The organism is Nostoc sp. DSM 114161 (assembly GCF_052692665.1).
The window spans coordinates 7,510,514-7,565,793 of record NZ_CP195141.1; the positions used below are offsets into that span (position 1 = coordinate 7,510,514).

At 43.6% G+C, this 55,280-nt stretch carries 65 protein-coding genes and 1 pseudogene (2 of these 66 running past the window's edge); 20 read left to right on the top strand and 46 right to left on the bottom strand.

Annotated features, from left to right (window positions below; all coding sequences use genetic code 11):
* The 3 genes from NSTC745_RS31260 to NSTC745_RS31270 form a co-directional block, all read right to left on the bottom strand.
* A protein-coding gene (locus NSTC745_RS31260) for a GNAT family N-acetyltransferase (protein WP_445634478.1) crosses the window boundary here: on the bottom strand, positions 1-595 show its 5' portion. The gene continues 269 nt to the left of window position 1, outside the view; 595 of the gene's 864 nt are visible here — the first part of the coding sequence; it begins with the start codon at positions 593-595; its stop codon lies off the left edge, out of view.
* 216 nt (positions 596-811) lie between these two features.
* The gene (fusA, locus tag NSTC745_RS31265; RefSeq protein ID WP_445634479.1) at positions 812-2,815 is read right to left on the bottom strand and encodes an elongation factor G; all 2,004 of its coding nucleotides are present in this window, start codon (positions 2,813-2,815) and stop codon (positions 812-814) included.
* A gap of 295 nt (positions 2,816-3,110) precedes the next feature.
* Positions 3,111-4,883, bottom strand: coding sequence for a diguanylate cyclase domain-containing protein (locus tag NSTC745_RS31270; RefSeq protein WP_445634480.1), 1,773 nt, complete (start codon positions 4,881-4,883; stop codon positions 3,111-3,113).
* Between the two features lie 384 nt (positions 4,884-5,267).
* Between NSTC745_RS31270 and NSTC745_RS31275 the strand changes: the two genes are divergently transcribed.
* Together NSTC745_RS31275 and NSTC745_RS31280 are read left to right on the top strand one after the other, a co-directional pair.
* A complete protein-coding gene (locus NSTC745_RS31275; protein ID WP_445634481.1) occupies positions 5,268-5,864 on the top strand; it encodes a macro domain-containing protein in 597 nt (198 codons plus the stop codon).
* 58 nt (positions 5,865-5,922) lie between these two features.
* Positions 5,923-6,708, top strand: a complete 786-nt coding sequence (locus NSTC745_RS31280; RefSeq protein WP_445638728.1) for a nucleoside phosphorylase — start codon at positions 5,923-5,925, stop codon at positions 6,706-6,708.
* Positions 6,709-7,146: 438 nt separating this feature from the next.
* Here the strand turns inward: NSTC745_RS31280 and NSTC745_RS31285 are convergent, their stop codons facing one another.
* Entirely contained in the window at positions 7,147-8,094 is a 948-nt protein-coding gene (locus tag NSTC745_RS31285; protein WP_445634482.1) for a glycosyltransferase family 2 protein, read from the bottom strand.
* Positions 8,095-8,340: 246 nt separating this feature from the next.
* Between NSTC745_RS31285 and miaB the strand changes: the two genes are divergently transcribed.
* On the top strand, positions 8,341-9,705 hold the full coding sequence (gene miaB / locus NSTC745_RS31290) for a tRNA (N6-isopentenyl adenosine(37)-C2)-methylthiotransferase MiaB (protein WP_445634483.1): 1,365 nt from the start codon (positions 8,341-8,343) through the stop codon (positions 9,703-9,705).
* 41 nt (positions 9,706-9,746) lie between these two features.
* Here the strand turns inward: miaB and NSTC745_RS31295 are convergent, their stop codons facing one another.
* The 4 genes from NSTC745_RS31295 to NSTC745_RS31310 form a co-directional block, all read right to left on the bottom strand.
* Positions 9,747-13,775, bottom strand: coding sequence for a TonB-dependent receptor (locus NSTC745_RS31295; RefSeq protein WP_445634484.1), 4,029 nt, complete (start codon positions 13,773-13,775; stop codon positions 9,747-9,749).
* Positions 13,772-15,313 (bottom strand): hypothetical protein, encoded by a 1,542-nt coding sequence (locus NSTC745_RS31300; RefSeq protein WP_445634485.1) that lies wholly within the window; start codon positions 15,311-15,313, stop codon positions 13,772-13,774. The genes NSTC745_RS31295 and NSTC745_RS31300 overlap by 4 nt, the downstream gene beginning before the upstream one ends.
* 249 nt (positions 15,314-15,562) lie before the next feature.
* On the bottom strand, positions 15,563-16,126 hold the full coding sequence (locus NSTC745_RS31305) for a hypothetical protein (RefSeq protein ID WP_445634486.1): 564 nt from the start codon (positions 16,124-16,126) through the stop codon (positions 15,563-15,565).
* A gap of 222 nt (positions 16,127-16,348) precedes the next feature.
* Entirely contained in the window at positions 16,349-18,892 is a 2,544-nt protein-coding gene (locus NSTC745_RS31310; RefSeq protein WP_445634487.1) for a beta strand repeat-containing protein, read from the bottom strand.
* A gap of 913 nt (positions 18,893-19,805) precedes the next feature.
* On the opposite strand from NSTC745_RS31310, the gene thrC reads away from it, so the two are divergent.
* Positions 19,806-21,113 carry a threonine synthase gene (thrC, locus tag NSTC745_RS31315; protein WP_445634488.1) on the top strand — a complete coding sequence of 436 codons (1,308 nt, stop codon included), beginning with the start codon at positions 19,806-19,808 and terminating at the stop codon, positions 21,111-21,113.
* Between the two features lie 105 nt (positions 21,114-21,218).
* Positions 21,219-21,494, top strand: coding sequence for a MoaD/ThiS family protein (locus NSTC745_RS31320; protein ID WP_190954505.1), 276 nt, complete (start codon positions 21,219-21,221; stop codon positions 21,492-21,494).
* 218 nt (positions 21,495-21,712) lie between these two features.
* Here NSTC745_RS31320 and NSTC745_RS31325 read toward each other — a convergent pair whose 3' ends face one another.
* From NSTC745_RS31325 to NSTC745_RS31385, 13 genes are all read right to left on the bottom strand, one after another.
* Positions 21,713-23,260 carry an AAA-like domain-containing protein gene (locus NSTC745_RS31325; protein ID WP_445634489.1) on the bottom strand — a complete coding sequence of 516 codons (1,548 nt, stop codon included), beginning with the start codon at positions 23,258-23,260 and terminating at the stop codon, positions 21,713-21,715.
* Between the two features lie 102 nt (positions 23,261-23,362).
* Positions 23,363-24,859: an AAA-like domain-containing protein gene (locus tag NSTC745_RS31330; RefSeq protein WP_445638729.1), complete on the bottom strand. Its 1,497-nt coding sequence runs from the start codon at positions 24,857-24,859 to the stop codon at positions 23,363-23,365.
* A 1,448-nt stretch (positions 24,860-26,307) separates the two neighbouring features.
* A complete protein-coding gene (locus NSTC745_RS31335) occupies positions 26,308-26,628 on the bottom strand; it encodes a hypothetical protein (protein WP_445634490.1) in 321 nt (106 codons plus the stop codon).
* 11 nt (positions 26,629-26,639) lie between these two features.
* On the bottom strand, positions 26,640-26,987 hold the full coding sequence (locus NSTC745_RS31340) for a hypothetical protein (RefSeq protein WP_445634491.1): 348 nt from the start codon (positions 26,985-26,987) through the stop codon (positions 26,640-26,642).
* The gene (locus NSTC745_RS31345) at positions 26,984-28,486 is read right to left on the bottom strand and encodes a hypothetical protein (protein ID WP_445634492.1); all 1,503 of its coding nucleotides are present in this window, start codon (positions 28,484-28,486) and stop codon (positions 26,984-26,986) included. The genes NSTC745_RS31340 and NSTC745_RS31345 overlap by 4 nt, the downstream gene beginning before the upstream one ends.
* Before the next feature lie 20 nt (positions 28,487-28,506).
* Complete coding sequence (locus NSTC745_RS31350) at positions 28,507-28,905, bottom strand: GIY-YIG nuclease family protein (protein WP_445634493.1); 399 nt, start codon at positions 28,903-28,905, stop codon at positions 28,507-28,509.
* A 3-nt stretch (positions 28,906-28,908) separates the two neighbouring features.
* Positions 28,909-29,082 (bottom strand): hypothetical protein, encoded by a 174-nt coding sequence (locus NSTC745_RS31355; protein ID WP_445634494.1) that lies wholly within the window; start codon positions 29,080-29,082, stop codon positions 28,909-28,911.
* Between the two features lie 5 nt (positions 29,083-29,087).
* Positions 29,088-29,759, bottom strand: coding sequence for a hypothetical protein (locus tag NSTC745_RS31360; protein WP_445634495.1), 672 nt, complete (start codon positions 29,757-29,759; stop codon positions 29,088-29,090).
* A complete protein-coding gene (locus tag NSTC745_RS31365; protein ID WP_445634496.1) occupies positions 29,743-29,970 on the bottom strand; it encodes a hypothetical protein in 228 nt (75 codons plus the stop codon). The genes NSTC745_RS31360 and NSTC745_RS31365 overlap by 17 nt, the downstream gene beginning before the upstream one ends.
* A 20-nt stretch (positions 29,971-29,990) precedes the next feature.
* Entirely contained in the window at positions 29,991-30,455 is a 465-nt protein-coding gene (locus NSTC745_RS31370; protein WP_445634497.1) for a hypothetical protein, read from the bottom strand.
* A gap of 23 nt (positions 30,456-30,478) precedes the next feature.
* A complete protein-coding gene (locus NSTC745_RS31375) occupies positions 30,479-31,153 on the bottom strand; it encodes a hypothetical protein (RefSeq protein ID WP_445634498.1) in 675 nt (224 codons plus the stop codon).
* Positions 31,140-31,523, bottom strand: coding sequence for a hypothetical protein (locus NSTC745_RS31380; RefSeq protein WP_445634499.1), 384 nt, complete (start codon positions 31,521-31,523; stop codon positions 31,140-31,142). The genes NSTC745_RS31375 and NSTC745_RS31380 overlap by 14 nt, the downstream gene beginning before the upstream one ends.
* Complete coding sequence (locus tag NSTC745_RS31385) at positions 31,495-31,677, bottom strand: hypothetical protein (protein WP_445634500.1); 183 nt, start codon at positions 31,675-31,677, stop codon at positions 31,495-31,497. The genes NSTC745_RS31380 and NSTC745_RS31385 overlap by 29 nt, the downstream gene beginning before the upstream one ends.
* Before the next feature lie 648 nt (positions 31,678-32,325).
* On the opposite strand from NSTC745_RS31385, the gene NSTC745_RS31390 reads away from it, so the two are divergent.
* From NSTC745_RS31390 to NSTC745_RS31400, 3 genes are all read left to right on the top strand, one after another.
* Complete coding sequence (locus NSTC745_RS31390) at positions 32,326-32,598, top strand: hypothetical protein (RefSeq protein WP_445634501.1); 273 nt, start codon at positions 32,326-32,328, stop codon at positions 32,596-32,598.
* A 77-nt stretch (positions 32,599-32,675) separates the two neighbouring features.
* The gene (locus NSTC745_RS31395) at positions 32,676-33,164 is read left to right on the top strand and encodes a hypothetical protein (RefSeq protein WP_445634502.1); all 489 of its coding nucleotides are present in this window, start codon (positions 32,676-32,678) and stop codon (positions 33,162-33,164) included.
* Positions 33,165-33,318: 154 nt separating this feature from the next.
* Positions 33,319-33,603 (top strand): hypothetical protein, encoded by a 285-nt coding sequence (locus tag NSTC745_RS31400; protein WP_445634503.1) that lies wholly within the window; start codon positions 33,319-33,321, stop codon positions 33,601-33,603.
* A 140-nt stretch (positions 33,604-33,743) separates the two neighbouring features.
* Here the strand turns inward: NSTC745_RS31400 and NSTC745_RS31405 are convergent, their stop codons facing one another.
* The 3 genes from NSTC745_RS31405 to NSTC745_RS31415 all read right to left on the bottom strand — a co-directional run bounded on the left by NSTC745_RS31405 (position 33,744) and on the right by NSTC745_RS31415 (position 34,910).
* Positions 33,744-33,941, bottom strand: coding sequence for a hypothetical protein (locus NSTC745_RS31405; RefSeq protein ID WP_445634504.1), 198 nt, complete (start codon positions 33,939-33,941; stop codon positions 33,744-33,746).
* A 390-nt stretch (positions 33,942-34,331) separates the two neighbouring features.
* A complete protein-coding gene (locus tag NSTC745_RS31410; RefSeq protein ID WP_445634505.1) occupies positions 34,332-34,652 on the bottom strand; it encodes a hypothetical protein in 321 nt (106 codons plus the stop codon).
* Positions 34,653-34,718: 66 nt separating this feature from the next.
* Positions 34,719-34,910: a hypothetical protein gene (locus NSTC745_RS31415; RefSeq protein ID WP_445634506.1), complete on the bottom strand. Its 192-nt coding sequence runs from the start codon at positions 34,908-34,910 to the stop codon at positions 34,719-34,721.
* A 235-nt stretch (positions 34,911-35,145) separates the two neighbouring features.
* Here NSTC745_RS31415 and NSTC745_RS31420 point away from each other — a divergent pair, with 235 nt between their 5' ends.
* Positions 35,146-35,322, top strand: a complete 177-nt coding sequence (locus tag NSTC745_RS31420) for a hypothetical protein (protein WP_445634507.1) — start codon at positions 35,146-35,148, stop codon at positions 35,320-35,322.
* A 97-nt stretch (positions 35,323-35,419) separates the two neighbouring features.
* Here NSTC745_RS31420 and NSTC745_RS31425 read toward each other — a convergent pair whose 3' ends face one another.
* From NSTC745_RS31425 to NSTC745_RS31440, 4 genes are all read right to left on the bottom strand, one after another.
* Complete coding sequence (locus NSTC745_RS31425) at positions 35,420-36,022, bottom strand: hypothetical protein (protein WP_445634508.1); 603 nt, start codon at positions 36,020-36,022, stop codon at positions 35,420-35,422.
* A 1-nt stretch (position 36,023) separates the two neighbouring features.
* Positions 36,024-36,293 (bottom strand): hypothetical protein, encoded by a 270-nt coding sequence (locus tag NSTC745_RS31430; protein ID WP_445634509.1) that lies wholly within the window; start codon positions 36,291-36,293, stop codon positions 36,024-36,026.
* A 111-nt stretch (positions 36,294-36,404) separates the two neighbouring features.
* Positions 36,405-37,103, bottom strand: coding sequence for a hypothetical protein (locus tag NSTC745_RS31435; protein ID WP_445634510.1), 699 nt, complete (start codon positions 37,101-37,103; stop codon positions 36,405-36,407).
* 170 nt (positions 37,104-37,273) lie between these two features.
* Positions 37,274-37,699 (bottom strand): hypothetical protein, encoded by a 426-nt coding sequence (locus NSTC745_RS31440; protein ID WP_445634511.1) that lies wholly within the window; start codon positions 37,697-37,699, stop codon positions 37,274-37,276.
* A gap of 59 nt (positions 37,700-37,758) precedes the next feature.
* Here NSTC745_RS31440 and NSTC745_RS31445 point away from each other — a divergent pair, with 59 nt between their 5' ends.
* Together NSTC745_RS31445 and NSTC745_RS31450 are read left to right on the top strand one after the other, a co-directional pair.
* The gene (locus NSTC745_RS31445; protein ID WP_445634512.1) at positions 37,759-38,106 is read left to right on the top strand and encodes a hypothetical protein; all 348 of its coding nucleotides are present in this window, start codon (positions 37,759-37,761) and stop codon (positions 38,104-38,106) included.
* A gap of 83 nt (positions 38,107-38,189) precedes the next feature.
* On the top strand, positions 38,190-38,393 hold the full coding sequence (locus NSTC745_RS31450) for a hypothetical protein (protein ID WP_445634513.1): 204 nt from the start codon (positions 38,190-38,192) through the stop codon (positions 38,391-38,393).
* Positions 38,394-38,401: 8 nt separating this feature from the next.
* Here the strand turns inward: NSTC745_RS31450 and NSTC745_RS31455 are convergent, their stop codons facing one another.
* The 9 genes from NSTC745_RS31455 to NSTC745_RS31495 form a co-directional block, all read right to left on the bottom strand.
* A complete protein-coding gene (locus NSTC745_RS31455) occupies positions 38,402-38,803 on the bottom strand; it encodes a hypothetical protein (protein WP_445634514.1) in 402 nt (133 codons plus the stop codon).
* Positions 38,804-38,907: 104 nt separating this feature from the next.
* Complete coding sequence (locus tag NSTC745_RS31460) at positions 38,908-39,201, bottom strand: hypothetical protein (protein ID WP_445634515.1); 294 nt, start codon at positions 39,199-39,201, stop codon at positions 38,908-38,910.
* A 42-nt stretch (positions 39,202-39,243) separates the two neighbouring features.
* Positions 39,244-39,657, bottom strand: coding sequence for a hypothetical protein (locus tag NSTC745_RS31465; protein ID WP_445634516.1), 414 nt, complete (start codon positions 39,655-39,657; stop codon positions 39,244-39,246).
* Positions 39,654-39,923, bottom strand: a complete 270-nt coding sequence (locus NSTC745_RS31470) for a Gp49 family protein (RefSeq protein ID WP_445634517.1) — start codon at positions 39,921-39,923, stop codon at positions 39,654-39,656. The genes NSTC745_RS31465 and NSTC745_RS31470 overlap by 4 nt, the downstream gene beginning before the upstream one ends.
* Positions 39,924-39,942: 19 nt before the next feature.
* A complete protein-coding gene (locus NSTC745_RS31475; protein WP_445634518.1) occupies positions 39,943-40,248 on the bottom strand; it encodes a DUF6527 family protein in 306 nt (101 codons plus the stop codon).
* Positions 40,249-40,250: 2 nt separating this feature from the next.
* Positions 40,251-40,943 carry a hypothetical protein gene (locus NSTC745_RS31480; RefSeq protein WP_445634519.1) on the bottom strand — a complete coding sequence of 231 codons (693 nt, stop codon included), beginning with the start codon at positions 40,941-40,943 and terminating at the stop codon, positions 40,251-40,253.
* Positions 40,943-41,746: a phage tail fiber protein gene (locus NSTC745_RS31485; RefSeq protein WP_445634520.1), complete on the bottom strand. Its 804-nt coding sequence runs from the start codon at positions 41,744-41,746 to the stop codon at positions 40,943-40,945. Before NSTC745_RS31485 ends, NSTC745_RS31480 begins: the two co-directional genes overlap by 1 nt.
* A 109-nt stretch (positions 41,747-41,855) precedes the next feature.
* Positions 41,856-42,119, bottom strand: a complete 264-nt coding sequence (locus tag NSTC745_RS31490) for a hypothetical protein (protein ID WP_445634521.1) — start codon at positions 42,117-42,119, stop codon at positions 41,856-41,858.
* 6 nt (positions 42,120-42,125) lie between these two features.
* Positions 42,126-42,599 carry a hypothetical protein gene (locus tag NSTC745_RS31495; protein ID WP_445634522.1) on the bottom strand — a complete coding sequence of 158 codons (474 nt, stop codon included), beginning with the start codon at positions 42,597-42,599 and terminating at the stop codon, positions 42,126-42,128.
* Positions 42,600-42,601: 2 nt separating this feature from the next.
* On the opposite strand from NSTC745_RS31495, the gene NSTC745_RS31500 reads away from it, so the two are divergent.
* Complete coding sequence (locus tag NSTC745_RS31500) at positions 42,602-42,826, top strand: hypothetical protein (protein ID WP_445634523.1); 225 nt, start codon at positions 42,602-42,604, stop codon at positions 42,824-42,826.
* On the opposite strand, the gene NSTC745_RS31505 is transcribed toward NSTC745_RS31500, so the two are convergent.
* From NSTC745_RS31505 to NSTC745_RS31520, 4 genes are all read right to left on the bottom strand, one after another.
* Positions 42,821-43,423 (bottom strand): hypothetical protein, encoded by a 603-nt coding sequence (locus NSTC745_RS31505; protein ID WP_445634524.1) that lies wholly within the window; start codon positions 43,421-43,423, stop codon positions 42,821-42,823. The genes NSTC745_RS31500 and NSTC745_RS31505 overlap by 6 nt on opposite strands.
* Positions 43,398-43,550, bottom strand: coding sequence for a hypothetical protein (locus NSTC745_RS31510; protein WP_445634525.1), 153 nt, complete (start codon positions 43,548-43,550; stop codon positions 43,398-43,400). Before NSTC745_RS31510 ends, NSTC745_RS31505 begins: the two co-directional genes overlap by 26 nt.
* A complete protein-coding gene (locus tag NSTC745_RS31515; RefSeq protein WP_445634526.1) occupies positions 43,550-44,905 on the bottom strand; it encodes a DUF4055 domain-containing protein in 1,356 nt (451 codons plus the stop codon). The genes NSTC745_RS31510 and NSTC745_RS31515 overlap by 1 nt, the downstream gene beginning before the upstream one ends.
* 444 nt (positions 44,906-45,349) lie before the next feature.
* A complete protein-coding gene (locus NSTC745_RS31520; RefSeq protein WP_445634527.1) occupies positions 45,350-46,219 on the bottom strand; it encodes a hypothetical protein in 870 nt (289 codons plus the stop codon).
* 91 nt (positions 46,220-46,310) lie between these two features.
* On the opposite strand from NSTC745_RS31520, the gene NSTC745_RS31525 reads away from it, so the two are divergent.
* The 3 genes from NSTC745_RS31525 (at position 46,311) to NSTC745_RS31535 (ending at position 47,780) form a co-directional block, all read left to right on the top strand.
* Positions 46,311-46,610, top strand: coding sequence for an HU family DNA-binding protein (locus NSTC745_RS31525; protein ID WP_445634528.1), 300 nt, complete (start codon positions 46,311-46,313; stop codon positions 46,608-46,610).
* 73 nt (positions 46,611-46,683) lie between these two features.
* Positions 46,684-47,538 carry a tyrosine-type recombinase/integrase gene (locus NSTC745_RS31530; RefSeq protein ID WP_445634529.1) on the top strand — a complete coding sequence of 285 codons (855 nt, stop codon included), beginning with the start codon at positions 46,684-46,686 and terminating at the stop codon, positions 47,536-47,538.
* Positions 47,535-47,780 carry a hypothetical protein gene (locus NSTC745_RS31535; protein ID WP_445634530.1) on the top strand — a complete coding sequence of 82 codons (246 nt, stop codon included), beginning with the start codon at positions 47,535-47,537 and terminating at the stop codon, positions 47,778-47,780. The genes NSTC745_RS31530 and NSTC745_RS31535 overlap by 4 nt, the downstream gene beginning before the upstream one ends.
* Here the strand turns inward: NSTC745_RS31535 and NSTC745_RS31540 are convergent.
* The 4 genes and pseudogenes from NSTC745_RS31540 to NSTC745_RS31555 all read right to left on the bottom strand — a co-directional run bounded on the left by NSTC745_RS31540 (position 47,768) and on the right by NSTC745_RS31555 (position 50,362).
* The gene (locus tag NSTC745_RS31540) at positions 47,768-48,190 is read right to left on the bottom strand and encodes a hypothetical protein (RefSeq protein WP_445634531.1); all 423 of its coding nucleotides are present in this window, start codon (positions 48,188-48,190) and stop codon (positions 47,768-47,770) included. The two genes, NSTC745_RS31535 and NSTC745_RS31540, sit on opposite strands and share 13 nt — an antisense overlap.
* Positions 48,177-48,581 (bottom strand): DUF6464 family protein, encoded by a 405-nt coding sequence (locus tag NSTC745_RS31545; protein WP_445634532.1) that lies wholly within the window; start codon positions 48,579-48,581, stop codon positions 48,177-48,179. The genes NSTC745_RS31540 and NSTC745_RS31545 overlap by 14 nt, the downstream gene beginning before the upstream one ends.
* Positions 48,568-48,672 (bottom strand): annotated as a pseudogene (locus NSTC745_RS31550) (DUF6464 family protein); the annotation flags it as partial. The pseudogene NSTC745_RS31550 and the gene NSTC745_RS31545, both read right to left, overlap by 14 nt.
* 892 nt (positions 48,673-49,564) lie before the next feature.
* Positions 49,565-50,362 carry a hypothetical protein gene (locus NSTC745_RS31555; RefSeq protein WP_445634533.1) on the bottom strand — a complete coding sequence of 266 codons (798 nt, stop codon included), beginning with the start codon at positions 50,360-50,362 and terminating at the stop codon, positions 49,565-49,567.
* Positions 50,363-50,450: 88 nt separating this feature from the next.
* On the opposite strand from NSTC745_RS31555, the gene NSTC745_RS31560 reads away from it, so the two are divergent.
* The 4 genes from NSTC745_RS31560 to NSTC745_RS31575 all read left to right on the top strand — a co-directional run bounded on the left by NSTC745_RS31560 (position 50,451) and on the right by NSTC745_RS31575 (position 53,931).
* A complete protein-coding gene (locus NSTC745_RS31560) occupies positions 50,451-50,945 on the top strand; it encodes a hypothetical protein (protein WP_445634534.1) in 495 nt (164 codons plus the stop codon).
* The gene (locus NSTC745_RS31565; RefSeq protein ID WP_445634535.1) at positions 50,927-52,438 is read left to right on the top strand and encodes a terminase large subunit domain-containing protein; all 1,512 of its coding nucleotides are present in this window, start codon (positions 50,927-50,929) and stop codon (positions 52,436-52,438) included. Before NSTC745_RS31560 ends, NSTC745_RS31565 begins: the two co-directional genes overlap by 19 nt.
* A gap of 90 nt (positions 52,439-52,528) precedes the next feature.
* Entirely contained in the window at positions 52,529-53,191 is a 663-nt protein-coding gene (locus NSTC745_RS31570; protein WP_445634536.1) for a sigma-70 family RNA polymerase sigma factor, read from the top strand.
* Positions 53,188-53,931, top strand: a complete 744-nt coding sequence (locus tag NSTC745_RS31575) for a DUF3102 domain-containing protein (RefSeq protein WP_445634537.1) — start codon at positions 53,188-53,190, stop codon at positions 53,929-53,931. The genes NSTC745_RS31570 and NSTC745_RS31575 overlap by 4 nt, the downstream gene beginning before the upstream one ends.
* Here the strand turns inward: NSTC745_RS31575 and NSTC745_RS31580 are convergent.
* Positions 53,923-54,519 (bottom strand): hypothetical protein, encoded by a 597-nt coding sequence (locus NSTC745_RS31580; protein WP_445634538.1) that lies wholly within the window; start codon positions 54,517-54,519, stop codon positions 53,923-53,925. The two genes, NSTC745_RS31575 and NSTC745_RS31580, sit on opposite strands and share 9 nt — an antisense overlap.
* Before the next feature lie 194 nt (positions 54,520-54,713).
* Between NSTC745_RS31580 and NSTC745_RS31585 the strand changes: the two genes are divergently transcribed.
* On the top strand, positions 54,714-55,280 hold the 5' portion of the coding sequence (locus NSTC745_RS31585; protein WP_445634539.1) for a hypothetical protein. The gene runs 153 nt beyond the window's last position; only the first 567 of its 720 coding nucleotides appear in the window; its start codon is at positions 54,714-54,716; its stop codon lies off the right edge, out of view.

The window sequence follows — 55,280 nt, forward strand, 5'->3', positions numbered from 1 at the left end:
CTATCAGTACCCAATGCATAGACTTAGCTTGACGCGCTTCAATTATTTGACGGCAAGCTGGTATTAAATCGGGAGTTTCTTTTTGCCCTAAAGCTTCGATATTATAAGCAGCACACCATTGAGCCAGTAATTCCAGCTGCTCTGGATGTGGTAAACGACACTGCACTTCTTTTGCTGTTAAAGCTGGGGGTATTTGTAAGTCTGCCAGCGTCAGAGAAAATAATATCTCAGACTCATCAAGCTGAGTTGGTCGGTTGCTAAGTCTCAAAACGCTTTTTGTCGCTTCAACTTGTGCGGCTGGGCCGCTAATTCCAGCAATGGCTCGTCCAGATTGAGTTACTGCTGCTTGCACCACCTCTGCTAAATGTACAGGAGCTTGAACTACTACCATCCCATTCCAAAAATGAGCTGCAACCGCCACGATAGCTTCATTTATGTACGCAGCAACATAAGTTCCTTGAAATCTTGCACCCCGGTCGAGCAGTCCCGCAGCTCGCCAGTTAGAGCGCAAAAACATCGAAGTCTCGGCATGTTGGCAGAGGAATGCTTCGAGTAAAGGCTCATCTCCAGGTTGTAGGGTTTTCAAGTTAGGCACAAAAAACTCCTGGGTGTGCAAATTTAGTTTCCCGAATTCCTAGATCTTAGCGATCGAAGATTTGACATCAAAATTAAAGGATTTTATAGGTAAACCAGAAGAAATAGCAAGTCGAATCGAGATAACGATAATTCAAAACCTAGCAAAAATGAAAGGGACACAGTTATTCTGTGCCCCTAAATTAAATTACTTCAAGATGCTAATTGCGAATGTGGATTAGGACTGTTTATAGCAGGCAAATTCCATTGAAAAGGTAGCCATACCAGAAGTGAGCGATCGCAAGTCTGTAGAATAGCCAAACATTCGCGCTAGCGGTACTTCTGCCCGGATCGCTGAATATCCTTGCATTGTCTCGGAACCCAACAGCAAACCTCGACGGGAGGAAAGGTCACCCTGGACTCTTCCCATGAACTCGTTTGGTGTTTCCACTTCTACGAGCATAATTGGTTCTTTGGTGTAGGGTTTGGCTTTGGCGATCGCACCCTCAAGGGCTTGATGAGAAGCCGACCGGAATGCCAATTCTGAAGAGTCAATGGGGTGATATGAACCCCCCTCCAAAACGACTTTCACCCCGGTCACCGGATAGCCTGACAGCTTTCCTGATTCCATCGCCTCCCGGAAACCTTTTTCACACGCGGGGATGTACTCTTTGGGAATCGCACCCCCAACTACCCGATTCTCAAAAACAAATGGCTCATCTGTCGGTTCAATCCACCCAATAATATGGGCGTACATACCAGGGCCGCCTGATTGTTTTTTAAATCGATAGTCAAAAGTAGCTTTTTGTCCAATGGTTTCCCGGTACGCCACAGCGGGAGTACCGACATAAACTTCAGCATTGTATTCCCTTTGAATCCGTTCTAAGTAAATTTCCAGGTGGAGTTCGCCCATGCCAGAAATCAAAGTTGCTCCTGATTCCGGGTCGATGCTGAGCCTGAAGGTGGGATCTTCCCGTTGAAAGCGGTTGAGTGCTTTGGAAAGGCGATCGCTATCTTCTTGCTTTTTGGGTGTAATTGCCAGCGTAATCACTGGTTCCGGCACATACATCTTTTCCAGAGATACTAGTGTTTCCCCGGTACATAATGTATCGCCAGAGGCGCAATCTACACCCAACAGAGCAACAATATCCCCAGCCACTGCAACTTTCACCTCTTCGCGCTTGTTGGCGTGCATTCTCACCAAGCGACCGATTTGCACCCGTTGTTCTGTACGGGAGTTATAAACGGTATCACCAGGCTTTAATGTCCCAGAGTAAATACGAGTGTAGGTCAACTGTCCGAAGGACTCAACGGTGAGTTTGAACGCCAAAGCCACCAAGGAGGCATCCGGGTTAGGGTAGATACTGACTGATTCTGCGGTTTTGACTACTTCCCTATCCACTGGAGATGGTAGATAAAGAGCGATCGCATCCAACAGATTTTGCACTCCTTTGTTTTTGAATGCCGAACCCAGCAGTACTGGTGTGAGTTCCAGGCTCAAAGTTGCTTGGCGAATGGTTTGCCAAATCAGTTCTTGGGGAATCTCTTTACCTGACAACAACATCTCGGTCATCGGTTCGGAGAATAGCGACAAAGCATCTAGCAATTTCTCCCGCGCCTCTTGTGCTGCTTCCACAAGCATGTCGGGAATTCGCTGTTTCAGCCAATTTTCACCGTTTTCACCCTCAAAGTAGTGAGCGGTCATTTCCACTAGGTCAATTACACCTTGGAATTGGTCTTCGCTACCGATGGGATATTGGAGTAATACGGCGTTTAATTGCAGGCGATCGCGTATTGCCTGTACTACACGAAATGGATTTGCACCCATCCGATCCATCTTATTGATGAATGCCAAACGCGGCACGCGGTAGCGTTTCATCTGCCGATCCACTGTGATGGACTGGGACTGCACGCCCGCCACGGCACACAGCACCATTACTGCCCCATCAAGTACCCGCAGGGCACGCTCTACTTCAATAGTGAAATCAACATGTCCTGGTGTATCAATTAAATTGATTTGAGTATCGTGCCACTGACAGGTTGTTGCAGCGGAGGTGATGGTAATACCATGTAGCTTTTCCTCCGGCATAAAATCCATTGTTGCGCCCTTGCCGCCTCCCTTCACCTCCTCAATAGCATGGATTCTGCCTGTGTAGAAGAGAATTCGCTCTGCTAGCGTAGTTTTACCAGAGTCGATGTGGGCAGAAATACCAATATTGCGGACGCGTTCTCGCGGGATCATAAAATTTCCTTTTTGTTCAAGGGACAAATAGTCACCACTAAAATGGTGATATGTTTTGTATTATATATGTAGTATAGATAAAAGAAAAGGCTCTTAACAGAGGTTGCCTCCTTTTTTAAGCTACGGTGTATGCACGAGTCAAAAAAACCATTACCAGAAAAGATTTGAGTCCGGTAGGGTGCGTTAGGACTATCGTCCTAACGCACCGCAAATTTCTGGCGGTGCCGTACTCTCACCGAATACACACCATACACCCTTAGTTTTAGCCATCAGTCAACAGTTAACAAACAACCTCTCAGATTTTTCCAGCACAAACCCATCTATTGCGTCCTTGTTCTTTAGCTTTATACAAAGCTTTATCAGCTGCATCAACTAACTCTTGAGCGGAACTTTTAGCTGTTGGGATTTGAGTCGCCACACCTAAACTGACGGTGACAAAATATTGAGAGTTATTCTTTTTGGTATGAGAAATTTTTAATTTTTCAATAGATTGATGAATCAAGCTAGTTACTTTTATAGCACCTGATTCGTTTGTATTAGGCAAAAGGACAATAAATTCTTCACCACCATAACGAGCTAGTAGATCGGTAGGACGCTTTAATACAATTTGTGCGGCACGAGCAACTTGTATTAAGCATTCATCCCCTGCTATGTGTCCATAATAATCGTTATAATCTTTGAAATAGTCAATATCAAATAAAATTAAAGATAAATAATTTCCACTTCGTTTTAGTCGATTCCATTCCTTTTCTAAAAATTCATCAAAACAACGACGGTTAGCTATTTTAGTTAGACCATCTAACTTACTAAGTTTTTCTAACTTAGAATTTGCCAGTTCTAAAGCATGATTCGCTTGGGCCAGTTGATTAGCATGGAAGTGGGATTGCTCTAATAATTCTGAATGTTCTAAAGCTACATTAAACTGAGCTGCTAATTGCCTAATAAATTTAATTTCAAACATATTCCACTCGCGCGAACCAGTGCATTGATGAACGCATAATAATCCCCACAAAGTTTTTCCTTTCATGAGAGGTACAACAATTTGTGCCTTGATTTGAAATTGCTCTAAGAGTTGAAGATGACAATCTTGTAGCCCAGCTTGATAAATATTTGAGAATACCTGTATACGGCCTTGGTGATAAGGAACTGCATATTTTTCACTAAAACAATGATCCTTCACTTTGATGCCAATCACTGAATCGCAATCGGGCAATACATTCTCAGAGACAAATTCGCCAGAGATATAGTTTGATTTGGGATCGAATCGAAAGATGACGACCCGATCTGCACGAAGAGCTTTACGAACTTCTCGTACAGTTGTCTTAAACAAAGTGTCTAAATTCAGAGATTCACGAATTTCAGCAACTAAATTAAACAGAATCTCTTGCTGCTGGTTTGCTGTATGCAGTTCTGCTGCTTTTTGTTCTGCTTGAGCTAAGAATTCTGCCTGTTTAACTGCAAATCCTAACTGCGTTGCAATCTGAGACAAAAACTGTATTTCTAATTTTTTCCATTCATGTGGCTGTGAGTGCTGATAAGCAGCCAGTACTCCCCAAAGTTTTTTTCCTACAAAAATTGGTGCAGTTGCATAAGCTCGAATATGGAACTGTTCTAAAATTTCTAAATGGCATTGGGACAAGCCTATTGAGTAGACATCTGAAACTACTAAAGTTTCATTATTACGATAACGTCCACCTTGATGTTCTTGTAAATAAGAGTCATTCCAAAGTGTATTTTTTCCTAATGTCTCTACATCATCCCATCCAGGCTCTGCAAACTCAAAATCGTTGACAAATTCTCCACCCCAGTTATTATGGAAACGATAGACGGCAATTCGTTCAACGCGGAGTAACTTGCAAGTTTCCTTAGTGGCTGTACGAAAAATTGTTTCTAACTCTAGAGAAGCCCTGATTTTACTAATAACTCTATAAAGCGCCCTTTCTTGTTCTTCTAATTGCTGAATTTGAATGTTTTTTTCATGCAATTGAGCTATTAAATCGCTAACACTGGGTTGTCGTAAAAGTTTACACAATAAATCAGCAGATATTTTAGTGATGTTATGTAACATTTTGTTCCCTATAAAAAATGATAATTTAAATTGTTTTATTTATAAAAAATGAAAGTAAACACTATCTTCTGTAATTGTTTTATATTAACTTATACCAAACCTTTGTTTAAGTTTAACTCTGCTACAACTCATTCTATTAAAAGATTAAATTAAAATTCAAAGCATAATACTTGCTGTTTATTACTGTTAGTACCCCATTCCAAACAAGTTAAAAATAAGTAAATTTTGTTAATGAGATAATAGTTTTGTTGCAATTAGCACAAGTGTTACTTAAAGCGATACCACAAAGTAGATATGGAAGAAAATACTGATAATAGAGAAAAACTGTTGATGCTTGCCCCAGCTGACGTTTAAAATAGGTATTCAAGCGGAGGAAATAAAAGCTTGAAACTGATATTGGTAGCTCCCAACCCATTGTTGTGTGCAGCCTTTCAACAGAATTTTAATTACTTACCCAATGTAGAAATAGTGAATAACTATTTCGAGTGGTTGCCAGATTTTGATTGTCTGGTCAGTCCTGCGAACTCTTTCGGAATGATGGATGGTGGCATAGATGCTGCTATTATCCGTTTCTTTGGTCGTTCGCTGATGGCAAGAGTGCAGCAGCGTATTCTTGAGGATTATTTGGGCGAACAGCCTGTGGGAACATCTATGATTGTGGAAACAGGTCATCACAAGCATCATTTTTTGGCTCATACACCAACCATGCGAGTTCCCATGATTATTGCTGGGACAGATATTCCTTATATAGCAATGTGGGCGATGCTGCTAGCAATTCGGCGTCATAATCAACACGCTAAGCAAAAAATTAACACCATTGCCTGTCCTGGATTGGGTACTGGAATAGGAAGAGTCCCATATACTGAGGCTGCTAGACAGATGGCTTTAGCCTACGATCATTTTTTGTATCCACCCAAGCGTCTCAATTGTATAGTTGCAGCCGAAAGACAACTTCAGATATGGGAAGGAGATTCTAGGTAAAGTCTCAAAAAAGACCCTGGTGTGGTATCCTGCTGGGGCGATCGCTATTCTCAACGCTATGCCAAATAAACACTTCTATCACATTGGCTTCGGACAAGATGATTTAGGTTCATTGCTTCCCACCATAGCCCTATTATCTGGCGACCCAGAGCGATCGCGTCTCATTGCCCAAACTTATTTACAAGATGTACGTTTGTTGTCAGAAAATCGCGGACTCAATAGCTATCTGGGATTTTTACCTAATGGTCGCCCCATTTTATCTGCTACTAGTGGTATGGGTGCGCCTTCATTAAGTATTGTTGTGAATGAGTTGGTACAAGTAGGCATTCGGCAAATTATTCGCATTGGAACTTGTGGTTCCATTCAACCCCATATCGCTGTTGGTAGTGTTGTTATTAGCAATGCAGCATTGTGCCGCCAAGGTGCGGCAAATGATATTGCACCTGTGGAATATCCAGCCGCAGCCGACCCTTTTCTCACAGTTGCCTTAGTTAAAGCCGCGCAAGAATTAAAGGTTGACTATTATTTAGGAATTACGGCATCAGTTGATACTTTTTATGAAGGACAAGAACGCACTGATTCCGCAAATCCAAATTTAATGCGATCGCTGCATGGTATTACAGAAGAATATCGACGATTAAATATCTTGAATTATGAGATGGAATCCGGCACGTTATTTAAAATGGCTGGAGTGTATAATTTTGCTGCAGCAGCTATTTGTGGCGTACTTGCTGGTCGTACTGTCAGTGAAAATATTATTTTAGAACAGAGAGATAGTGCTGTGAAAAATGCGATCGCCACTGCTGTACGCGCAGCAACAACAATATTTGAGCCGGGTAATTAATATAGGACTCATATTTGATTTGGAGAAATACACGTAGTGGACTGACACGACTAAAATGATGCAATAGATTTTTGAGGTATTGAAAAAAACCAACGTTTTTGATTTTTGCTAATGCACCAAATTAGCTGTGTCAGTCCACTACACATACTTAAATTTTTTCAATAATAAAATTGGATTCCTATATTTGATCCTCGACGTAAGAAACCAAAGCAAGAGTTTGAAGATTATCGTGATGTAATAAAGTCTGTTAAAAACTTGGGCGATCAAACAATTTTGATTATTATTGATGAATGGTCAAGAAGTTATTAGAATCGTAGGTTGGGTTTCACTTCGTTCAACCCAACAAACTCCGAAAAAAGTTGGGTTTCGTTACTCAACCCAACCTACACAGGTTAAGCTTTTTGGTTCTAGCTGAACCGCATTGGAATATGCCAATGTCTAACCCCGCATCTGTCGCAATGCATCAAACGCCTTACCTCGTAGGGCAAATGGTAACAGCGATAACCCTAAGCCAGTCCAAGCCTTAGCAGTCGAATAAGATTTTCCTGCTAAAACTAGTTCTCTACCTTTTTGCATTTCTCCCTTTTCGATTAAACGCAAGCCTAATAATAACTGCGTTTCCATTAAACGATTTTGTCTAATTTTTTCTAGTTTTTCAGATTCAAAGTTATAACTTTCTAAATACTGAACTTTATCAAATAAATATGGAATAGCTCTATTGATACCTTGCTGTTCTGCGTGGCAACGATATTCCATCAGCAATTCTGGTAAATAATAACCTTTTTTTCCAGCTAAAGCCAGCCGCACAAATAAATCATTATCCTCGCAATTTTGCATATTGGGCAGCATAAATCCTAATTCTTGAAGTGTCTTACGCCGAAATAATGTTGCTCCAATTTGAAAGCTTTGATCGATAAATACAACTTCTAGAAGATTATCTACTACACCTGCTGGTAAATTCTTTCTCCCCCAGCGATGAGAATTTTCCTGAGTTTTTACCTCATCTCGGATGTTGTTAATATCAATTATCCAATGGTCTGTACCAACAAAATCAATACTAAAGTCTCGGTCAAGAATAGCTGTTGTATTTGCGAGAAAATCAGGTGTCAGTCGGTCGTCATCATCAAACTTCATAAAATATTCACCGCTGGCAGCATCAAAACCAGAGCGCATATTATTGCTTTTTCCAATATTTTGTGGATGACGAATATATTTAATCCGATGGTCTGCGTACTCAGACATTAACTCAGGTGTTCCATCGCTAGAACCGTCATCACAAACAATTAATTCAAAGTCTTGCTCTGACTGATTAAGTACGCTGGCGATCGCATAAGGCAGTAGAGAGATACGATTAAAAGTAGGAATACAAACAGTAATTTTAGGCATATTTAATAAATTGTTGATATTTACTCAGTAGTACAATAATTGCGATCGCTGCTTTATGAGCGATTATTCCCAAATCTAATGTTTAATTGTATACACATTTTTAGGAATTGAGTATTGGCTCCTCTAGCAACGTCAAGTACTGGCGTTGTCTAGGTTTTATGTAGCAGCATTACCTAACGTTGGTTAAGAGCGTTATAAAATAGAAATAAAGTTTATATACATTAGGCTAATTAAGCATAATTCCCCATGACCACTTCTAAACGCCACTATCACATCACTACTTTCGGTTGTCAGATGAATAAAGCTGACTCAGAGCGCATGGCTGGCGTAATGGAAGACATGGGCTTTGAATGGTCAGAAGATCCAAATAATGCAGATGTGATTCTCTACAATACCTGCACAATTCGAGATAATGCCGAGCAAAAGGTTTATTCCTACCTTGGCAGGCAAGCCAAGCGCAAGCACGAGCAGCCAGATTTAACCTTGATTGTTGCTGGTTGTGTTGCCCAACAAGAAGGCGAAGCGCTGTTGCGGCGCGTACCGGAATTAGACTTAGTAATGGGACCGCAACACGCCAACCGCCTCAAAGATTTGCTGGAATCAGTGTTTGAGGGTAACCAAGTTGTAGCAACCGAGCCGGTTCACATTATGGAGGATATCACCCAGCCACGACGAGATAGTAAAGTCACTGCTTGGGTGAATGTGATTTACGGTTGTAACGAACGCTGCACTTACTGTGTAGTTCCTAATGTGCGCGGTGTAGAACAATCTCGCACCCCAGAAGCTATTCGCAAAGAAATGGCAGAATTAGGACAACAAGGTTACAAGGAAGTTACTTTACTCGGTCAAAATATTGACGCTTACGGCAGAGATTTGCCAGGAGCTACACCAGAAGGACGGCATCTCCACAACTTTACAGATTTACTGTATTACGTCCACGATGTGCCAGGAATTGAAAGGATAAGATTTGCTACCAGCCATCCCCGTTATTTTACTGAAAGGCTAATTCGGGCTTGTGCTGAATTACCCAAAGTTTGCGAACACTTCCACATTCCCTTTCAATCTGGGGATAATGAAGTTTTAAAGGCGATGTCGCGGGGTTATACCCATGAAAAATACCGCCGAATTATTGATACAATTCGGCGATATATGCCAGATGCTTCAATTAGCGCCGATGCAATTGTGGGATTTCCTGGGGAGACAGAACAACAGTTTGAAAATACTCTGAAACTGGTGGAAGATATAGGCTTTGATATGTTGAATACAGCCGCATATTCGCCACGTCCAGGAACACCCGCTGCTTTGTGGGACAATCAACTGAGTGAAGAAGTAAAAAGCGATCGCCTACAAAGATTGAATCATTTAGTAAGTATCAAAGCAAGCGAGCGATCGCAACGTTACTTCGGACGCATTGAAGAAGTTCTAGTAGAAGACCAAAACCCCAAAGATAAAACTCAAGTCATGGGGCGCACAGGCGGTAATCGTTTAACCTTTTTCACTGGGGACATCAAACAATTGAAAGGCCAGTTGGTGAAGGTAAAAATTACTGAAGTTCGGGCTTTTAGTTTGACTGGTGAACCAGTTGAAACCAGACAAGCTTTGTCTGTCTAGGAAAATACGATATTTGCTCTGAAATTTGGGTTTGGTCATAATTACAATTCCATATTTGCTTCATCTAGAGACGCGCCTTGATGCGTCTCTGTTTTCATCTGTGCCTCTGTTGTATTCGGCTTTTGTTGCTGACGTGGCACTGGTTTTTGCTGTCCAAAACCATCAAACAAGTCATCAAGCTTGACAGTTAAACCCAAATATGGCCCACCAGCCGATCGCGTTCCAGAAAAATCCCTATCATCGACTTCACCAAAAACATATCCAGCAGAAAGGCGCAAATTAGGAGTCAGGTAGTAACCCGTTTCCAGAACAAAACCTGTCTCACTGTAATTAGATTGACCAATCCAGCGAGCCTCACCAACTAAATCCCAGCTATATCCCAAACGATAAGTAGCTCGTAATTGTGCCAGATTCACTGTACTAGTACCAACTAAATCGTTAGCCAAATAAGAAGTACTGTTACGCAGAGCATACTTACCGTAGAATTCCCATTGCCAGTTAGGGGCGTAGATAGCTTCTAAAGCAAAAGTATGGTCTTGGGAACCCGTACCACTACCTAAGAGAATCGTCTCAGGAATAATCGCTGGATTTTGGCGATATTCATAACGTAATAAAGCATTAAATTTATCACTGTGGGGGTCGCGATAAGCTAAACCCACCTTCAGATTAGCGGTATCTGCCAATCCTGAAAGTCTTTGATTGGCAGAATTTGCTTGTTGATAACGTACCAGAGCCGTCAAAGATGGAGAAATTTTACCTACTGCACCTGCGGTAATTACTGTATTACTGCCGCCAGAAGAAGAGCGATGCTCGTAGCGGGCACTTGCTTGAAACTGCGGATTATCGCTGTATTCCAAGCCAACGCTGTAACTATCGCCACCATCAAATCCAATGGCCGATGCAGCTTGACCATAGGCGTAGGGTTGGGGATATTGTTGACCGGCCGCAGTCCGGTTGAAGAAGTTACCAAATACGTGTTCGTAAGCTAAATTCAACCGCAATCCACGAGCAATAGTCCAACGGTTATTTAAACCGATCGCACCTTGGGTAGTCAGTTCATTGGCGCCACCCAAAATTGAGTAACGACCAGTTATGGTAGTATCTCTGCCAAGTTTGTGTTCGCCGTTGACATTCAAGCTGGTGATGGAGTTACCAGACAATTGACCGCTACTGTAAAACTGTTGAGCGAGACTGACATTCACACCAGGAATTACCGCCCAATTCAACCCGAAGATGGTACGGTCTGGATAAACACTATCTTTTTGTGAAGATAAGCTGAGTTCGTTTTGGGCTTGGAAAGTCAGGTTTTTAGCGATGGGAACTGTGAAACGCGATCGCAATTGATCGGAATTACCACTCAAAGCATCGGGTGAAATGCGGTCTTGGCGATCGCGATGAATCCAATCGAGATCGAAGATGGCGCTACCCAAGCGTTGTTGAATCCCAGCAGTAATTGTCGTCAGGGAATTATCAACTTTACTCCCTGGTATAGCGTCATTACGAGGTGCAAATAATTCTTCAAAAGTATCTAGCGGTTGGGGAGCAATGCCAAAATTATCTTCATGGTCGTATTGCACCCTGGCATTAGTACTTGGACTCAGTTTAGCTATAACCTGCGCTCCATAACGAGTTTGTCCCGGTACAAAGCTGATGGTGGCATTATTGGCAAAACCTGTATCGGCAAACCGATAATAGGCGCGTCCTTGAATCCCATTAGCAATTTGTCCTTCAGCTTCTAAACGATAGGCATCACCCCTAACCTTTCCCACAACATCAGAATCATTACTCGAATGGGCGTATTCTGCAATTAGTTTACCCTTGTCACCTAGAGCAATCAGCGCATCTGCGCCATACAGTTGAAAATCACGCACACCCTGATTTTCTTGGACGTAGGTTGCTCCAATCCAGCTTTCTCGGTTAAGTTCGCGGGAAAGATTATATTGCAAACGACCAGCAAAGATATTGCTATCAGAGTCTTCACTTTCATATTGATAGCTAACAACAATCCGACGTACCAAGACTTGTCCGGTTTCATCGATATCGGTGCGAAGAATAGGTTCGCGGAATAATAGGGTACCGCGATCGTAGTCGATTTCGTAGTCTGGGCCTCGATTTAGCTGTTTGCGTTCCAATACAGTTCCAGGACGATTTAGTTCCTCTAATTCAATAAAAACATTTTCGCTCCCTGGTTGTAGGAGTCTGCGAGAGAGGAAATAATAACCACTAGTACCATCGGGAGCAATGGTATCTCGTTGGAATCCTTCTAGGTTATTGCCATAAAAACCTGTAATTTGTAAATCGCCTAAATTGTAGTTAGCTTTAAAGCCGTGGAGTTGGCGAGTGATAGAAGTAAATTGCTGCGATCGCCGCGCAAATTCTTCTGTGTTATAGTCACCCCACATGGCAAAATCAGGGGAAGATCCAGCTATACCGGTGGAACGCTCAAAACGCAGAAACACGCTGTCAATGGAAGGAGCCACCACATCAACTTTTGAGCTATCGCCATAGACAGGATAGTTTTGCTCGCTAAACTGGTAAGTTCTAAACAAGCGATTATCGCAGTTACAATCTTCATTTAAGTTACGAGAACTGTTATATGCGCCTGTAAATAACCACTCCCCGATGGTACCCGTGGCAAATATCGCAGAATGGAAATCTAATTGCGTTCGATTGTCTTTGTCGGGAGGGATGAAATCACGTAAACTGCCATAATAATTTGTACCTCTAGCACCCAAACGTAAATCTATGACCCCAGTCAGCAAACTTGGACGCAGAGCCGTTTCAAATTGCAACTGGGTAAAGGCTTCTAAATTATTAACGATCGCTCTAATTGTGACAGTTTCCGCTTTGAGTTGCGATCGTAACGTTGCTGTAAATTGCCCCCCTTTGGCCTCTACTTGAAATCCAGGTTCATCGGGTTTAAAATCTTTCTCCACAAAGTCCCCGGCAGTAGGTATCAAAGTGACAACAGCATCATAATTAGAGCGATTGCCACTTGCATCGAGCAGTTGACCTCGGATTGTAGCCGTAGAACGTCCATCTGCTGGGATACGAGACTCAACAGTTTCTAAAGTTAATTGCTGTGGTGCTCCTCGGACTGCAACCTGAACCGTTGCAGGCGCTTCTGTTCCCCCAACTACCTGTGCAGATATAGTATTTTGACCTTCTTGTAACGAAACACCATACCATGTCTGCTTTACTAAGTTAGTACTCGCATCAGTTTCCGTCCGCCCCACCAAGGAAGGATCTACCAATACTCCATTTACCCGTAATTCCACTTGATTACCAGCAGGAAACTGCACAATTATCGTAGTAGCTTGTACATCTACAACACTGTCAGCCGTCGGAGTCAAGATTTTGATTCCTGTAGAAATCGGTGGAGGTGAAGACACAGGCATATTTTCATTCGCCCCTTGTCCCCTCGTCCCCGCGTCTCCCTGTCCCCCTAGCACATCCCCATTAGCAATTTTGCGTAACCCTTTAGGTAACTCTATAGAAGTTGCTGGTTGAAATGGTTGTATTTCCCTTGGAGATTGGTCTTTCTTGTCTTCTATTCCTGCAATTTTGCGTAAACCTCTAGGCAATTCCACAGAAGTTGCTGGTTGAAATGGTTGTATTTCCGTTTCACTGGGTTGGACAGTAGCCGATGCTAGAGAATTTGAGGCCAATTCAACAACTCGAAACTCCTGTCTAGAACTTGCCGACAAACCAGAAGAATTTAAGCTTTGGCGAATTATTCTCCTAACCTTTGCGCCTTTGCCTTGAAAAGTTCTGTTCGCCGCCAGCCAGCGCAACCTACGGGAAACCGCAGAAGCATCTACAGACTTTTCGCTGCGTCTTTGCGCGATATTTTGAGATATTGAATCACCAACCCCAGAATTCACATCCATACTTTTTTCAACCACCTTATTTTCAACCGCTCGATCTTCGACACCCTCCTGTGCTTGCAAAAACAGGTTTTCATTGGTGATTTTTGCTTGGACTATGGCAGGATACAAAAAGAGGCTGAGAGCTACCGGCATCGCCCCCATCAACCTCAAGTTGAAAATAGTGTGCAGTCTAGGTTTCATTTTTTGACTGTTTCCTGAAATGTGGGGGTGACACCGAAGTTCATACGTACCAACCCACCTGGTTCTAAATGCACTAGGCGAGATTGGCTATTGCGCTCGCGGAATTTTTTATTGGGGGCTAGGGCATAGCCAGCTACACTACTGAGGTCTAGAACACCTGTGTGGTATCCAGGTAAGACATTAGCTAGAGAGAACAAACCATTCGGATCTGTAGTGATGCGGTTACCATCTTCTAGAAAAACCACTGCATTGGGTATTCCAGGCTCACCACGCTGCTGTTCGCCATCAAAGTTTTTATCAATAAACACCCGACCGATAATCGTGCCACAATCAGAAACGATTCCGGGACGAATTTTCAGTTGGTGTGTTGCTGGGCCATCCTTAGTGCTAAAACGGTTATCAATTCGTTGAGCATTAACGATCGCACTGTTGCGACCATTACCACGCATAGCATCGGCTGTTAATTGAGCAGCGTAGGCAATATTCAAGACTTTCCCTGTGGGAATCGTCATGTCTGTGCGGAATATCACCGTATTTCCGTTCCGTTCCGAGGTGATAGGAACTGCTGTACCATCCATCTCTCCCTGTACAGATTTTGGCAAGAAATGGAATCCTAAAGGGAGGTTGTCGGTGATAACTACATTGTTTAAACCAATATCAGCGAGATTTTTTACTGAGAGGCGGTAGATTACCGTATCTCCAGGTTCAGCAGTAGCGCGATCGCCTGTTTTAATAATCTGCAACTGATTGGCTTGACACAAATTTGTAGTAAATTCAAAGGCTAATAAATCCAATCCCACTGTTTCTGCATTGGGAACTAAAATAACTGTTTGCTCTACTCTGGTTTCGCCTGTAAGACTGATTGGTTGCCCATCCAAAGAAGTAGCGATGTATCGCACGACATCATTACTATCTTTGGAAATAATTTCAATCTTGACGCGCCGTTGTCTGTAGATAGAATTTGATGGTGGATTGACTACAAAAATATAGGTTCTACCCGGCTCGGTTTGACCTTTGTTTGGATCGAGTAAAAAACTGTAGACACCAGCAGGATTATTTGTAATGAAATATGGGTTACTATTTTCAATATTTGGCGATTTTCCCCCAGGCACATTGTTATTAGGAATATCCGGTAACTCTGTACGAGTCAAAGCAGCTAAACTGCCCAATTCTGTGCCCGTCGGGTCGCTAGGGTTAAGTTCGTATACCCCAACTGAAAAACCTGTATAGTCGGGTAAAAGCGTACCAGCACAACCTAAAATCCTTCCTAATGGGTCAAGTAATGGGCTAGGAGTAACGTTAAGCTGACTAGAACTTCCTTGATATTGATAATTACTAGCTGGGTCTGTATAAGTATAAGTAGCTTGATTTGTGATTGCGGAAGATGCAACTTGACTATTATTTTGTTGGGCTGTCGCCGATCTAGGTAAACTAGTATATAAAAAACTTCCCAGCAGAAGACTTGCTGTTAATCTTTGCCACCAGCTACTACTAAAATTAATTTGTTTTTGTTTTTGAGGACGGCTCACTGAACGCATCTCCTCTCGATGGCAAGCTTATTGTTAATAAAAAAATAGAATTCAGGAGTCAGAATTCAGGAGTCAGAATTAGGAGTTATAATTGACAATGAATTCGACTGTCAGGCAGCGTAATGGTAGCAGTTTAAAACTGTATCAAATTGAAAATTTGGTCGTTTTGAATGATTAGCGGATCTAAATTCTCTGTGCAGTTGATTCTGAATTCTGAATTCTGAATTCTGCATTCTAAATTCTCCATTCTTCTTTCAATCAACGCACTTGGGTTTGATAAGTCGCCTTGACTGCCGTCTTTGCTGGAACTGACGAAATCTGTAAACGGATGTGGGTGTAAGCAATGGCTGGCGCTGGTTTAGTTTCCACTTTGCCGTTAGGAACAGTAACTTTAACGGTGGGATTTTCGACGAAGCTACGCCCACCATCAATGCTATAAGTGATTTTTCCATTATTAGTTATATTTGCAGATTTAAGTACGTAGACCATTCCTCTAGGAATGGGTTGATTCAGAGTCAAATTTTTCACTGGGCGATCGCTCTGATTTTCGCCACTCAAGGTATACCTCAATACATCACCTGGTCGCACCACAGCTTGACCTTTCAAAGGTTCCCATTTCTGGGTTTGTTTACCTTGCCGATCTTCAGCCACCACTAGCTTTTCGGCTTCTAAACGCAATTGAATTTGCGCTTGAGTTTTGATATTTTGAGCGTAGGCACTTCCTGAATGCCAAATATTTGCAACTCCCGGAAATTGACCCAAAAATGGAGATATAGCTATTAGCGCGATCGCACTGAAACCTGTAAGAAAAACACGCCTCATAATATAAATAACCTCAAAAAACTTCCAGAATCTTGATTGTTGACTTATCTTTCCCTGCTTGTACTCAAAAATAGTCACTCTCCCGTCTTTGGAAGGAAAGTAGGGTTTAGGGGTGAAGTCAAGAAGAGGCGGAGGGGTAGAGGGGATAGACAGCAGAGGGGCAGAGGAGAATAATTAATACCAGTGCCCAATGCCTAATGCCCCATGCCCACTGCCAACGAATTAGTTAACTCTGCGTTGGAAAGTAAATGTTCTTTCAATGCCCGGTGCGATAACGCCAGTTACAGTATCCACATACTTAGTAACATCAGTATTTACCGTAGTTCCGGTTTGGTCGATACCAGAGCTAGTAGCTGGATTACCGCTGAAGAATTGAATGGTTGCGCTTCCAGAATCTTTAGCTGAACCAACAATATTGCTAGTATCAATTTGACCGCTGGCATCGTTGTCTTTCGCCCAGTTGTTGGGGCTTTGCGTACCATCTTCAATAATCACAACTTTGTCAGCATTCAAAATCACGTTACCAGTTCCAGATTGAGGTTCAGAAATATTGCTGTACCGAATTTGGTACTCAATAATGTTTCCTGGTGCAGGCTTTTTCGGGTCAGTACTGAAGGTACCATCATTTCCTTGGACTACAGGCCCGGTTCCTTGTAGGACTCGTGAGAGTTTCAGCAGTTTCAAGTAGCCAGTGTAGACGCGATCGATAGTAATGTTGGATGAATCAAAGGTATTATCGTTTCCAGTATCCTTGATTCCGTCACCGTTACTATCCGTCGTGTAGTTGTCAATAGAAGTAATGATGGGTACTGGGAAGCCTTTATTAATATCAGTGGATAACTGCGTACCTGGAGGTAAATCAACTTCTACACCATAGTTAAGAGTTGTATTAGGAGCAAAATTAGGGATTGTTATTGGTGTACCAGATGATAATGTAAACGCTCCATTGTTGTAGGTATAGACAGCAGACTGGCTATTATAGGTAATAGTCACCTTCGTATTATTCGGTAAATCTCCTGGAACTGTCGGTGGTGTTGGTTCTATCTTCAAAACGCCTGGGTCAGTACCACTGTTCTTAACTGTGTTGGTGAAGCCGACTGACTGAGGATCGAGTGTACTACCAGGTGCCGTACCAGCAGGAACCAGAGAGGATTTGTTGGTGAAGTCATCGTTGGTTCCACCCGATGGCCCAGTCGCATCCGGCGCATTCTGCGGCCCGTTGAGTATCGCGGAGGTCACAGGTGTTTGCAGCGTGAAGACGTTCGCTTCACCTCCTGGCGTACCATCACCACTGTTGTTGTTGCCTGTGTCAGTTCCAGTTTCCGGAGTTGTTGGAGTATTAATATAGCCATCATCAACGCTGGCGGGCGGTAGAGTATCCGGAACACCATCGCCATTGGAATCTGTACCCGCAGGAGGGGTCATATTGCCTGGCGGCCCATTATAGTTGCTGGGATTTTGGTCGCCGGATTCGTCGTATACTGGAAAGTTACTGCCGGGTGTTTGACCAAATAATTGGGCGATGTTAGCGACGGTTAAGGGTGAAGTTGCAGTTGATTCAACGGCTAGCTGAATCGAGAAGCCATTCACCGTTGTACCGGGAGCGATGGAAGTAATGGTTGCTGGATTATTGATAAAACCAACGCGAGTCACTGAAGCTAGAGACGGTGGTGCTGTCGTAGTCCAACTAGCAGCATTAGCATTAGTTGTAACTGGGGTAGTTGTATAAACAGTTTGCCAACCAGGAGGCGGAGTTGGCGCTGCTGCCAAATCTGTACCCGCAGGAATGGCATCAGAAACTAAGATATAAGTACCAGCTACACCATTAACATTGATGCTTGTGCCCGTCAAAGGTGCTGGTGTAATCCCCTGTCCTGTGGGATCGTTGGACTCAACTCGCAAACTCAAATCATAAGTCAACTTGTCATCTGTAATTGCAGTTGTGCCAGCATTGTTATAGCCGCTGCGAATCTTGAGAACGGTGGCTAAAGTGTAGGTTTTCACCGTTAAACCGACCTGAATTTGCTGGGTGGCGCTAGCTTCCCGCGTACCGTTAACTGGTACGCCAGGTACCTCATTAGGACTGCCATCGGGATTATCTACGGTATAAACGTCACCACCATCAGGACTCCGCAGTTGATTTTGAGCATTACCAGGAGTATTACCAAGGGTAACGGTAATTACGTCATTAGTTTGAGCGCCAGCCTGTACGGTAACTGGGACGCGCACCAATACCGTACCACCAGGCGAAACCGAGGGCGTGAATACCTCAGCACTAGTGATATTTTGCCAGGTTTGACCGCCGTCAGTACTGTATTGGAGGCTATTAGGTGTACCACCATTTGGTAATGTTCCAGAAACTGTACCCGGCCCGGTTGTTGTAGCTAAGTTAGGAATCCGGAATTGGGTGGGGTCGTTACCTACGTTTGTCAGGGTGTAGGTGTAGATAAGTAAGTCACCAACCTGGACTGTTGTATTGGTAGGACTAGAAGTGGCATCTGTGACACCAGACGCACTGACCGTGATACCAGCAACTTCCGCTACGGTGACAACTACAGTGTTGGAAGTGGCGTTGATTGTTGTCCCTGGACTGTTGGGATCTTCGTAGGTTGCTGTGGCTGTGTTACTGATAGATGTACCCGCTGTAGTTCCGTCAGCTAATACAGGTGCAAGAAATTGGAAAAGGCTACCAGTTAATAATGCTGTTGCTATTAAGGATTGATAGCAGTAACGCTGCTTGTTTACAAATTTATTTTGTTTTACCATAGGTTTTGTTTGTTTGTTTGCTGAACTTGTGTCCTGAGTTTTCAAGAGGATAAAGTTCGGCAATTTTTTAAAGAATTACCGATGATATTTGCCTAAAACTTTAATGTTTTGAGAATGCAGACTTGAGGAGTTAAAGCAAAATCGCTGAATTCTCCGAATCAGAATTCAGGAGTAAAACACGCTTAACACCTGGTTTTGAAACTTAGTTTGTATATTTCAAGCTTCTTGAATCCTGTCAGTTATTGACGCTCCTCACCAAGTATGTTGAAGCAATACTTTCAAATAATTCGCCGATCTGAATTTGCGATCGCCTTTGATAATCAAGGCTAATAATCACAAGTATGGGGAACTTACTGTTGCGTACTGCTGAATTGTTTATGCAAGTAGAAATGTAACTTTTGCTGCAAAAAAAGTCCACCGTAGAAATAAGTAACTTCTCTAGCGGTGAATGAATGTATCAAAGATTAAAATTCAACTTTATTTTTGTAATATCAACAGCAAGTTAAATCTTGAATCCAACAGAAAAAATACTAAAGCCTATACCAGAAAATACTTTTGGCTCTTTGCTGTTATATATTTTCTCTATCCTAAAAAGTCATTTAAATCATTTTAGTCAGCAATTTAGAGCGGCGATCGTTCAGATAAATGCATATTAATCATACACAACATGCAATTTAATCATAACTACCAACAGTATTAAGACTGAATATCTCAAACTCAGATCTGAATTTGTAACTAGAAATAAGTAAGTGTAAATACTAAATACAAGAATTCATTGGTCTTAAAATTTTACAAAAATTATTACTCTGACTACTAAGCATACCCGACTATTTTTGTCGGGTATGTTTGACTGGTATTTTTACTCGTGTTACCATCAGGCGACAGTTGATGGACAGACAGGGAAAGCTAGTTTATGACTCAGGCAATCACAACCCAATCCCAAGTCAGTAATGCCACATTTTTCAAAGCCTTGAAATGTAAGGAATGTGGTGCGGAATATGAACCCAAAGCCAGCAATGTTTGTGAGGTGTGCTTTGGGCCTTTGGAAGTCAAGTATGACTACAGCGCCCTGCGTCAGACCGTCACTCGCGAAACAATTAAAGCTGGCCCTAATTCAATTTGGCGCTACCGTCCGTTTTTACCTGTCGCAACTGATAACGTTATAGATGTGGGAACCGGTATGACTCCCTTGGTTCGTTCCCACCGTCTTGCCCGCCGCCTGGGTCTAAACAAGCTTTATATTAAAAATGATGCCGTGAATATGCCCACCCTTAGCTTTAAGGATCGGGTGGTGTCAGTTGCCCTCACCAGAGCAAGAGAGTTGGGCTTTTCCACTGTTTCCTGCGCCAGCACTGGTAACTTGGCAAATTCTACAGCCGCGATCGCCGCTCACGCCGGTTTAGATTGCTGTGTGTTCATCCCCGCAGATTTGGAAGCTGGTAAAATTCTCGGCAGTCTGATTTATAGCCCCACCCTCATGGCTGTAAAAGGCAACTACGATCAAGTCAATCGTCTGTGTTCGGAAGTTGCTAATACACATGGCTGGGGATTTGTCAATATTAATTTGCGTCCTTACTACTCTGAAGGTTCCAAAACCTTGGGCTTTGAAGTTGCAGAACAACTAGGTTGGGAATTACCCGACCATATTGTCGCTCCTTTAGCTTCTGGTTCGCTGTTTACCAAAATTTATAAGGGTTTCCAAGAATTTGTCGAAGTTGGTTTGGTAGAAGGTAAGAAAGTCCGTTTCAGCGGCGCTCAAGCTGAAGGTTGTTCGCCCATCGCCCAAGCATTTAAAGAAGGGAGCGACTTTATTAAACCAGTGAAACCGAATACAATTGCCAAATCAATTGCGATCGGTAACCCAGCAGACGGCATTTATGCTGTGGATATAGCTCAGAAGACTGGTGGTAACATTGAATCAGTCAATGATGCAGAAATTATTGACGGCATCAAGTTGCTGGCAGAAACCGAAGGTATCTTCACAGAAACAGCGGGTGGTACAACCGTAGCTGTGCTGAAAAAATTGGTAGAAGCTGGCAAGATCGATCCAGATGAAACTACCGTAGTTTACATCACTGGCAATGGTCTGAAAACCCAAGAAGCAGTACAAGGCTACATTGGTGAACCTTTGACTATTGATGCCAAGCTCGATAGTTTTGAACGTGCCCTAGAGCGATCGCGTACTTTGGATCGCTTGGAATGGCAACAAGTTCTCGTTTAATTATTTGTCATTAGTCGTTAGTCATTAGTCATTGGTTAAAACCAAGGACAATGAACAATGGATGAAGGACAAATCTTTACTTTTCACTTCTAACTTTCTACTTTTATGGCCGTAACAGTCTTAGTTCCTACAGCTCTTCAACAATTTACAAATAACCAAGCTACGGTAGAATCCAGTGGCAATACCATTGCTGAACTTGTGGATTCATTAGAACAAAGTTTTCCTGGCTTCAAATCACGATTATGCGATGAAGAAGGAAAGCTACGGCGGTTTGTGAATTTTTACCTCAATGATGAAGATATTCGTTTTTTAAAAGGTGCAGATACACGCCTCAATGATGGTGATGAAGTCAGTATAGTCCCTGCCGTTGCTGGTGGTTAATCCTGAAAATATACTAGAGTTCAAAGTTGCTGAACTATCCTATCAACCCGAATGTAGAGACGTTGCGTTGCAACGTCTTTACAGTGATTTTGATATCAAGCAGAATCGTTTTGATAGATGAAATCAGCAATACCAGAGTTTAAAAGAGGTTTTTGTCTAAGTTTTAAACTAAGCAGATGTAGTCTTGTCGTGATTGACAGGCTTATTTTTTTGTTTGGCTAATTGCAAATTGTTTTGACTGAGGCTTGATGCTCAATTTGGTTACATCTTAGCCGTGATTGCAAGGCATCAATCTTTTGTAAAAGCGACATTCCCCAGAGGATAGAAATCGCTAACTTGATGGTCATACCGAGAAGCAAAAGTGCTACGATTCGGGAAGATCTTCTTTGTTGAGCCAGCCTTTTTTGTTCTTCTGCAAGTCGCGCTTCCACTTCTTTGGCACGTTCGGCTTCCAATGCTTGCTGCACTTCTCGCCTGTCTAATTCTTCGCTAGCAGCTAAAAATCGATAATCTAAGTTGCTTAAGCTTTTGCCATTTGTCCAAGTTTGGGCATCAATTAAGGCTTGACCGCGCAAGAGGCGAGATTCATCTTGTTGCTTAGAGGCTACCCATGCATTGAAATTTTCGTAGTAAGGGCGCAAGTTAGCTAATTTTTTGCCAACCCACTCTAGATTAAAAACTTCTTCATAAATGCGGTTTTTGATTTGCAGAAAACCTTGCTTTTTAATTACCAAACCGGATAGCAACAGTTCTACTTGTTCTCGGCTATCGTCAACGGGTACTTTAATTCCTTGGAGTATTTGCTGATAAATTCCCAGCAATCTGGCAGCGAATTCTTCGTTTCTCAGAATGCGATCGCGAATTGTCTTGAGATGCTCTGGTTCATCTTGGGATTCCCATTTTTCAATAATATGCGATCGCACTACATTTTCTATCCAAAATTCTTCTGTTCCTGGAGGAATTTTGAGCTTTCTACCCAGGTCGTCTTGAGATAAATTTACAACCAGCCGACACAGCTTTTGGGTCAAAAATGGTTGCCCTTGTGTCCAGGACAACATTTCTTGTAAAACTTTTTGGGCATGATTGCCTTGAATATTCAGCCCCAAAGCTAATGGTTGAGCTTCTTCAAATGTGAAACCATTTACTTCTATAGCTTTGCCAATATTAAATGGGGTAGTATGATTTCGATATAAAATTAAGTCTGAAGGTGTAGCAACGCCGAAAATAGCGAAGGTAATCCGATTATACTCTGGATTGATTGCTCGTTGGTTGTAGCAAAACCTAATCAAGCTAAAAAAGTCATCAACTGAAAAATCTAAGTTCAGAATACTATCAATTTCATCAATAAAAATAAACAGTCTTTCGTTAGGAAACTGAGCTAAGAGTACTTCCGAAATAAAATGGCTAAGTTTTTGAACCAAAGAAATATCTTTTTTTTCTTGCCACCAAGTTTTTAGATTAAGTTTTCCTAATAGCTGAAAACCTAACCATAAATCGCCTGCTACTCCTTTGTACCACTGTTCGGGAGTGATATTGTCACAACCAATATTGGTCATATCAACGGTGGCACATCGAAAACCTTCTTGTTGTAAGCGATGTTTGGTTTTGACCATTAATGAGGATTTTCCCATTTGCCTACAGCTGAGAATATAGCAAAATTCACCTTGTTTCAAAGCATGGTAGAGTTCTATATCTGCCTTGCGCTCAACATAGCTAGGAGAATCACTGGTGAGGGTACCACCAACTTGGTATCGATAATTGTTCATTTGATTTTAAACTTTAAATATGTTTTATTTCTTAATCAAAGAAGTTCTCGAAGAAGAATAAATATTTTAATTATTTACCTCCCAAGGTTTCATATACAAGCATTAACATCCTGAGCGTGCAAACTGTTGACTAAAATAAAGACGATATAATTCACACATGACACAAGCTTGATTGCCATTTAGTAGCACTAAACCCATGCTTTCCAGTTTATAAGCAGCGATCGCATCTAATTCTACTTTCTCATTGCTGGCTATTACCTGTTGCATCGCAGACATTAATTCTGGTTCTTTTTGTAGCAAGTTTAACAATTCTCGCAAATGCTGGGTGTAAATTCCCATCGGTGTCGATGCTGTTTCTAATAATATTTCTAAGGTCATTTTTTCCCCAGATAAATGATATAGTGCAAGGCTTACCAAATAAGGATGTCCCCCCACCATTGCTTGTAGAGGTTCGAGGCGTTTCGACCCTTGGGAATCTCGCGCCCACTCTAACCCGTAACGCAATGCTAAATCCTGCACCTGGTTCTTGGTAAATGGTGGCAGAGTTATTGTAATTCCTACATTAAAAGGCGATTGGTTGAGCTTTAGAGGAACATAAATTTCTGTGGTGTGAACTACCACCATTCGGAGTTTTTGCCATGTTTGGTCTTGCTTTGCTTGTTCGTGCCAAAATCGCAGCATCGGCAAAAAGTCTTGGGCAATCTTTGGATGTTCAAAAACTTGTTGAACTTCATTCAAAGCTAAAACCACAGGTTTTTCAGCAATGTATTGTAATATATATGCTTCAAAATAAATTTTGCAGCTGACTTTGCTGCCCATGTCTGTATCCCAAAAATCATCCAGACACGGCAGGAGGTTTAATTGCCTGCTGGCATAGATACAAAACCAACGTAAAAATTTATCCAAGGAAGAAAAAACTTCTTGGTCGGCTTCTTGAAAGTCTAAGTAGACAATTTGATAATCCCGTTCTTTAGCATAAGCAATCATTCGGTTGAGTAAGGAACTTTTTCCCATTTTCTTGGGTGCTTTAACTCTAATTAAGCAACCAGGGTGTAATATCTCCTGACAAATAAGTTCCTCTAATGGAGGGCGATTAATGTATAAAGGAGAATCAAGTGGTACGGGGCCGCTAGGATAATCTATTTCGTTAGCTGAGAACGCGTCGGAAAAAACCATTTCTAAGCTACATTGTCTTTTGAAGTTTTGTTCTATTTGATTTCCCTGATGACTAGTCTTAGCTTGCAAAAGGTTGTCCGATGTCGGTACTGAGGCGATTAATCGCGTCTGTACGGAGTGGGAAAGGAAACTTTTTTCATTGTTGGTTGTAGATTTTCCCGATGAGGGACTCTCTTGTAAATATTTCTTTAAGACTACATGCAAATTTTTTTTTGTTACTCTTTTTCCAAGGGCTACAGAAAGATCTTGCCATAACTGAGAGCCAATTTCTTTAATGTAGTGGTTGCCGTAGCCTGATGTCTTTGACATCTCATCGTAAGTTTTGCCCAACCAAGATTGATACAGCACAAACGATTGAATAGAAGCAAGAGGCTTGTCTTTCAGAATTCTTTCTACAGCTTGCAGAAGCTCTTCCACGGGTATTAAGAATTTTAAATCTATTATGTAAATGTACTACATTTTATTTACCAATATCATATTAACGAATAAATACTTGAAGAAAACTTTAAAAAATTTTTGTTAGAAGTAGGCACACTTGTAGCCTACCACCTGCTAGGAATGAAATTAACACTTTTTTACTCAATGAAACAGTGCTGTTAGCTTTCTTATTTACCAGAGGCTGCGCCAACGGGGCGTTGAGCCATTGCTGCTTTTCTTGATGCTTAATACCAATTTATTTTACGCTGCTAAATTATAAAAAGTATGTTTTAGTAAGAAAAGTATGTTTTAGTAAGAAAAGTATGTTTTAGAAAGTGACTAAAGATTTTTTACATTTGACAAATTGAGGTCGAAAAAGTAAAAAATTTCACCTTTTCATTGTAATTATTTTTTTCAGTGAGAAAGTGTGTTATTCAATGACTTCACGAATTACATACTGCATTCTTACTTAATATAAGGAGTCAAAATATGGCATAACCGCAGTGAGTGTTTGCAAGCGGTAAAATGCTAACAAATGGCCGATGAAGATTTACGAACATCGGACAAAGACGCTTGAAAATAGGGTTTTGCGAAGTTATTTTGCGAATGTACAACCATTCCGGCTAGGGGTGGGTTGAAAGCAGAGGCAATACCCTATACCTGAATCATTGAAAAATGAGTTTCAACCACCATTCCGGCTAGGGGTGGGTTGAAAGGATGGAGAGCCTTGCTTGTGGTATCAATACGATATCGAGTTTCAACCACCATTCCGGCTAGGGGTGGGTTGAAAGAACGAATTTTAACGATTCAAAAGCTAGCATCCATTTCAGTTTCAACCACCATTCCGGCTAGGGATGAGTTGAAAGTATTTATCCTGCATGAAAAGACAGGAATAAGCTCGTTTCAAGAATCATCCTCAATATAGATGCGTTAAAAAGGCACTGTTATTTTATTTGTCTTTGCGTCACGCAAATTTTTTCAGAGGGGAGAGGGTTGAAAGGTGCATCCGACTTGTAAGCCTATGAGATTCTACAAGCGTAGAAAGAGAAATAAAAATTATTTACTCTGATGATTAATATGGAAGAATTGGGCTATGCAAACGTAGTTATTAAATTGTTAAAGTAACATTTTAGTCTTAAACTTAAATCTAAATAATACGACGATATCCAACTATGAACAAAACGACATTAATTTGCAAAAAATCTTATCAATAAATTTTGAGTCTAAAAACAATCAAAGCGACAACAATTTGCGAAAAACGACATTAATTTGCGAATAGCGACAAATAATTTGCGAATGTACATGTACAAAAGCCAGCAGTCGGATTTGAACCGACGACCTTCCGATTACAAGTCGGATAGGTTAGAAGGCAGAAAGCAGATAACAAAAGGCTTTTGATAAGGTTTGAAAATTAGCGCACTAATTTTGAGCTAATTGAGTTTATGAAAAGTTTTTCAGGTAGTGCTGTCGAGTTGGGACTGGATAGAAGCGATCGCTTCTGCCAAAACATCTATCTTCCTTCTAAGTGATGCTATCTCGCCGCGACAAGATGCATCGACATTACCGATACGGCGCCGAATCTCGTTCATCTGCCCTGTAGAAAGCGTAGGGTTTGGCGGTGGAGAGGGTGCTGAAGCCTCTACATACTTTTTGAGTGCGTTTATTGCGTACTCTTCCACCGAGATGCCTTCACCGTCAGCTTTGAGACGAATGAGGGTCAACAAGTCGGATTCGTCATCGGTTTTGAATTTGATGCGAATTTCGTTTTGGTGCATTAGTCTGTAAGCTATTCGTCAGCAGGATGATTAGAGCATTTAAGCCTTAAAAATTCCTCGTTTTCTTCTTTAGCCCATCGTCTATCCATAAAGTCAAATTTATCGCATTGACTGGGGCGATCGTAGACTGGGGGCGGATAAAAATCTTTGGCAGTATCAATCAATTCTTGATAACTGAATTGGCACTCCAAGTCTAGTTCGCGCCTTTCTGGAGGTAATTCGAGGCACGCGGAAATTGCCAGATCGATGTATTCTTGCTGTTCGGTTGTTAGCCGAAGAACGTTGTCGTGCTGGGGTTTTCTGTTGGCGATTACGATCTGCCCAGAAAGGGAAATAGCAAGTATTGATTCAATTATCACAAGTTGACTCCAAATTTCTTTTCTAATAAGTCGAGGCGATCGCTTTTTCGCAGCATCACCAAAATTGCTTGCTGCATCTGGGCTGCTTTATCGCCCGTCAAGCCCAAATCGTTGGCGATGAAATCTGTAAAAGTTGGCTGCTGCGATAAACTCAACTTTTGCAGCATCAACTCGGTTTGAGAGGTGGGTTTTTGCCGATCGATGAAACTGCGAGAGTCGCGATCGAATCCTGAATAATTTTCCATTCGTGGCATGGGTAGCCACTCATTTATGGCGCCGTGGTAAAGGGCGCGTCCTACAGGGCTACGCTTGGCTATTTCTTTGATTGCCTCTGAAGATGGCTTTTTATCTTTGGGTAGGAGTTCAAGGTTAATAACTGATTCGTAAGCGCTCATTTGTTCGGGGTTGATGATGACGTAGGGATTGAGTTGGCTCCGCATCCCCCCGCTGATACCTAAATCAGTGGTGTCGCCGTTCTGGACTGCCATCCAGAAATTTCTGCCATCGCCATCGCCCAAACTTACAAAGTGAGCAATTTTGTTTTTCAGCCAAGCCATTGCCCCTCTAGTGGATTTGAACGAGGAGGCAACAGCTGTTCCTTCGTCAAGAAAAAGCAAGCATTCCCCTGGAACTTTCATGTACAAATCAAAGCATTTCTTGACCCACGCGACAACCTCATGGGGTTCCATCTCAAGAATTTTTGCCCTTTCTAGATAATCAGCGCGTTCCTCCCAGTAGCCCGATTCCTCGGCTTTGCCTTTGGGATCGATGACGAAAATCTTGCGGTTAGGGTGGTATTTTCGCACTGCTTCTAGGGCATTGCTAATCACGATCCCTTTCCCTGCCCCTTGGATGCCTACTATCAGCTGATTCCTGATGTTTTTGCCTACCATCTCTCCCATGACATCGAATTCCTGGCGGTTAGGGGGAGCGTAGTAGGAAGTTTGGGTTTGAATAATGGGGGAGTGGGGAGATGGGGAGACTGGGGAGATGGGGGAGTGGGGAGATGGGGAGACTGGGGAGACTGGGGAGACGGGGAGATGGGGAGATGGGGAGACTGGAGGTAGGAGAACTTGAGTATTTTGAACGGGCGAAAAAGTTTTCTTTCCCCAGGTCTCCCAATAGTCTTGAGCGTCGTGACTCAATTTATAGCCGCGCTCAATTGCCCAGTGAATCTGCCGATTCACTTCCGCGTCCCCTACTTGATGGCGGAAGTCACGAAAATTATCTCCTTCAAGAACGTGAGCCACGCAGCCATAGTTGTTTATGGCAGTTTCATTGCGGTTGATGCCTTGAGTTTTTTGCCAGGCCGCGTAAAATCCCCACGCTGCAATAAATAAGCCAGTAGGGGGGAAGCCTGTGGCAGATGCAGCAAACAGTCCCGCAATTATCCCACCAATAATTAAATATTGTGAATTGTCGTTATCAATAGAGCTGGCAGCTAGAGCTTGCCACTCCTGGGGAGTTAATTGGCGTGAGTTGGGGTTAAACGCGGACATTATCTTTGATGCCGAATCAATTATGTAGCTTTGGGTTGGGGCTGTTGACAGTGTTTCAGGAATAAGGGCAAGAGCAGAGTTATCAAGCCCACTATCATCAGCAAAAAAGGGGTAATTTTTGAAATTGGGGTGCTTTGCTTTTGCAATTTATCCATCTCCTTGCATACTTCCTTGAGTAGGCTGCTGCTAAATTCAAACCACTCACCATATTTACGAAGCCCTGCAAACTGGTGATGTAAAGTTAATTCAACCGTGTAAGCATCTTCAACCAAAATTGTTTTTGTGGCTGTTAATGGGTAAGGAATTTGCCCTCTATTAATCTCCGCTAGTCGTTCGGAGAATGGCCTATTGGTATAGCCAATTTTGTAGCGGTTGGTTCCCTTGGCATTGATGAGATAAACTGTGCCTTTTTTAGTCATTACCTACCAATTCCTGTCCACAACTTTGACTTCAATAACTTGTGAATCGGGTTCAGCTTCAGCCAACTTATTCATGATTCTTCCGATACTTTGAACTATTTCCTTATCCGATTTTTCTTTGGTATGGCTACTCCAACTGAAATCTCGCGTGTCTGTTTTGACTCTGAATAATGCCATTTTTGTTACCTCGAATGTGCCGCTTTCATGAAATATGTGATTTGCCCCAGCCAGAAGATGAACCGAACAATTGCCTCAACTGCAAACAAAGTAACAATCAGTATGGCAATATTCGCCAAATCTAATCGCCCCAACTGCCCCGACATGATGATGAACATTAATTGACCAAAGCCCCCATCGCAAGGGGGATAGACTAGGGAGCAAAATAAAAAATCGATGGCGTAAACCCCAATCGATAAATTACGGGCGCTGGTCATTGCCAGGGTGGGGAAGTGGTTATACCACCGCTTTAAGGCGGCCAGTGCTGGGTCGTCGTTTTCGCGGATTTGGAATTTATCGGCAGATTGGGCATTGCTGATTAAAGTCCGTATGAAAGCGCGATCGCGCTTCAAGATAATCGGAAAAACCTCGATAGTTTGCACGACTATCCAAATCACCAAGCCCACCAACCAGTGCAATGCAGTACCGATTGTGGCAGCAATGCCGTTAATGATAGGTATGGAATAAATCAATTTGATTAGGGCGTTATCGCCTCCAGATTTGGCAATTAAAAGTTTCACAGCTTGGGCGTAAGGGCCAATATTTAAATAGGCAAACCAAATGCCACAAATTACCGCCGCCCAGTACAAAAGCTTGATGTAGGTGCGAGTGCCTTGAGCTTTATTGCTTTGTTCCATGTGATTTTTTGGGTGGTTCGTTTTGGGCTAAAAGCTTGCCAAAATCATAGATGGTGAGTGAGTCGCTGTCTTGGCGGTTCCCGTCGATAGCGAACTCACGAACCCGAAGGGTTACGCTTGGCTGCGGTTGGGGTTCATCTGTAGGGGGCGGCTCTACTTCAAGTTGTGGAGAGCCTAGACCAATTGCCTCTTTGAGAAACTGTTCCATCACACTTCGGCTCTGCTCAGTGTTTACAAATTGGGTGAAGAATATTTGGCTTTTGAACGTTTCACTACTTTGTCAATTACTGCCTGGTTACCGGTGAAGGCAATCTCTCCTACCACTTCGCCTTCGACAATCTTGGCGGTATTGCCGTAGGCGTCGCATACTACAGTCCCTACAGGGAGGGGAGCGTTGCGAGCGCGATCGAAAATCGATTTACCCTCGGTCAGGGTAGTAAAGTTGTTAGGTGATTTTTTAGAAACCACTAACTTGCAACCTTTGGTGTACCGTGCTTCAGCAATTTTGGCGGCTTCTTCAGCTTGCTGTTGAGATAGCGCGAGATTCCATTGCTTAGAAGTATTTTCTTGGGCTTTTTGTTGGAGTATTGCAGCTGCATTCCATTGTGATTTGATGTTGCCTGATGAGAGGGCAAAGCATACGCACAATCCAAAGAAGAATACAGCCACCATCGGGTTTCGGCGTAAATATTTCATGAACTTGCTTTGCTCAAACTCTTTTAGTCTTGTCGATAGCGCTTGAGTAGCTGCTTGGTTAGCATCTGGGTATCTGGGATTGTCTGAGACTTTTTTGGAGCGCCTACCTCCAGCAGAAATTCCTCAGGGTTGAACTCTAAAGTGCATGAGGTGGTAGTTTCTAGCAATTGTGTTTGTGTATTGGCATTGCTGTTGATACCGTAATCCTCTAAAATTCGCTCCACTGTTTGGGGGTTTTGGATTAGGTGGCTCATCAAAGCGATGCGATTAGCAGCTTGCTGATTTTTGGCTTCCAAGGATTTGACATCTAAATCGGTCAGTGTTTGGTTGTAAACCGTTTCTGAGATCTGATGCTCTAGAACAGCACGAGCGATCGCTTCTCCAGCCACAATATCCACAAACCCCTTGAACACTTGAATGGGTGTATCGCTGGCTTGTCCTTGCGCCAATTCCATTGCTATTTGTTCAACTGGCACGAGTGTTTCGCCCTTTGCTGCTAGCAGTTTTTGCTTGTCTACGGCATCTTGAATCAGGCAGAAAGTGTCTTCTAATTGCTCGACGATCGACTCGTCGAACTCGTCGCCATCAGGGTTAATTGAAGAGTCAATTTTTGCTAGTTCTGTTAGTCCTTTGATTATTTGGGCTTGGGTATATTCACCTTCAAAATGCTGAAATAATTCGGCTTTAGTGTACGCCATTTTTTATCCTCCAATTCTCAAATTGATCTCTGGTTAGCTCACTACGCTTGGAGCGCAGATAAGCTTTCACTTCGTCGTTGCTCATCTTTTTGCCTTCTTCCACATAGCCATTTTTCAAGGCGTAAATGGCAGCGAGAATGAAGCGTTGATAACCGTCTAGGTAGTCGTGTCCAGTTTGATATTCACTGAGTACAGCCACTACCAAACGGATGATATTTTGCTCCCATCGCCAGATGGTTGTGCGCCCGATTCCCAAGCACTCTGCCCATTGCTCTCTACTTAAAAAATGCGGATCGAACTGACTACGCACTCCCGAACGATGGTCGAAGAAATCCCAAATCTCAATCTTGGAGGTACTTGGCTGCTTCACGTACTGCCTCGGTTTCTTCCGGCGTGCGTCCTAAGTTTGGCTGTCCGCCATCGTCGTTGGCGACAATTCGGGAGACTTTTTCGGACAATTCTTTAGGACAGTTGGCGGTAGTGAGTGCCTCTAGACTCACTTGATACAGTTGAGGGTTTTTCATGTGTTTCGCGGGTAATATTTAGGCTGAAACAATCGTGTTTCACGCTTTAATTTCAATGGCTCAAACCTATCTTTTTCGTGGTTTTTGATGGTGTTTTTGGGTTGATTGAGAAGAATTTAGGTGAAATTGATTTGTGAAGTGTGAAACGCGTTGATTCATCTGTTACTGAAACGTGTTTCAGTTATGTTTCAGTAATTTGATAATAAAAAACCCGCACAATGGCGGGTAGCGACTGAAATTCGTAGTTTTGTCCGTCAAATTGCCGGCGCAAGAAAAGGTGGTGGCTGCACTCTGCCTATACTTTGCCAGTAAAAATCCAGCAGCTGGCAAGTTAAAAAAACTTGGGGTCTTGGGTCATCGCTGGCGTGCGAACAATATCTCTCAGCTGTACGCCTATCGCACGTCAGAAAAAATGCGAGTTGAGTCAAGCTTAGGTTGTATTTCGTCCTAAGTTCGCGTGGGTGCATAATTATATTGCTCCTTCTGTAGGTTAGCTCTACGTTGGGGAAGTCGTCCGGTGTTGCGAGCATCGGGCGCATCTCTTGTCTTGGAAAATTGCTCTACTTGGGGAAACCCCAAGACCGCATTTTCCGCTTTTTCTAAAATCAGTGTAGTATAGCAGCAGATAAAAAGCTATGAGAAAGCAATATGGAAGGCGTAAACTGGGATGAAATAGCCTCAAAGCTCCCAAAAATAGACGATACGCGGATACAAACAGCTAAATTGTCAGATATGGATTTTTGGGTACTCAAGGCGGCAGCGGCGGTGAAAAAGCGGGGCGTGGCAGCTGATTCCGCCAGTCTATTGAGTGCGTCAATACGCCGACTTACCCCTGAATGGTGCGAGTTAATTGCGTTTCAGGCTGCACAGGAAGGCATAAGTTTTGAAGAAATGTTTGTCAAGCTAGCGACTGGGGAATAGCGTGCCTGACAATCAAAAACGGCTCCAGGAAATAAAAGACGGGTTTGCCAAACTTGGCTGTCCCGTGAGGATATTCTATGGCTATTGGAAGTGTTAGGGGAGTTGTTGGGCAGAGAGCAATAAGTAAACAAATAGAAATTATGGACGCATTAAAACTAATAACAGCAGGAAAAGCAGCTCTAGATGGAGTTAAGCTACTAAATCAATATGCTGAAGAAATAAAGGACACGCAAAAACGTGGCGAATTTATGAGAATCATCGGTCAACTTAGTATAGAGTTGGCAGAAACTCAAATGAAGCTAGCAGAGCAAATTCAAGAAAATATTGATAACAAGCAAAAAATAAAACTTTTAGAAGAAGAAATAGAAAAATTAAAAGACCCGGCGAACAAAGTAATTTTGAAAGCTGGGCTTTATTACAAAGAAAATGGAGATGGAGGGTATTGTACGGGTTGTTATGACAACAATAAAAAGTTAATAAGAGTAGCAGAAACACCTGGAGGATTGAAAATGTATCAATGTCCTGTATGCAAATGTATATATAAACATCAATTCATAGACGCATAAATTAGAGATTAGGAGATGAGAGCGATCGCTAGTTAATGGTGAAGCGGCTCTTTGAAAATGTAAGTGACTTACGAAAAATTTTCGATTTGATTGACATTTTAGCGATCGCATCCAAAAAAGGCGTGCAGTTAATGAGCGATCGCGAGTAGACTGTGTGCGTAAAATTATTTTTAAGCCAATGTTCATTGAAGCGAACAGCAAAGACGGGCACAGAATTCTAATCAACACCGATGCGATCGCCTACGTTGATTTTGATGCGGTTGTTTACCTTGAACACCACCCGAACGAACTGCAAGAGAACGGAGTCAGAATCTCCTTCCAGGTTTCAAGAGGAAATCAAGAAGGCTCTTGGCCGGCGTTTCACGATTTTATCGGCAAAGAAGCGGAAAATCTTCGAGGAGGACTTTCCAAGGCGTTGGGTGCTAATAGATTTTCATGACAAAGCATAAATCATCCTGAAGAATTTTTCAGGATGATTTATTGGGGAATTATTGGTTATTCCACAAGATCGTCTCTTCCAAATGCCACTAAAAAAAGCCAGCTAGTTGCTGGCTTAAACCTCAAAATTTCAATATGGATTTAGCGCTGCCGATCTAAAATTTCTTGAAGTAGTTTAATAGCCTTTCTTGTATGCTCCAAAGGATTCTCTCCCTCAGAAGCAAAACTTGACTGATGCTGCACTAGAATTTGATGTGCATCAGAAAGAAGAGCCATTGCTTTAGGCAATTCCGAAATTGAGCTTCCGTTTGCACAAGTTGTTGTTGAAATATATGCCATAATTTTTAGTAATAATTTTTACAGGTAAAGCAGCTATACAAATTCAATTTCCCCTAAAAATTTAGGTGCAACTGAACCCATATACTTGCTGCCAGCAAAACAACTACACAAATCCAATCTCCCGATAAAACGAAGTAAACCGAATCCGTGTGATTGCCTTGCCTGCATCTAATCTAGCCTGAATAAACGGCTCTTGACTAAAAGGTGAAAAATTTTCAACTTGTGTGCGATGTGAAGTGCGATCGCAAGGTCGTGCAAGATGTTTTGCACGACCTTGCAGATACAGGAAGGTAACAGCGATCGCAGTAGGACATAAGCCGGGTTATGTCCTCTTCTTGAATGAAGAAGTTAGGGTGGAGATGAGAGCGATCGCCCTTCATGAAAAACTTTTCAAGATCCGTTTTCCATCGGATCGTCTCGTCCAATGCCGAGCGATCGCAGATGCAGTTTTACCCCTTCCGGATCGGTTCCGCAGTAGTAATATTTTTTGTGGCGAAGATCCGCCAAATAATAACCAATTTTCCCGCCGTTAAGGCGAAATAATTCAATGGTTATCTGCTGCTTAGTGATGCCATACAATAATTCAAAATCGTTGAAATCAATCGGCAATCGCTTATAAAATAGTTCGCCTTTTTTGAAATGCCATGCCCCAGGTATGCGCTCAATTATGCGGTAATAATCGGGGTGGTAAACGCTCGCGTCTGTGTCCATTGCGTTATACTCCTAGAATAAGCAGGAAAGCCCCCAAGTGAGGCTTGGGGGGAGATGAACTACCTATTAGGCGGGTTCATCTGGTTTTTTAGGCTCTTGAAGCTCAGAGGGAAGCTGGTCGTCGGAAACTAAGTCTCCCTCTTTGCCCTTAATGTCGGTCTTAAAGTAACCAACATGATCTCCCTCGACTGAACTGGGTTCGTAAACCTCTAGGTCTTCAGGATTGGGCTTTTTTGAGCCACCATTGGATTTAGTCAATCATTTCACCTCCTGATGAGAGCGTAGTGTTGTCTTGAAAAGTCTGAGCGGAAGAGGCTTCCGCTCAGACTTTTCGCTTTGTTGTCTCTCATGCCTTAATTCTAATCCACGGGGACATGGATTGTGTAGGGGTTTAGCATAGAAATTTTCGTGATTTTTACTTGTTCGTAGCGATAAAAGTCTATACCACGGGGACATGGTTCTATTATATAATGGAACCATATGGAGGCGAGCTATGCAAAAAGTACGAGACAGGGACAATCAAGGTAAGTTTGCCACAGATAGACCTGAGCCTAGAGAGGCTAAGCTAAGTTTGAGAATAGAGCCATCTGTGTTGACAAAAATTCAAGCGATTCCAGATTGGCAAGAAAAGGTGCGATCGCTACTTTATGAATTAGTCAAAGAAGAATAGCGATGCCTACGGCGGGCTTCTCTTCTCCTGTCGGAGACGCTGCGCGAACGAGACGCGCAAGGGACGCCTATACCCTTCCTGTAAAACTTTTCAGAAACTAAGATTGCAAAATAACGCAAGCTCTCAGGTTGTGATTATCGTTTGACAATTCCTTCCTAATCCTTTCTTGAAGTAGAGCAAGCCAATCGATTCTTTCTATCTGGCTTTCCCAGTGCAGCAAAGGAATCCGTGGGACGTGGACTAGCAACAAGGCACTTAAGGCAACCATCTTGACTGCGCTGCGCGATGCAAGTTCTGTAAAGTTGGCTCCACGTTGATTGTTGCCTTCCAAGTCAACGTCCCAAATGCCCAAAGGATCGCTAGTGCCATTACGCCAAAGCCGCCAGACCGCGAAGCGATGCGTGAGTATAGAGTTGCGTTGATACTCCAGCGTTGGTATGCGGATAGGGGTTCCTTGGAAAGTCCCAACCAATTCTGTATGGAATTCTCGGAGATAGTCAAGGGTGATGAGATAGTCACACTGCCCGTGGATTGAGGTGATGCGATAGGTTGCTCTTTCCCCTGGAGTGTCGCGCTCGATTCGCAATACAGCGCAGTCTTTCCCGTTCCATCGTTTAAGAATTTTGGGGTACGCCCGTCGTTTTTTCTTGGGCTTGAATAATTGTTTAATCCATTGCTGTAATCGTTTGAGCCATACCACATTATTCGCGCCCCTTGCTCAAAAAGTGTCCTACTGCAAGTGCTATCGCGTCGGTTGGTAATCCCAAGATTCCAGCGATTAGCACAACACAGGGGTAGAAAATTTGGGCGTTGAGTTCGCGTGATGAAACGGCAAATTCAATCCCGGACTTATTGAATTTGAAGGAAATATCTGTAGACTGAGCCGCGATTAAGGCAGTCAGGAAAAGTGCAAATAGATAAGAGTATCCTTTGCCAAGGCGAGAGTCATTTTTGGGAGGAGCGATCGCCATGTGTTTGGCAAGGTGATGTGTACTTTTTCAAAATTCCCTTATAAAAAAACAAACGCCACATCGGTTTGAGATGCGGCGCTTAATTGATTTTGCACAAAATCGAGCGGCGATCTAAGCGAGCGAAAACCTTGTAATTTTTGGCGATCCTTGTCCTTGGAAAGTTGTCGTAAAAGTAAGTATCCCGACTGATTGAAGATTTTTTTGCATATTCATCACTACGCAAGCCCCTTCTAGTCCATCACCCTTGGCGTAACCAGCAGGCGGAGCATCTTCTTGCCAAACGTAAACCTCGCGTCCAGAAACAGCATTAGCGGCTGCATAGAAAACACGACGAAAAGCTTCGTCAGTTGTCAACAGGTTTGCAGTCCAAGGCAATTCCCAAGATTGAGATGTAATTGCTCCATCTTTAAACCCTAATGGGTCTTCAAATACCAACACATCTGCTCTTTCGGCGTTAATATTCGCATTTAACTGAGTACCGCCAAGTAAGCGTAGTTTCGCCACGTACTCGGCCGTAGAGCTGCCAGTAAGAGCGGCGCTTGCCGCTTCAATTGCAAGGGTAGTGGCTCCTGCCTTCGCATCTGCTGTCAAGTAAACAGTCAGTTTTGTTGTGCCATTGTCAAAAGTCAGTGGCGTCCCGCCTGCGATCGCCCCTGTCAACGCCGTCACAGTCACGCTAGTTGCAGCAGAGGTAATGCCACTGGAAGCCGTAATACTCACATCTTCTGGTTCGGTGCGATCGCCCAATGGCAGCAAAGCAACATATAGCTTTACCTTATCACCCGCACCGACTTGAAAAGTCTTGCTCATTTCGATCTCCGGAGATTCTGATCCGGGGTCAGGGTTCCCCTTGGGTGGGGAGATGGGGAGATGGGGAGATGGGGAGGTAGGGGAAAAGGTTAAAGGGAAAAGGGATAAATTTAACCTTTCCCCCTTACCCCATTCCCAATGCCCAATGCCCAATGCCCAATGCCCAATGACTAATGACTGATGACTAATGACTCCCTAATAAAAATCTTGCATTGCTCTACAGTCAGCAATTTATCTGAAATGGGCATTGGGCTAACTCTCTCTATTAAGTAATCAGAGGGTAACTCACCGCTTAATAGTCCAATTATTTCGACCAAACTTTGATTTGTATCCCATTGCTTGAGGTGTATTTCCCATGAATTAACAAAGGTGCGATCGCCTCCAAGATTCGATTCCACATCGGGATATGGTTGTTTAATTACCACCTCTAGTCCTGAAACTTTTGTGCCATTTTCGGGGTAATTCCAGCCTTTATCTGGGTCTGGGAGGCAGGCGATCGCTTTGGTTGTTCCGCCGTTATTAGGAAAAGTATAAGTTCCTAATTTGTTAGCGAGTATTGCCAAGATATCATTTCTTAGGGTTAAAGCTTCTATCACGGTAGTATTTATAATAAATTTACTCTTTCCAAGATGCCCATATTTGAAGTTTTAATAACATGAAAAAAGTTTCCCAAGTTATTCAATGGCGTCAAGAATTCAATCGCTTCATTCACCCTGGGAAGTGTTTTGATAATGCAAGGTTTGTCGCCAACACATTTCATCAATTTGAATATCTTGAAGGCTACGCTTGGAACGATGAAGAATGGGTACATCACGCTTGGAATCGTTACAAAGAGCAGGAATTTGATGTGAGCTATGAATTTTACGTTCCTCATTTGTTGTATAGCGAACGTAAAATTGAAATAGTTGGAACTGTTGATGATTTAAGTAGCTTAGGATATGCGTTCGATACGCCGTTTGTAATTCCGCTAATTGAACAGCGATATCGAGTGCAAGCTGGCTAGATATATTGTTAAATCTTGATATAGCTTGATATAACAAGTCTTCTGGGCATGATAGTTTACTACTACAGGTTGTAGTTTCCATCATGAAGTATTCTCTTTCTAACGAAAAATTAGTCAGTTTGTCTGAGCAGTTTCATGTGATGGATGGCGAAACTGCTCGTCTCATCAGACTGTTGTGGCAAGTCAGAGAATTCCAGGAAAATACTAAGAGCGAACAGCTATTGAGAATGGCAATGAAAATGGATGATGGGATTGCGATCGCGATTCTTCAACAGCTAAGTTCTTGAAAAATTTTTCAGGAATCTTTCAAGAGCAATTTATTCAACTGTTGTTGCATAATCCCCGCTGCATCACACTCTTCAAGACCGATTTTAGTCCAAGGTCTAGCAGGTAGTTCAGTTCCGTTTTTGGTGGTGGCGCCGTCGTGAACGATCGCGGCGTGGTCGCTTTCCCAAGTGAATTGGGCGGCATTGGCAGTACGGGAGATGACGAGAGAATCAATCAATTCTTCTTCGTCAATAATGTTACGGGGACTGGTTACTAAATCACCGTTGTTGCGTAGAGTTTCACGCGGCCATTCCCAGATGTCGGAGGCGATCGCGTTTTGAAATGCCTCATCTTGGGCTTCTACTGCAACATCAAAAGCGTGGTTAATGATGGAGTTGAGTTTTGCGACATCAATGTTGATTTTTGACACAAATTAACCTAATATTTCGTATTCTTCTAGAAGCAAATCTGAGCGAGTGCCTATCTCGGCATTGATTTTCCCTTCTCTTATATAGATAAATCCATCTCTAATATCTAAACCTCTCCGAAGGAGTCCTTAAATATCTGGCTTTTTACCTTTGTTCCAATTTTGATATTAATTAGTTTTAGTCTTTTAATATCCGCGATCGCTATGTCGCAAAATTGAAGAAATTCATCTACTACTTGCTGTTCGCGCCCTTCGATAATTTTGATAGTTGAACCTGCAAGACTAATTTCTATTCTTGCTTCGCTGTCTTTGGGTCTAACCAGTAAAACCGCATCAAACAATCCATTTGTGCAGTAAAAGTATTCTAATTCGGGATTCTGGGAATTACCTTTTTGCCACATTTACAATTTTTTATTTATATAAATTATCCCACAATCTAGTACTCAATTTCTTCTCCATATCCCCCGAATTGGCGTAATCGCATTAATCCCCATCGCCACGACATAAGGGGATTGAACTACTGGTAATAACTTAAATCTTCCCCCTTCTTTTTTGCCAATTGCTATCTGAATTTCGATATCCGCTTCCATCAAAAATTCGACACCTTGGGGGTAAGTTTGGGGTTCGACTAAATGTCCTTCCAAAAGTACGGCATGGCCGTCAGCGCCGGCGAATTGCTGAATCTCGTTAGCATAGCGTGAGACTGTGCTGGTGTCGGTTGTGGGCTTCAGGACTGCTTTGATGATTTGGGGTTGAAAGTTAAAAGAACGGTTGCCGACTGCGTTGGTGGTGAAAGTGCCGTCAGCAACCTGAAAAATAAGTGTGGTGTTTTCAAAGCCTGAGAATGGGGAGGTCACAGTATGCCTTGTTCGTGCAGTCTATTTTGAAGCAAGTATCCTTCAAGTTGCCAAAGTTGATTCGTGGCGTCCTCTTTGGCGACTCGGCGTCCAATTTCAATGTCAAAATTTGCAGGATCGACACACGCGCCACGACCGCAAATCGTAAAGCCTGAAGGTAGCTTGAAACTGACTACTAGTTCTTTGCCCCAAAATACAGCTTCTTGTGTTTCTGCGCTGTCCAATAGTGTTGCTATTTGCTCTGGTGTTACTCGGTTGTTGCTCATGATTTAATATCAATTTTTGTTAGTTTTGTTCGGGTATATCAACTGTCTGCCCTGCTAATGCATGGGTACAGTCGCCAAGGAATTGGATTTTCCCCTCCACAACAAAGCTGTGGCATACCATTGCCTTGCCATCAGATCGCTCAATCTTAGCTAGGATGCTTGGGGCAAAAGTTGGCTTGTCGAAATCTCCATTGAAAGTCCAGCTTGCCCCAACCTCGTTTTTGTAAGGTTGGACGTAGGGAGCATGAGCCATACCACAACCAGGACAATCAAAAAAGTAGCCAACAATCTGCTCGTTTTCTTCAATTGGCAACAACTTGCTCATTTTTACCCTGCCGAATAAACTGTGAAATTTCCAGATACCACAGTGTAAACTCTCCCCAATCCATCGCTGAATTTGAGAGTGTAAGATAATTCAACTTCGCTATCTGGAAAATCTTCCGTATCGCCAGGGTCGATGCTAAAACTACCCATCACAGTTTCAATCTTGGTTTGGCTATCAATTGCCGGATCGGTTTGATGGACGGCTGACCCAGTTTTAACGATTGGAGAGACAAGCGGATCGTCTTTGCGCTTGGCGGTAAATTCAGCCTCCAGTCCTTCTAGCTTTTGACCTTGAATTTTGAATGACAAAGGAGTTAAGTCTCCTTTGACCAACCGCGAACCACTAAACGTAGGTGCTGTTGAGCCTGGTTGCAATAGGGTGCTAAGGTCAGCCCGATGCAGCGAACCTTTGGGAGGGGCAACAGGGGAGACATTGAGGAAGAACTTGACTTGAGATTGGGTGACGCTGGCGATCGCACCTGCCGGAAACTTCAATTTCCGTTTGAGCGTACCGGACAGGTTTGACGTAATAGCGATCGCACCTGGGCGAACAGATCGCTTTTTGCCCAACGCCCCAACGCTGGCAGTTGAAACTGTGGCAATTACCCCAGGCTTGCCCAGATTTTTGCGGATTTTAATAGTGGCGATGTCGGCGGTCGTAGTCGATGCGATCGCGCCGGATGCAAAGTTTGTCATTAGTCAAGAGTTAAGGTGAGTGCAGATGATGGGATGGTGGGGATGGTGCCAGATGAAATTACCTGAGTTGGGGATAAAGCGTAGCGTCCCAAGTAGTTGCCACCACTTGATGCATCAAATAATTGAACGTGGGTGGCAGTGCCTTGAGAACCCGTAGCTTCACCCCATGCAATATCTGTGGCGTTGATTTTAGAGCCAACTGTGGCGATGGGGAAGTTGTTGGTGTTGTTGGTTACGCTCGCGCGACCATAACCGTTGCCACTGGGTTCTGTGCCGGCTACTGCATCTGTGGGAGAGCTGGTGGAGTAGGCAGCGTATAAGGTGGTGATGACGTTGAAGGGGACGTTACCGAAAAGCTGATTAAGTAAGGCATTTTTGACGTAATTACTCAATCCACCCGCCGCAAAGGTTAGAGTCAGACTCCCTACTGGAATTCGCATGGCATCGCCAATGGTGATGTTGATGGGGGAAGACAAGGGGAAGTACACCAGCATATTGCCGCTAGTGGGTGAATCCCAAATCCCGATCGCTTGAACTAGTCCGTGATTGCTGGAAGCCTCGCTAAACTGAATTTCGGTGGCGTTAGTCTTGATTTGGTTGCTAGTTACTGCAAAGTTTGTGGTGTTGTTGGTGACTGCAATGCGGGCATAGCCACCGCTATTTGGCTCAGCACCGGGGCCAGTTTCCCCGGCGACTCCTACCATGTAGCCGAAGTATAAAATATTTGGCGTGCTGTAGGGCACGCCACCGAATAACTGATTTAATAGCTGAGCTTCGCAAAAATCGCTTAAAGAGCCTGACATGAGTTAATTTATGAGCGAGAGTTTCATTGTTCAGGATTCCCCTTTTTAGGAGTTTCTAAGCATTATGAAAAATTTTTCATGACCGCAAGAGGCGGCAATTTTATTAAGTTTAGTCTCTGATTAATGGCGTAGCTTTAGTGCTGACCTGCGATAATACTTCAACCAAGCTATTAGGTGAGAAAGATATTGTTAAAATAGCTTCTCTCGCCTGACATTCGGAGTTGTCTGTCTGTTTTTCGACAGATTTAGCAATTGACTCTCTTACTTCATCCAGTACTTTATAAGCTTGTTCTGGGCTTAATCTAAAGCATTTAAATAGCTCAATAATTCCTAAAACTAAAGCGTCTTTTTGAGTACGCATCTGTTTTATCATTCTTGCCTAACTCCTCAGTAACATCCCTCCACCTCCACCCATCGGATCTGGTGATGGCGGTAAACCCAATTGATAGCGCAATTTCTCAATCAAGTCATCCCTGTGGGCAAACATCCCTGCACTTCTTGAAGCCGTCTCCCACTCCAAAACATCGGCTTTTTTAAGGGCTGAATTAACAGAACTTCGCTCGCTGAAAATCGCCCTTTCAATCATCTGAAAATCAGTCAGAATCTGCAATACTTGATTCACTAAAAATTCAGACTTCTGCTCAATATTATCTAGCCTCTGCCAGATATCATCCTGCTGAAACAGCAACGGCACAGGGCGGTTTTTCTGATATTCAGTGGGTGAGAGAGTGGCATCAAAGCGGTAAAAATCGCTTGGTACATCTGCGTATTGCGATCGCATTTGGTCGGTTCGCAACAATGCCTCGTTGAGGGCAGTTAAAATCTGGTAGCGTTGTTCTAGAGTAAAAGTCATATATGCCAAATTATCCAATACGAGATAACTATTCTTTAGATGATTTTTTTAATTATTCCAATTTTAAGAATGGATTTGAAGAGCAGGAATATGGAAAAGTCAGCAATGAATATGATGATAGTTTTGGAGACTTAAATGAATTTGGCTGCTGTTTTCCTGATTACTGTTTGATGCCAGGCGTTCATCTAAAGAGTGAATGTTATCTCCTCGAAATGTTTGAATCATAAACTCCTGAACACTAACCGACATCGACATCGCCCGCCACACTCACAATCAACTCCAGGCGGAGTAACTAATTGAATCAGTGTCCATTGTAGGCGTTGGTAACTAATACATGATTGGCAATGCCGACTTTGAGCATCTAATAAGCGTTTGGCATAAAACCCAACCTTCCCGCGGCTGGTAAATTCGGATTCAAAAAAACTAGTCTTGGCGGATTTGGCGTAACTTGCAGCCCGTCTGATTGCCTGCTCTTTAGTCAGTTTCCCCTCAGCTAAATCTTGCCCAAAGCCATGCAGGTATTTATATTGCTTCTTAAGCTGTGCCCCAATCTTGCCATAGTGCGCGGACGTAAGCTGTTTTGTTCCGCCTGCCCCAATTGCCCCAACTCGCAGATGGGATTCTTTTAAGGTCAATGCCATTCGGGTTTGAAATTCGGCGATGTCGATTTTGCCTTGTACTAAAAGCCTCGCGTGTCCCTTCAAACGCACCTCAAGGCGACTCACCTCTTCATCCACAAAGCCCAGTACATCGACTTGCCGCACATAGCGTCCTGTCTCTGTGTCCCGATATCTGTGGCTATTTGGGTCGAACTGATATGGCATTTATGAAAAGTTTTTCATGAGGTTGCGATCGCTTTACCATTTCATCCACGTCTGACTGGCGAATGGTGACAAGTTCAAAAAGCTGGGCAAGCGCGAGCGGTTGACCTCTAGGCTTGAAGGTTTGCATTACCCTAGCACCTCATCAGTGGGTTGAACTTGTTGCGTCATCGCCACCTCAGCATCGATGTCAAACTGCCTCGGCAGTACCTTGCCTCGCTGTAATAGGAGCAACAGCGTGCGATCGCTAATTCGCCCAGAATCAGCCAAGTTTTGCAGTTTGTCTACCTGTTCTGGGGTCAGTGGCACGGTAAGCAAGTCTTCATCCTGGGTGATGCCACCGCCTTGACTCTCCCCGGTGTAGGTCACCCAAAGCTTGAAAATCTGCTGCATCGCCGACTCTTTACGACGGGCCACTCCTTTGAGGTTGGCGCTGGTTTTGGTGGAGTCAAGGATAACTTCGGTGGCCGTCTTTTGATGTTCGCCCGATGTCAAAAAATCCAGCGTCATCCTGTCTATTGCCGCTTCCAAATCCTTGATATCTTCGCGGGAAGCGGCGATCGCGGCACCCGATGGCTCGGCAAAAAAGAAGTCCCCATCGGCTGGAATATCTAAGACAGAGTTAGGCCCGATTACCAATGGGGGAACTTTTTTGAGGTCATCTACCGTTCTAATTAAACCCTTCCGCACCGGCACCGGCAAGTTGCACTTGCGAAGCACTTCATTGAGCTGGCTGCGTTTTTGGAAATGTTCAATATTGAGCTTGGCGAGATTTAGAAAAGGTGCTTTGGCAGAGAACAGGCTACTTTCGGTGACCGAGTAGTAAACTAGGGGGATCTCGCTCAAACTAGTTTGTCCGTTTTCAGCTAGCAGCAGCTGTGCCTCGTTTCCCTTGCCTTCAAGGATTTGAAAAACGAAATATTCACCCGGAACCAACACGCGGTAGTAAATTACTTCTTTCTCTCCAAAATCCCCATCCGGCTCAAGTCGAGTTTCCTTGATGGTTACCCGTGCTAGCTGGGGTTTACCGTTTACCTTAGTTGTCCGCCAGTTGAGGATGTCGCGGCGGTCGAGCAATACGAGGTATGGGCGGCGATCGCTTGCCAGCAAATCCGCTTGAGAATTGATATTGGGGTCGAGTGGCGGGTACTCGACCATAATCCCGCACCAGCCATCACGCAGACAGTACTGGTCAGCCTCGTGGAAGAACGTCCAGAGGTCATTGCCCATTTGGTCGATATTGTCTTGGTTATCAACAATCGATTGAGCAACATCATCATTGAGGCTAAAAACGCTCAGAAGTCCTGCGTAGTCTTTGATTGCAGGCTCAAATCGATTGTCGAATGTGGTGCGTTTGATGCGATCGCTCCACGCTTGGGGCGGTTCCTTGGCTTCCTTGGGAAGATACGCTCTTTCTCGCCCCTCCAAATCGTTCCAGCAATCAAGCAATAGCAGCAGATTGCTAGAGTAGGCAGCAGCCGCCAAGGAGAGGGTTGATGGGAGATTGTTGGAATTGGTGGGAGGCAAGCTACGTGGTTAGTGTGGGGTGTACGTAGCCAAAATTCCCTTAAATATTGCAGGCTCCCTTTGATGTATTGCCATGTCCTTAGCTGAAGCTTTGACTCCGCGCACCAGGTAATTTAAAGTGTGACCCTTGCTCTGACCTGCAATATGGAGCGATCGCTTACAGCACCTTTGTAACGACTTTCGTGCTGATATTGGTTTGCGTTACATCCGTTTTCGCCTCATTAAGTTGTCGTCATTAACAACACCTTGTTAGCGATCGCATCTAATAATATTCTAAGGGCAAAGGCAGGAGTCAAACCTGCAAGGGCTTATTGTTCTTCGTCCCCAAGTCCACGCCTCAGTTTCCTGTTTTGTGGCTTCCATACGCTCGTCAATGCGCTGCTTTGCCGTTGCATCTACATATTACTCTTGGGCTGCTGTCGCTGCCATACTCTCTAAATAGGTTTTAGCGCCTTCGATGAGCTTGTCTTGAATCTCCTGGGCGTTACCACCTTTGGTGAATTTTTTGTAAGCTCCCAGGATTTTCTTGCGTAGACTAACACCAAATTCGCTCGTGCCCTCGATAAAGGCGCTCACCGCATCAACTTTGGTCGTGTCTTCAAGCTTCACCTTGCCAAAAAAGTTTTCAAGAACCTGCTGTATGCTCTTGTTGGTCAAACTGGGAGCGCCGGCGTTCGCCCCCGATTTAATCGTGACGATATCTTCAACTGTTAATTCAGAGGTGAGAAGTTTGGCACTTGGCTTGCGGGGCTTGGCATCTGATGCGGGTTTTTCTGTATTGCTAGAGGACTGCGGTACTTCTTCCTTGAACGACTTAGCCCATTGGAGAACCACGCTATCAAAGGCAGATTCAGTAATCATCTCGCTTCCATCTTCCATTGGATGGATGACTTCTCTAGCTTTGCCAAGCAATATTTTCACTTCTTGGGGAGATTTATTTGTAGCTCTTGCCAAGGTTTCTAGACTCAAGAATCTCAGATCTGTAGTGTTGTTTTCAGCAATGCTTCTTTCTACAACTGCGACCATATTATCGTCACCTGTTATTTGCTCACATTCTAAATATATTTCATAGCCTAGAAATGGTTGCAAAACACTTACTAATTTCTGGCGATATTGCACCAAAATCATTAATGTTGAAGTCTGCAAGCATCTAATATTTAGAATAATTTGCTCCCCATGCTTGGAAAGATAGGGCGTTGATTGAGCTAGAGCCTTTCGCAATTTTGGCTCGTCAAATAATAGTGAAATTAGCTCTGCATTGTTAATTTTCATATCTAGTCCTGATTTTTCTTCCTTTTCCCCCTTTCCTGTAAAGAGGCGTCAGTGCTAGATTTCCTTTGTTTAGCAGTACTTTGGGTTTTTTATGAACAAAGGTGAATTAGTTGATGCCATAGCTGACAAGGCTGGCGTTACTAAAAAACAAGCAGATGCAGTTTTGACGGCCGCTCTGGATGCGATTATTGAGGCTGTGGCTGGCGGCGACAAGGTGACGCTCGTGGGTTTTGGGAGTTGGGAACCACGCGACAGAGCAGCCCGCGAGGGGAGAAATCCCAAGACCAATGAGAAGATGGAGATTCCAGCTACCAGAGTGCCTGGATTTTCGGCGGGGAAAGTTTTTCGAGACAAGGTAGCTGGCTCCCTAGAGGGCAAAGTCGCGGCTTAGTTCATGCAACAAAACATGAATTTTGTTGCATGAGGTTGTTGGAACTCTAAAACCGTAGTACACCAAGGTTTTCATGAGTTCCATTTCCCGCGTCTCAACCGACCAAAAACTGATTGAGATGTGGTTGCACGGTAGACCCATCTCTACCCAAAAAGAGTATCGCCGCGACGTACAAATATTCTTTGGGTTTGTGGGCAAAAACTTATCAGATTGCAACTTAGAAGATTTGCAGAGCTACTCCAACCACTTGGACGAAAAAGGTATTAAATCCAGCACTAAGCGCCGCAAACTGAATGCTGTGAAGTCCCTCTACAGCTTTGCTACCAAATTGAACTATGTCCGCTTCAATGTGGCAGCGGCCTTGAAAATACCTAAAGCCAGTAACTCATTAGCTGGGCGGATTCTCAAGAAAAAGGAAGTTTTAAAGCTAATCTCCAAACGTCAAGACGAGAGCTTGCGCGACTACTGCTTTTTGAGGCTGCTTTATGCAACCGGAATGCGAATAAGTGAGATATGCAGCCTCAAGTGGAGTGATTTTGAAGAGCGCGATACCGGAGAAACGCAAGTAACCATTTTAGGAAAAGGCGACAAAATGCGGACGGTGTTAGTGCCAGCGGCAGTCTGGGTAGAACTAGAAGAATTGCGGGGAAATGTAGCCGAAGATAATCCCGTGTTCGTTTCAGTTAGAGGAAAGCGGCTTGAGCGCACGGCAGGACATCGCATCGTCAAGGCTGCGGTAGCAGCAGCTGGAGTCAAACCGGAGGTATCGGCCCACTGGTTGAGGCACGCCCATGCCCAGCACGCTTACGCCGGCGGCGCACGCATTGACTTGTTGCGGGACTCTTTAGGACACAGTAACATTAGTGTCACGAATGTTTACTTAGAAAGCAATCCAGAGGATTCTAGCAGCAATTATCTTGGACTATGAACTACGTCGAGGCATCTCGCGCAACCATCGCCGACCTTCAACCCAGAACCAGACTTTACGCATACAATGGTGATCGCCTTTATGTGGCGCGGATCGGCAATGTCGCAGATTGGGCTGCCTACAGAGGCAGTATCGAGCAAAGTTTAGATGTGGTAGCAGATCGCGGAATTAAAGTTGGTGAAGAGGAAGCAACGCGATTGTTTCCAGTTTGTCAGTCAGCTAAATTGAATTATCGTCGGTAGGCTCCAGGCTCCAGACTCCCAAACTCTACTAAATCGGGAGCCTCACCTACTCTGGACTCAGCAAGCAACCCTTCAATCGCCTTCTCTTTTGTGCCAAACAGTTGGCGGATATGAGCGCAATCATCGCGGTTCCAGTAATGCTCTATTGTGCGTTCTGCCCTCTGTCTTGCCCTATCTGGAGATAAATCCACAAATATACGCTCGCATGGCATTGGCTGATAATCGAAGATGCGGCGGTCGAGATGCCAATCAACGTGTTGGAGCATCTTGTCCCCAGTGCGGTTACTCACGCAAAACGGCGTCACGCCGTCGCGGCTATTCCAGATCCATTCCACCTCACTGCCATCTTCGGCAGCATACTTCATCAGGCAGAATGCTCCTTTGTGGCGATATCTGTTAAAGTCTCTCATAGTATTTGCACCCTTGGCACTCCCCATCTGGGTTTATAGCACACCGGATGTAGGGCGATCGCGCATTCCACTTGCAACTGGCATCTCCTATGCAACCGCGAGATTCGCCATGTCGGCTACAAGCTTCAATCGCCTCTGCCATCGTAATTCCAGCAGATGCTAGACTCCTAAGGCAAGAATCAGCAGACTCCACTTCCAGTCTGTTGCGGCTGAGGTAGTCCAAGGCTACAGCCATGCGCCGATGCTTCCAGTCCCAGTAACCTATCCATAGGAAAAAGCCACCAAATATCAGCCCTGCAAAGGCAAACCAACCGCCTTGAGCAATCATCAGAATGATATTTTCAGCGATCGCGATTATCCCTAGTATCGTAAACCAATCAAATTTTTTCATAATACTGACAGCTTTGGCACGGGCCGGATGGATTCACGGCACAGCGTAGCATTCTTGACCTTGCATTGTATTTGCAATTAGTATCGCCTATTGCGTTTATTGCGTTTAAACCCGGAAGTGCTATCGCTTCCCTTCTTACTTCAAGACGCCCCTGCAATTCCTGAAAAGTCTCACCAGATGGCTCGGTGAATGTTATCTCAGCACTTGCCTGTGTTGGTATTTCTATCCTTGCCCTATCTCCAAGGTGTCTGGGATAGTCCATAACGACTCTATCGAAGAATCCGCTTCTTGGTATTTCAATTTGCCCTAATTCAATCATTCGGCTAAGTCGCTCAAAAGCTCTCAACTTTGGAGTTCTTGGGCTAGTGGTAAAGGTGATGCGAATTTCGTCTCGTGAATTATTAGACACATTCACGCTCCGAGTATTGGGAGAAAAGAAAAACCGACCTTCTTCCCCAATTTCACGCCATTCGGTACACTCGCCTTGCAGCAACATCCCGTCAATTTCAACGGTGTCGCCCCTCTTGGTCGCGTTACCCGGATTCCATACCTCAATCGTTATTCTTGGGCGATCGGGATCAAAACCTCTATGAATAGTAAGCTCACGCAGAATCAAAGTAACCGAAGTTCTTCCCGCCTGATGAATCCCAGCCAAAAAACCATCTCTCCACCTGACAATAACCCAGCTTTGACTGCTGTAGTCAACGGTTCTTCTAATGCAGCCGCTAATATCATGGGCTAGGCGTTCGAGAAATATCGCGTTAGCGCACGCAACCTGACTGCCATCTAGAATTTGTTCAAAACCTTGTCGTGCCAAGTACTCAAAACGAACCCGCCAATTGCGCTCAACGTGGTAATAATTAGCGTCAATTTCTGAATGAAAATCCAATTGTTGGGCTACTAGATTTAATAAGGTTTTAATTTGACTAGTGTCGATATCATACATAGCATCCGACCATAGTCTTAACTCGTAGTTATGCCGTTCAACTCTCTCGATTTGATTCATTTTTAAACAATTCCGATAACAAACCTTTTGCTTCCCTACAACGATAGCCTAAGTGTTCTAGCTGGCTTTTCATCATATCTGGGCTATCTGTGAGGTAGTCGATTATGCCCGATCGCGTCCACTTGTCGCAGTTATGAATAGTGTCTAATTTCCGTTCGATAGACTTCAAAGCGTCTGCGAATTCCTGATATTTCTTGGCTTGCTGTTTCCTCTCCCACTTGTCCAACCAAGGGCGAGGCAAGCTATCTGGATCGCGTCCCAAGATATAGACTTGTTCTAGAAAGTCGATTTTGTCTTCCCAATTACCCTTCAGCACCCAGCCATCATGCTTCTTGGAAAATTTTTCATAAACGATTAGTTGAACTTTGTACAAATCCCACAACTTTTGTCTGTGGGTGCGATCGTATCCCACAAGGTAGTCACATCCTGGGATTCTGAGATTTATATAGTATGAGGCTGTGGGACTTTTCCGTTGATTCAGGTATTCGCAAATATCGCGCCAAAACCTGACATCTTCGTAGGTCAAAGGTGCGTCCCACTTGTCAATCAGTGCCTCGCAAAATCTCAGTCCGTCATCGACATCTAGGCAACTTTCTGGGAGATTTTCGTAGGCTAAGCGATCGCCATTGCAGTCATAGATCGCATAAGCCCAATACATATTGTGTTGATTGCTGCTGCCTCCTCCCGCATAGATACAAATTTGGCGGTTTTGGTAGGGAGAGCAATAACAAAATTTACGGGCTTCTTCAATTCGCAGTGGGGGAAAGTTGTTCATACGACATCCGCGACAAAAACCTGAAATTCTTGTGTTGTGGGTATTTTAGCTTTATCAAGTCCAGTCAATTTCGTTTAAAGATCGTACTGTGTCGCAAGAGAACGACAAGCGCAAAGAAATTGCCAAAGCTAAGTTTATCGTCGGTGAATCCATCCAAGCGATCGCCGATGACATCGACGTGAGTCGTCGCACCATTGAGCGATGGGCTGGTGAAAATGATGGCGAGTGGCGAAAGTTGCGCGACAAGAATGCGACAACCAATGTCATTCAGCTGCAACCCAAGCCAAGGGAGAAGCTTGGAGGGACAAAATTACGAGAAACTGCCAGACGGTACGATACGAGCGACAGCGTAGACGACCTCCACGCAATTGAATCTGCGATCGCCGATCTTCATGCCTCCCTTCCAGACGCAGAGGATAAATCCAAGGGTGGGATAGCAGGCGCGATCGCAAGACTGATCGAACTCAAGCGCAAACTGAAACCTGAGACGGTAGCTGATTTAGTGGAGAGAGCCATCGAACTTGATATCGGCCCTGAAGAATTCTTAACTGAGTTGAAAAATGCGTGGCAAAGAAGGGCATAAGACAGCAGTGGGAAGAAGCTGTTAACCCAGTAGTCCAAGAGGCCAACAACATTGTCTCGTGGAAGCCGTTGCCCGGGCCGCAAACAATGGCTTACACCTCAGAGGCTGATGAACTTTTCTACGGCGGGGCAGCTGGTGGCGGCAAGAGCTTTTTAATCTTGGGATTGGCGCTGAGCGCTCATCAAAATTCGATCATCTTTCGCCGCGAATATCCTCAATTAAAGGGCTTGCTCAAGGATTGCAAGAAAATCCTCAAAGGCACGGATGCTCGATATAACTCCACTGAAAAAACGTGGAGCAATTTACCTGGCGGGCGATCGCTTGAATTTGGTGCTTGTCAGCACGAGGATGATGTCGAAAAATACCAAGGCCGTCCCCACGACCTCAAGGCAATCGACGAAATCACCCACTTTAGTAAATCTCAGTTCAAGTTTCTAACTGGATGGCTCAGAACTGATGACCCGAATCAAAAATGCCGCGTGGTTTGCACGGGCAACCCGCCCACGACATCTGAAGGGCGGTGGGTGATTGAGTACTGGGCCCCTTGGCTTGACCCCAAACACCCCAACCCGGCCAAGCCCGGAGAACTGCGTTGGTTCGCCGTTCTAGATGGTGAAGATGTTGAAGTTGAGTCAGGGGAAGCGTTTGAGTATACGGATAAAGAAGGCAAAACCGAACTAGTTAAACCGCGATCGCGTACCTTCATCCCCGCCAAAATCGAAGATAACCCTATATATATGAAGACTGGCTACAAGTCAGTACTTCAGTCATTGCCCGAACCGCTAAGAAGCCAGATGCTCAAGGGCGACTTTGCAGCAGGAGTCGAGGACGATCCGTGGCAGGCTATCCCAACTGAGTGGGTTCAGTTGGCAATGAATAGGTGGAAACAGCATCGGCATATTTTCATGACTCGCCCCACGCCCATGACTTGCTTGGGTGTGGACGTGGCGCGTGGTGGTAGTGCAAAAACTGTCATCGCTCCCAGATACGGTAGTTTCATTGATAAGCTGCAAAAACACGCAGGCAAGACAACACCCAACGGCGGGGCGATCGCATCTTTGGTGCAAGTAGAATTGCAAGGCGATGCTTACATTCACATAGATATTTGTGGCGTTGGTTCCAGTCCTTACGATACTTGCGTGGAAAGAGGGCTTAACGCTCACGCCGCCAACGGCGCTGGGGGTTCGATGGCTCGTGATAAAAGCGGTAAGTTTGGGTTCATCAACAAACGGGCTGAATGGTACTGGCATCTGCGCGAAATCCTAGACCCAACCAGCGGCGACGATATTGCCCTACCCGACGATCCCGAACTCCTGGCTGATTTGACAGCACCCAAGTGGAAAATTACTTCTGCCTCCAAAATCCAGATCGAAAGCAAAGAGGATATCCAAAAGCGAATTGGTCGCAGCCCTGACTGTGGCGATAGCGTCGTCTATGCATTCGGCAACGTAGAATTCGCTATCTGGGCTGAAGATATCGCTACATGGGGCTAGTTCATGAAGAAAATATTAATTTTCCGTACACCTGCTCATGACTGTAACTCCTAACACCAAATAGCCTATTACTATATTTGGTTCAAAATTATGCAGTCAATTGCTGTTAGAAACCGGAATGATTTGGCGAATGAAAATGCGAAATTAGTTCATAAAGTCGTACACAGAATGTCAAGGCTTTGTAGGGAGCCTTATGAAGATTTATATCAGCTTGGGTTCATTGGACTATTGAAGGCCGCTGACAGATTCGACCCCACCACAGGTAATGCTTTTAGCTCCTTCGCCATCCCATATATTCAAGGGGAAATTCAACACTTTTTGCGCGACCAATGGCAATCAGTGAAACTGCCACGAACTGCTATTGAGACTAAAGCAAAAGTTAAAAGATTGCAGAGGTCTTTAGCGTCTCTCGGCAGAGATGTAAGCACTTTACAAATTGCCTTGGGGCTTGGGATTAGCGAAGAGAAATGGCGAGAAATAGATGCTTTAGATAGCAACGTAACTATTAGCTTGGATGAACTGCTGCACGAACCGATACAAGTAGACGGAAGCAACACCGATGAAGAAATAGTGGTAAAACACTTGAACAGGTTACAAGCTAGTCAGCGAACCGCCATTGTTGAAAAGTTTTTCAGCAACACTTCGATTCAAGATATTGCTAAAAGACAATCATGCACGCCAGAAAAAATTAAAGCTTGCATTAATCTCGGCCTAGTCAAATTACGAATATCATTATCACAAGAAGAATTATGAATTTACCAGAATTAGCTATTAGTATTAATGAAGCTTTCAAGCAATCCAAAAATTTTTATGAAGCTGGTGTTGAAGCTTTAACTAAAGCGATCGCTGCCGACAAAGAAGCAGGAGAAATGTTGCTTAAGGTAAAGAGCTTTTTACCTTATGGAGAGTTCGGCATCTGGGTTACTAGCAACTGCAATTTCACACATCGTCATGCCAATCGCTTGATGTTAATTGCTAAAAATTGGGAGAGAATCACCTCTACTTTAGACACGCGTGTCGAAAGTGAATCGCCGCTACTTTCTCTTAGAAGTGCTTTGGCTCTAGCAGCAGCCGAACCTAAGCCAGAAGCGCCACCACAAGAACCAACTACAAAGTATAAGGTGGCACTAAAAGACCATGCGTGTTACGGTGAGGTTGTTGAAGTTAAAGAGGAGTTGAGCAAAGGAGATGTAATACTTTGCATGACTTCTAAGGGTGAAATTCCCTTTCTTAAAAAAGAACTGGTTGGCTTATCTCAAAGCTTGGAATCAGTCGATGCTGAGGTGATTGATGTTGAGATTGAGGATGTTAGTGAGCAGTTGAAGGAGGCGATCGCGGTCGTGATTGAGTATCTTCCAGAAGATAAGCTAAAAGCAGTATTGGCGCAGGCCGTTTCTATTGGTAAAGATTACCTTCCGATTGATGCTCAAAGTATCGTGAGTAAGTTGATTAGCATCCAAGAAATACCAGCTTTAAATAGTTCGTCAATTTAGTAAATAACTTGACTCTCCATGAGTCGGTTTTGCTACCGCCCAGCTAGTCTCTCTGCCAATCTTGCCAATTTTGACAAAAAGGAAGTTACCTCGTACAAAAAATTCTGCATCCCCATCTTCTTTCGGTTCTTTGACTGTCTTGGGGATAGTTGTAACACCAATCAACTCCTTTACTTTGGATGATGGCAGCAACCATTTATTAGCGATCGCTTTTTCTAATTCTTCATAGCTAGCTAATGGCGATGGATGCCTCGCATAGGCATAAGTAATCATTTTTTCCATCAGGTTCGCCATCACATTAATAACTGTTGCTTGGTCGGGTTCGATGTCCAGTTTGTCAAGTTTATCCAGTTTGTCCAGTGCGGGTGCTTGGACTTCTGGCTGGAGAGGGAAATCGGCGATCGCGCCTCCAGAGCGAATGTGAATGTCTAGTTTATCCAAGAGTTCTAGTTGCTCGGAGGATATCTTTCCACGAGCTATGGGTTCTATTTTTAAGCCATTGATGCGATCGTAAACGGCTTGTCTAGAATCAAGTCTATAACGCTCTTGTAAGCTGGATATTTTTATCGGTTCTGTTTGTCCAGTCATTTGTTATATGTCCAGTCATTCACTGGACAATTTTAATATGTCCAGTGGATGACTGGACATATATCTCTTAATAAGAATTTGAAAGATTTATCTGATTTGGCGTGATAATATAGTATCGATTTGAATTTATATTTGAAATTTTATAATTTTGCCTTCTTGGAATAGGAACAGCGGGCGCTTACACGCCCGTTTTCATGATTGACAAGTCGGCTTCGCCGGAACTATTTCCGGCTTTTTTGCATGGGAATAAAGCCAATATCATTTGCTGTCGGGGCAAGTATACTGCCCCATTTTTAAACATGCTGAAGCTTCCTTTTAAGACCTCCCCCCAAAAATTTGAAAAAGTAGTAGTTGGAAATTCTCAAATTGGCGAATTAGAACTGCCAAAATACGGGGATTTAAGCCCCAACGAGCGCCTATTTATCAAATCCCAAAATCTAGCAGATATTCGTCTTGAGGCTGTAAAGGTAGCCAAAAGCATTGCTACTAAATCTGGTAAGGCAGTAATTGAAATCTATAGCGCCTTGACTCAGGGCGATAGCGAGTCGCTGGCTGATTATTTAGAAGAGTTTGTCAGCTTTCAAGACTTGATGGAAGATAATTCCGTAGCACGGAATTTGGTATTAGCTACTACCGTAATTCGCCGATTAGTACCTGAATGGGAAGTGGAAAATACTGGCGATCCTACGCAGATTCATCCAAAATTATTGGAATTAATCATCGAATTTGCCAAGAATGAAGAATCTGGTTGGCAAGAGGCA

Excerpts from the sequence above, each read along its gene's own strand:
- fusA (WP_445634479.1), bottom strand. The coding sequence starts at position 2,815 with ATGATCCCGCGAGAACGCGTCCGCAATATTGGTATTTCTGCCCACATC.
- NSTC745_RS31270 (WP_445634480.1), bottom strand. The coding sequence starts at position 4,883 with ATGTTACATAACATCACTAAAATATCTGCTGATTTATTGTGTAAACTT.
- NSTC745_RS31280 (WP_445638728.1), top strand. The coding sequence starts at position 5,923 with ATGCCAAATAAACACTTCTATCACATTGGCTTCGGACAAGATGATTTA.
- NSTC745_RS31285 (WP_445634482.1), bottom strand. The coding sequence starts at position 8,094 with ATGCCTAAAATTACTGTTTGTATTCCTACTTTTAATCGTATCTCTCTA.
- miaB (WP_445634483.1), top strand. The coding sequence starts at position 8,341 with ATGACCACTTCTAAACGCCACTATCACATCACTACTTTCGGTTGTCAG.
- NSTC745_RS31295 (WP_445634484.1), bottom strand. The coding sequence starts at position 13,775 with ATGAAACCTAGACTGCACACTATTTTCAACTTGAGGTTGATGGGGGCG.
- NSTC745_RS31300 (WP_445634485.1), bottom strand. The coding sequence starts at position 15,313 with ATGCGTTCAGTGAGCCGTCCTCAAAAACAAAAACAAATTAATTTTAGT.
- NSTC745_RS31305 (WP_445634486.1), bottom strand. The coding sequence starts at position 16,126 with ATGAGGCGTGTTTTTCTTACAGGTTTCAGTGCGATCGCGCTAATAGCT.
- NSTC745_RS31310 (WP_445634487.1), bottom strand. The coding sequence starts at position 18,892 with ATGGTAAAACAAAATAAATTTGTAAACAAGCAGCGTTACTGCTATCAA.
- thrC (WP_445634488.1), top strand. The coding sequence starts at position 19,806 with ATGACTCAGGCAATCACAACCCAATCCCAAGTCAGTAATGCCACATTT.
- NSTC745_RS31320 (WP_190954505.1), top strand. The coding sequence starts at position 21,219 with ATGGCCGTAACAGTCTTAGTTCCTACAGCTCTTCAACAATTTACAAAT.
- NSTC745_RS31325 (WP_445634489.1), bottom strand. The coding sequence starts at position 23,260 with ATGAACAATTATCGATACCAAGTTGGTGGTACCCTCACCAGTGATTCT.
- NSTC745_RS31335 (WP_445634490.1), bottom strand. The coding sequence starts at position 26,628 with ATGCACCAAAACGAAATTCGCATCAAATTCAAAACCGATGACGAATCC.
- NSTC745_RS31345 (WP_445634492.1), bottom strand. The coding sequence starts at position 28,486 with ATGTCCGCGTTTAACCCCAACTCACGCCAATTAACTCCCCAGGAGTGG.
- NSTC745_RS31350 (WP_445634493.1), bottom strand. The coding sequence starts at position 28,905 with ATGACTAAAAAAGGCACAGTTTATCTCATCAATGCCAAGGGAACCAAC.
- NSTC745_RS31355 (WP_445634494.1), bottom strand. The coding sequence starts at position 29,082 with ATGGCATTATTCAGAGTCAAAACAGACACGCGAGATTTCAGTTGGAGT.
- NSTC745_RS31360 (WP_445634495.1), bottom strand. The coding sequence starts at position 29,759 with ATGGAACAAAGCAATAAAGCTCAAGGCACTCGCACCTACATCAAGCTT.
- NSTC745_RS31370 (WP_445634497.1), bottom strand. The coding sequence starts at position 30,455 with ATGAAATATTTACGCCGAAACCCGATGGTGGCTGTATTCTTCTTTGGA.
- NSTC745_RS31375 (WP_445634498.1), bottom strand. The coding sequence starts at position 31,153 with ATGGCGTACACTAAAGCCGAATTATTTCAGCATTTTGAAGGTGAATAT.
- NSTC745_RS31385 (WP_445634500.1), bottom strand. The coding sequence starts at position 31,677 with ATGAAAAACCCTCAACTGTATCAAGTGAGTCTAGAGGCACTCACTACC.
- NSTC745_RS31390 (WP_445634501.1), top strand. The coding sequence starts at position 32,326 with ATGGAAGGCGTAAACTGGGATGAAATAGCCTCAAAGCTCCCAAAAATA.
- NSTC745_RS31395 (WP_445634502.1), top strand. The coding sequence starts at position 32,676 with ATGGCTATTGGAAGTGTTAGGGGAGTTGTTGGGCAGAGAGCAATAAGT.
- NSTC745_RS31405 (WP_445634504.1), bottom strand. The coding sequence starts at position 33,941 with ATGGCATATATTTCAACAACAACTTGTGCAAACGGAAGCTCAATTTCG.
- NSTC745_RS31410 (WP_445634505.1), bottom strand. The coding sequence starts at position 34,652 with ATGGACACAGACGCGAGCGTTTACCACCCCGATTATTACCGCATAATT.
- NSTC745_RS31420 (WP_445634507.1), top strand. The coding sequence starts at position 35,146 with ATGCAAAAAGTACGAGACAGGGACAATCAAGGTAAGTTTGCCACAGAT.
- NSTC745_RS31430 (WP_445634509.1), bottom strand. The coding sequence starts at position 36,293 with ATGGCGATCGCTCCTCCCAAAAATGACTCTCGCCTTGGCAAAGGATAC.
- NSTC745_RS31435 (WP_445634510.1), bottom strand. The coding sequence starts at position 37,103 with ATGAGCAAGACTTTTCAAGTCGGTGCGGGTGATAAGGTAAAGCTATAT.
- NSTC745_RS31445 (WP_445634512.1), top strand. The coding sequence starts at position 37,759 with ATGAAAAAAGTTTCCCAAGTTATTCAATGGCGTCAAGAATTCAATCGC.
- NSTC745_RS31450 (WP_445634513.1), top strand. The coding sequence starts at position 38,190 with ATGAAGTATTCTCTTTCTAACGAAAAATTAGTCAGTTTGTCTGAGCAG.
- NSTC745_RS31460 (WP_445634515.1), bottom strand. The coding sequence starts at position 39,201 with ATGTGGCAAAAAGGTAATTCCCAGAATCCCGAATTAGAATACTTTTAC.
- NSTC745_RS31470 (WP_445634517.1), bottom strand. The coding sequence starts at position 39,923 with ATGAGCAACAACCGAGTAACACCAGAGCAAATAGCAACACTATTGGAC.
- NSTC745_RS31475 (WP_445634518.1), bottom strand. The coding sequence starts at position 40,248 with ATGAGCAAGTTGTTGCCAATTGAAGAAAACGAGCAGATTGTTGGCTAC.
- NSTC745_RS31480 (WP_445634519.1), bottom strand. The coding sequence starts at position 40,943 with ATGACAAACTTTGCATCCGGCGCGATCGCATCGACTACGACCGCCGAC.
- NSTC745_RS31485 (WP_445634520.1), bottom strand. The coding sequence starts at position 41,746 with ATGTCAGGCTCTTTAAGCGATTTTTGCGAAGCTCAGCTATTAAATCAG.
- NSTC745_RS31490 (WP_445634521.1), bottom strand. The coding sequence starts at position 42,119 with ATGATAAAACAGATGCGTACTCAAAAAGACGCTTTAGTTTTAGGAATT.
- NSTC745_RS31495 (WP_445634522.1), bottom strand. The coding sequence starts at position 42,599 with ATGACTTTTACTCTAGAACAACGCTACCAGATTTTAACTGCCCTCAAC.
- NSTC745_RS31500 (WP_445634523.1), top strand. The coding sequence starts at position 42,602 with ATGCCAAATTATCCAATACGAGATAACTATTCTTTAGATGATTTTTTT.
- NSTC745_RS31505 (WP_445634524.1), bottom strand. The coding sequence starts at position 43,423 with ATGCCATATCAGTTCGACCCAAATAGCCACAGATATCGGGACACAGAG.
- NSTC745_RS31510 (WP_445634525.1), bottom strand. The coding sequence starts at position 43,550 with ATGCAAACCTTCAAGCCTAGAGGTCAACCGCTCGCGCTTGCCCAGCTT.
- NSTC745_RS31520 (WP_445634527.1), bottom strand. The coding sequence starts at position 46,219 with ATGAAAATTAACAATGCAGAGCTAATTTCACTATTATTTGACGAGCCA.
- NSTC745_RS31525 (WP_445634528.1), top strand. The coding sequence starts at position 46,311 with ATGAACAAAGGTGAATTAGTTGATGCCATAGCTGACAAGGCTGGCGTT.
- NSTC745_RS31530 (WP_445634529.1), top strand. The coding sequence starts at position 46,684 with ATGAGTTCCATTTCCCGCGTCTCAACCGACCAAAAACTGATTGAGATG.
- NSTC745_RS31535 (WP_445634530.1), top strand. The coding sequence starts at position 47,535 with ATGAACTACGTCGAGGCATCTCGCGCAACCATCGCCGACCTTCAACCC.
- NSTC745_RS31540 (WP_445634531.1), bottom strand. The coding sequence starts at position 48,190 with ATGAGAGACTTTAACAGATATCGCCACAAAGGAGCATTCTGCCTGATG.
- NSTC745_RS31545 (WP_445634532.1), bottom strand. The coding sequence starts at position 48,581 with ATGAAAAAATTTGATTGGTTTACGATACTAGGGATAATCGCGATCGCT.
- NSTC745_RS31555 (WP_445634533.1), bottom strand. The coding sequence starts at position 50,362 with ATGAACAACTTTCCCCCACTGCGAATTGAAGAAGCCCGTAAATTTTGT.
- NSTC745_RS31570 (WP_445634536.1), top strand. The coding sequence starts at position 52,529 with ATGCAGTCAATTGCTGTTAGAAACCGGAATGATTTGGCGAATGAAAAT.
- NSTC745_RS31575 (WP_445634537.1), top strand. The coding sequence starts at position 53,188 with ATGAATTTACCAGAATTAGCTATTAGTATTAATGAAGCTTTCAAGCAA.
- NSTC745_RS31580 (WP_445634538.1), bottom strand. The coding sequence starts at position 54,519 with ATGACTGGACAAACAGAACCGATAAAAATATCCAGCTTACAAGAGCGT.